Below are 57,671 nucleotides of genomic sequence, written 5' to 3' on the forward strand. Positions count from 1 at the left end.
CCGGGAATATTCCCCACGAGACCGTCAGCTCGTCGATGACGGACTTGTTGTTCGTAACGGCATATGCGGGTATCTGAGGCTTGTATTTAGATACTTTTCTTGCGGAGTAGCCGGTCTGGGTCGCGGTGATGATAGCCTGGGCATTCAGGTTTCGTGCGGCTTCCGTGGTCGCGAACGCTACGGAATCCGTTATGGACAGCGACGGGTGCGGAGTCTTAGCGGCTATCGCGTGCTTATAATAGGATGATGCCTCGGTGTATTCCGCGATCCGGGCCATGGTCTCTACCGACTTTATCGGGTATTCGCCGAAGGCTGTCTCGCCCGACAGCATTAGCGCGTCCGTGCCGTCGAAAACGGCGTTCGCCACGTCCGTAGCCTCGGCCCTGGTCGGTATGGGGTTCCGGATCATGGAGTCGAGCATCTGGGTGGCCGTGATGACGGGTATGGCCTTGGCGTTACATTTAGAGATGATCATCTTCTGGACGATGGGCACTTCTGCCATGGGGATCTCTATGCCCAGGTCTCCCCTGGCGACCATGATACCGTTCACCACGTCTATGATGCCGTCGATATTCTTGACGGCCTCGTGCTTCTCTATCTTTGCGATGATCGGTATGTCGGCCTGGTTGTCCTCGATGATCTTGCGCAGGTCGAGCACGTCCTGCGGCGTCCGCACGAACGACATGGCGACCATGGTGACGTGCTGGTCGAGGCCGAACATGAGGTCCTTTATGTCCTTGTCCGTAATGGAGCGGGCCTTGATGGTCGATCTCGGCAGGTTTATGCCTTTGTTGTTCTTGAGCTCTCCGCCTCTTACGACCTTCGTGATGATGTCGCTGCCCTTGACCTCCTCGACCGTCAGCTCTATCAGGCCGTCGTCGATGAGCAGCGTCTGCCCCGGGGCGACTGACTGCGGCAGGTCTTTGAATGGCACGTGGACTTCCTTGTCGTCGCCGGGCACTTCCCGCGTCGTGATGACGTAGCGCTGCCCGGGCGTGAGAATGACCTTTTCCTTGAGCGTGCCTATACGTATTTTCGGTCCCTGGAGATCCATGAGTATGCCTATGGGCCTGTCCAGCGCCTCGGAAACGTAGCGTATATTCCTGATGAGGTTAGCGTGGTATTCGTGCGTCGCGTGGGACATGTTGAGCCGGGCGACGTTCATGCCCGCCTTGATAAGCGCCTCCAGCTTTTCCTGCGTGTCGCAGGCGGGGCCTATAGTACAAACGATCTTGGTCTTTCTCATGGTGAATTCATATAATGATTTAATATAGCTTATCTTATCCTTTTTCACCATTTTTACGGGGCCATAAGAATAGCACTAATACGAGCGCCAGGAGCAGGATGGCCCCCAGCACGACCAGCAGGTACGTGGAACTCGCTGTTATGAACGTGGACCGGAGCTTTTGCCCTATTGTCGGCGCCAGGAATGCGAAGAGGATGGTAGCCGCGCCCGTTGCCAGTATCAGCTTGATCACGAACAGGGCATTATGAAAAAATGCCCGGCGGGTCTCTGACTGATCTGCCCCGCGGGCCAGGAAATATTCACGGGCTTTTCTTAAGCGGCCAAACGAGCGCATCGTCAGGCTTCCGCATGCCATTAGTATGCCGGCGATGGCGATAATGGTATAGGACAGGCTGGTGGTGAAGACGCTGAAGTTCGCCGATATGCTGAGTATCCTGAAGACGTCGATGCCCGAATAATACAGGGCGGAGGGCAGGTAAAGCAGCCATGCCAGGTATGTAACGGCTTTGAGCATGGTGCCCGACCAGACGTTCAGGAACGCCAGCGGCAGGGCAGCTAAAGCCACCACGACCGAGATCAATAAGATATCGCCTGTTGGCGGTACGCTCATATGAAGGAGACCGGTAAGGCTGCCGAAAAGTTTGCTATATGCGAAAGTCAGGAATGCCATGGCCATCATTGATATTACGATGACCGTGGGTAGTACGTCGACGATGTCGGTCGAGATCACGTTCTTGCTGCCCTTCATCGCTGCCGCCTCCCGAAACCGGCCATCATAAGCTGGCTCAGGCTGTCTGTTCTCGGGTCCCACTGCACGACGTGCGCCCCGGATTTCTTGATCATACGGATATATTGCAGGTTATCGAGCTCGAGAAGCGATGCACCGGCCTCTCCGGAGGGCCCCTGGGCTTCGAGGCTATATCCTTTGATATGCAGCAGCGTGACCGGCGGTATTTTTGCGCCCGGAGAATATTTACGCATGGACTTGATGCCCTCGATGATGTCCCGCGTGTTCTTCCCGCCGGCCATCGTTATCACGATGAACAGTGGTATCGTGCCCATCAGGTGGCCAGAGCACTCCTTGACGGCCCTTTTTAGGCTGTTATCGCCTTCGGTGGTGCCGCCTGGCCGGACCTCCAGCAGGTCCCGGAGTATGCGTGATGCCTGCTTTTTTCCCGAATCAGGGACGATAAGCTCGCCGTAATTGTATACGTATACGCCTACCCGCATATTCCTTTCCAGGTAGTAAGAGGCGATGCCCGATGCCGCCCTTGCGATATGCTCGAAAACATGGTCGGCCTCGGGGCCGCGCCCCGCCCATGCGCCGGCGTCTACGAAGAGGAATACGGTCTTTTTTCCTTCCTTTTCATACTCGTTCACGAATGGCTTCGGGTCGGCGGACATTGAGAAACGGGCAGTGGCTTTCCAGTTGATGGTACGGTAAGAGTCTCCTGGGTGGTAGCTGCGGATCTCGGTAAAGTCGGTCGTTCTCATCCCGAGCTTGCTGACCGCCCCGACAGGCACGGGCATGCTGGAGAAAAGCCTGGGATCCCTCAGCTTTTTAATATGCTGCTGTTCCGGGTCGACGATAAGGCGGGTGGCGTCCTCGTCCGTCCAGGATACGGGCTGCTCCAGCCAGGAGTTATGGAAAAATTCTGCGTGCGTGGGCCCTATGGTGTATATGCCCCGTTTCGCGCAGTCCACATCGTACGTTATCGTTACGGGAGCTTTCCTGCCGTTGTTCCAGAAAACATGAAAGTTATTTCCACCTTTCAGGCCCAGGTGGTCCGGAAGAGGATCGGAGACCGTATAGATGCCCGTGCCCCCGTCCGGCTCTATGGTCGTCGATATGGTGACCGTCTCGTTCAGGCGTGCTTTAATGATGCTTTCCTTATGCTCGGCCTTTATACTGTCCTGTGCCTTATATGCCTTCGAGAAGAGCAGGAAGAGGAAGGGCACTATTGAGATGAACATCAGTATATCGTTGCCGAATACGATGCCTATGGTCAGGAAGGCGAGGAAGAAGCCCGCCTCTTCGACCATATGCCCGGAAAACGCCGCTATTCTGTTCCCCCCGGTTACTATCGCCTAATAAAGCCCTGCCGCACGTAGCCTTTAGGCGGCTCGATGGCCGAGACGATCTCTTCGATGATGGACCGGGGCGTGATATTCCCTTCTATCTGGTACTCGATGCCCATGATCACGCGGTGGCTCAGTGCCTCGAACACGAACGGCTTGATGTCGTCGGGCGTGACGAAGTCCCGGCCGCACATGGCGGCGTACGCCCTGGATAATTTTAATAGCGAGAGCGCTCCTCTCGGGCTTGCGCCCACTTCGACGGCGGGATGCTCCCGGGTCGCCCTGACGATGCTGCTAACGTAGTCCAGTATCTGGTTGTCGACGTATACCTTTGATTCCACCAGGTCCTGCATGGCGATGATCTGGCTTTTGGTGACCACACTATCGAGCCTGTCAGTCGGGTCGTCCGCTCTCCACTGGATGCGGCGCCGGAGTATTTCACTTTCCTGCTCGACCGTTTTAACATATCCCGTGGACATCTTCAGCATGAACCTGTCGAGCTGGGCTTCGGGTAGCGGGAATGTGCCCTCGAGCTCGATGGGGTTCTCGGTCGCGATGACGAAATACGGCCTTTCCAGCCGGTAAGTCGTGCCCTCGATGGTGACCTGTCGCTCCTCCATCGCTTCCAGTAGTGCGGACTGTGTCTTGGGGGGAGCCCTGTTGATCTCGTCCGCGAGCAGGATATTCGTGAACACCGGGCCTTTTTCGAGGACGAAGCCAGTCCTGGCGTCCTTCCATATCCTGGCGCCAAGAATGTCGCCCGGCATCATGTCGGGAGTGAACTGGACACGGCCCCATTCGCATCCCGATACCTTAGCGAAGACCTTAGCAAGCATCGTTTTCCCGAGGCCGGGATTATCCTCGAACAGGACGTGGCCGCCCGCAAGTGCGGCACATAGCATCTTTTGAACCACGATGCCGTCGCCGACGATCACGCCGTACGTCGCCCGCAGTATACGGCCGGATAACGTTTGAAACTCGTCGATTTCCATGACCTTTACACCCTCTGCCTGACCATATCAGGCCCGTTATGCTTTTTTACGGCATCGCCGGCGGCATCGATCGCCGATACCATGGCGGCCGTCATATCATTGACCGCTTCTAAGCGTTTTTTACGATTAGCCTCATTGATGTTCCCGACGGCCCACTTGAACATGGCCGGCGGCTCTTTATCGTCCTCATGGTCGATGATGATCGAAAGAATGGACCGGGACGTGTCCGCCGGGACGCCGTTGTCGAGCAGCGCCGTCGCCATGAGCATGACCAGCCCCTCCTTTTTCCCTTCGTTGACGAACGAGTTGACCTCGTAGGTCGCCTTTTCCAGCTCGGCCTTATCGGAGTAGGCGCCTGCAGGCCATGTCCGGCCCTCCAGCTTTTGGGCCGAGTCGTCAAGCATCGCCGACTGTATCTTGATGAATATGAAAAGCACGATCCCGCTCAGGGCCGCCCACTCGATCACGGCCTGCCCGAAAGAGCCGAGGCTCGCCAGGGATTGCCTGACGAGCAGCACGTAGGTCATTACCAGTGCGACGATAATACTCGTTGCTACGGGGCTCTCTATCCTCGAGAAGAGGTTCCCGACGTATGCTACCTTTTCATTGCTGTGCCGTTTCAGGATCCCCAGCAATGAGTAAATTGCAGCAGAAACGAAGGCTATGAGCGCAAGCATGCTGAACTGCGAGAGAACCGGCATGTCGACGGACGTGAAGGCGGAATAGTACAGGACGCCCAGTGCCGCTATGAGCAGTGCCCTTGTCACGACCCCCGTGAACTCCGAGTACGCCCTTGACAGGCAGTGGGCCGCCCCGATGATGCCGGTTATCAAAACAGGCATCTGCAGGCCCTTTACTGACGGGAACATGTCCTGCGCCGGCAGCGACATCGCAAGGAATACCGTGACAGCGAGCACGACTGACGCGTAAGCGATGGGGCGGGACAGCTTTCCCGCGATGAACATGCTGACCAGAGAGCCTATGTACAGTATGGCTGCGGCGTAGATCGCCGGATAGAAGAAGTCCGATGAGGGGAAGTAGATGATGACAAAACCCGCGAACAATGCCAGCGCTACCGACCTGTAAATGACGCCCAGCAGGATATCCCTTTTTATGCCGGCCCCGTCTTCTATTTCTTCCTGCTGCACTGCAATGGCCTTAGTTCCGTCAGACATCGACATTATTGCCTCCCGTGGCTGGCACAAGGCCCGCCTGCGACATATACATTTCCTCGAACTCTCCCCGCCGGATGTCGTGTAAGCTATAGTTCGCATACTCAAAGAGCGTTATGGTCTTCCCCAGCCTTTTTTGCATATCTTCCGGCATTCCCTGCCTCATCGCGATCTCCAGCTCCCGGGCCGTCATTTCGCCGTTCGTCCCGTTATGGCCTGACCGGTATCCCTGGTACATTTCATTGAACATCCTGACGACCTCTTCCCGGTATTCGACGATACGCACGTCCGCCCACGAGGAGCCCTCGGTGACGTTCTTCGGGCTTATCTTGATGCGATGGTCGCCTTTATCCAGGTCGAGCGAGAATTGCGCGCTTCCGCTTTCCATCGGGATGTTCCGGACGGCGTTGCCGTCGACATACAGGGTAATATCGTTGTTTTTCCCGGCCTTATCCTGGATGAGGACGTTCAGCTTGTCGCCCGCTCCCCAGATAGCGGGTAAGGGAGCGCGGATCTGCGGGAAGCTGATCTTATAGTCGCCCTCGAAATACTCGAGCATGGGCCGCGCCTCGATATGCGTTTCCTCTACGAGTACTGGCGATTGTTTCCTCCGCCTGTACCTCCGCCATAGAATATAGCCGATCATGGCCAGTAAGATGAGCAGGATGAGCAAAATGATCCATAAGAGCAGGCTGTCGGGCGGGTCTTCGAGCATGTCCGGCAGGCTGCTGAGGGGTTTAAGAATATCGTTAAGGTCCAGGTTACTGGATAGCGACTCGTCGGGCCCGTTATCGCTCTTAGAGGGATCGTCATTGATATTCGACGTGGACCCGTCGTCCGTGCGGTTCGACTGCCCGGTGATGTTGATGTCGGTGCCGATCGTGGGCTGGGGCTGGGACCGGACTCCTATGAGGCCGCTGGAATAGTCTATCGAGGCCGCCAGCATTATGATAGATATGAACACCAGCGCCAGGGCGAGCAGTAAGAGGGATTTATTTTTCATTGTCGAATACCGGCGTTAAAGGTAAGTTTGGTTTTATGGTTTGAGGTTAATGTACTTTTCCAGCACTATTTATAGATTATCTATTGATCGGTACAATCCATGGATGGGCACAATCGCCCATCACCCATAGATTATTAAATGTACATCGCCATACCAGAGTCACATGAAATGCGTCGTAACGGGCGGGGCAGGGTTTATCGGCAGCCACCTGACGGACAGGCTGCTGGCGATGGGCCATGATGTGACGGTCATCGATAACCTTTCCGGTGGCCGGCTGGAGTTCATCGAAGGCCACTTCCCCGATGACCGCTTTAATTTTATCAAGAAGGACATTTCGGGCGACGGAGCCATAAAGGAATTGAAAGGGGCCGATATTGTCTATCACCTGGCCGCTAATCCCGACGTGAAGCTGGGAGCCGAAAATACGAAAGTACACTTGAAGCAGAACATCATCGTCACGTATAACGTGCTCGAGTCCATGCGAGAGCTCGGCGTAAAGAATATTGCCTTTACGTCCACGTCGACCGTGTATGGTGAGGCGTCCGTTGTGCCGACGCCCGAAAATTACGGGCCGCTCATGCCCATATCGCTTTACGGCGCGTCGAAACTTTCCTGCGAGGCGCTCATCAGCTCCTACTGCCACACGTTCGGCATGGCCTCGTGGCTCTACCGCTTTGCCAACATCATCGGCGACCGCAGCACCCACGGCGTCATCTTTGATTTCATCCAAAAACTCAAAAAGGACCCGGCGAAGCTGACCATCCTCGGCGACGGCCGGCAGTCAAAGTCCTACCTGCACGTCGGGGATTGCGTGGACGCGATGCTCTTCGCCGTGGAAAAGGAGCACGGCCCGGTGAACATCGTAAATATCGGCTCGGAAGATCGCATCGATGTCACTGCCATTGCGCGGATCGTAATAGAAGAGATGGGCCTGAACGGCGTTAAGCTCGAATATACCGGCGGCACCCGGGGCTGGGCGGGCGACGTGCCCTTCATGGGCCTCTCCATCGAGAGGATGAAGTCGCTTGGCTGGAAGCCGGAGCATAATTCCGAAGAGAGCGTGCGCATGTGTGTGCGTTCGCTGTTAAGTAAAAAGGCGTAGTTATGGACCACGATAAAAAAATGAAGAGCATCGATAAGCGTATCGATGAGTACCACTTTAAGATCAAGGACTCCAGCGACCTGAAAGCGGAGAGCGGAGTCTTCGACACGCCTACGCTGAAGACCCTGTACACGCTGGCCAGTAAAGGTATCATCACGGCTATGGGCGGCGTCGTATCGACGGGTAAGGAGGCCGACGTGTTCCATGCGATCGGTGAGAATGGCAAGGAGCTGGCAATTAAGATATACCGTATTAACACCAGCGATTTTCAAAAGATGCAGGATTATCTTATCGGTGACCCCCGCTTCTCCAACGTGCGCGGCACGAAAAAGGATATAGTGTTCGCCTGGACAAAAAAGGAGCAGAGGAACCTGGAGAGGGCCGCTGAGGTCGGCGTAAAAGTACCCGAGCCTATGATCTCCGAGAGAAACATCCTCATCATGGAATTCATAGGAAAGGACGGCGTATCGGCGCCCAGGCTCAAGGACGTACGGCTCGAAGAGCCGCAGCCGATATACGACACCGTCGCCGACTACATGCGCCTGCTATACCAGAAGGCGAAGCTGGTACACGGAGACTTAAGCGAATACAACATACTTCTATATGAGGAAAGACCGGTCATAATAGATATGGGACAGGCGGTAATGCTGGAACACCCCATGGCGCGAGAATTTTTGGCACGAGACGTGAAAAACATCGTCAGGTACTTTAAGAAATCGGGCGTAAAGTGCAGTGAAGAAGAGTTAAGCGCCCACATATTGAAAAAGGATTGATAATCATGCAAGAGCACATCAAGGTCCCGCAGGACAGGATCGGCGCCATCATCGGCGTCGAGGGGAACATCAAAAAGATCATCGAGGAGAAGACAGGCGCGACGGTGGACGTCGACAGCGAGAGCGGGACCGTGGTCATCGGGACCGAGGCGGACGCCTTTAAGGCGCTGAAGGCCGCCGAGGTCATCAAGGCAGTAGCCCGCGGGTTCAGCCCCGAGAAAGCCCTCAAGCTTCTCGAGAACGAGGACCTGGTCCTGGACGTCATCGACCTGTCGAACCTGACCGATTCGCCGTCAGACCTTAAGCGGCTTAAGGGACGCATCATCGGGAGGAACGGCAAGACCCGCGAGGTCATCGAGCAGATGTCGGGCGCCCGGGTCTCCGTCTATGGTAAGACGATAAGCATCATCGGCGATTCGGAGCAGCTTGCCACGGTGCGCGAGGCTTTGAACATGCTCATCGACGGCGCGCCTCACGGAGCCGTATACGGGTTCCTGGAAAAGCGCAGGCGCGAGCTAAAAAGAACTCAGATGGATTCGATATTTTAGAAGTAATGTTATGGAGGGGCCGAAGGGCCCCTCCGCAAATTATTTTTACTTGGGTTTCTTGCCGCAGCCGCAGGTGTCGCACATTCGCCTTCACCTCCCGGTAAAGTGATCGGGATTCTATAATACCAGTATAAAAATGCGGATGCCTGAACGTTTCTCGATGATAAAACGAAACTCGCTCAGAAGCGCAAAAAAAGATTATGGTTGGCAGCTCAGACGATGTACTTGTCTTCCGCCGTAAATTCCTTGGGGCCGGGCTGTTGCTGCTGCTCCAGCTCTTTGATCTTAGTGATGATCTTCTCGATCTCCGCCGCCCTGGCCTCGAGCTCTTTCATGTCGACCGTCAGGTTCATCGCTTTTGATAGAACGCCGAGGACTGCCTGGGCGCTCTTGGGGTCCACGAGGTATCCGGATGTCTCGCCCATAAGACAGACCGCTTCGATGCCCCGGAGCTCGCCCAATCCGAGTATCAGGCCGGAGGCGCCGATGATGCCGCCGGACAGCTCGCCCTCGTTGAATATGGCGCCGTAGGACTTGACCTCGTCGATGATGTCGGCCTTATTCGTCGCGTAGAGGACGTGCGGGACTTCGATAAGCTTCCCGGTGCCGTATCCGCCTAAAGTGTAAATGCGGCGCGCCTTGAACTTTTCCGCGATGTCGAGGTATATCCCCGCGAGCTCATAGTGGCCCTCGTTGGTCACGCTCTGGGAATCGCCGACCAGGATGAGCATGTCGGCGGCCTTCTCGTCGCCGTTCCAGGCATAGACCTCGTTGCTGACCAGCTTCGTGGTCCCGTCAGGGTTCACGTTAACTTGAGGCGGAAACTGGGGTGAAAAGATCTCCATGATCTTCTCGGCCTTTAGCTCTCCGATAAGGTGTTCGGCTACAAGTTTACCGATCAGTCCGATGCCCGGCAGCCCGACGACCATTACGGGCCGGTCCAGGGCCTTTTCGCCGTATTCGACGACGGTTGTCTCGTTCATAGTAAAAAGTCACTTCTTTGCGAGGCGCCGGTACTTGCCGTAGGCGTCCAAAGGAGAATATCTCGCCGGGACGGGATTTATAGTCTTCCCTCCGCATTTCGGGCATGCACTATTAAACGTATATGTGCCGCACTGCGCACACTTCTTCATCTTGGTCTTCATAATAATTAAAAATAAGGCTCACTGGAAGGACTTTGCCTCTTCCATGTGCCGGTGGAACTCGCCTTCGCCGCCGTGCTTCTTGACCTGCTCGATGGCCTGTATGGCGGTATTCTTGAGGATGTTCTCGGCCTTCTTGTAGTCGGGAGCCACGACCCTTATGCGGTAACGCGGGGCGCCTACGTACGAGATCTCGACGACGATGCCTTCCCCGGCATCGCCGGCGTTCGCCGCCTTCAGCGCCTTCTTAATGATGTCTATGCCGTTGGATACGGGGCAAATAAGGTCTACGTATCCGGAAATATCCACGGATGGGACCTTGACGTTATCGTGCGCGACCTTGAGGATAGCGTCCACGACATTCTGCGGGAAGCCAAGCTTATTGATGGTCCGCATGTCGCCCTTGACCGCGTCCTCGAAGATAGCGTAAAGGTTACCGAACTCGTCCCGGATCGTATCCTTCATCGTCTCCAGCTCGGCAGGCGGGATCTTCGTGTCGTCGGCGACGAACTGGAGCCACTTGGAGGCCTTCTGGTCGTTCTTCCAGAGCTGGATCGTTTCCCTGCGCTGATGTTCGTTAACGTCCTTGAAAGAAAGGTCGATATGGCCCCTCTTGGGGTTCACGTCCAGTACCTTACAGACGATCTTCTGCCCTTCACGAACGTGGTCGCGGATATACTTGACCCACCCCGAGGCGACCTCGGAAATGTGAATCAGCCCTTCCTTGTTATCGTATTCGTCGAGCGCGACGAACGCGCCGAAGTCCACGACCTTCGTTACGGTACAGACTACGAGTTCCCCTACGTTGGGCCATCCTTTAGTCATGATGCTGCTTTACCTCTATTTACTCGAGTACTTCTAAGATCTGCGTCTTGATGACCGCCTTGCCGCCGCTGGGCTCGGCCAGGGTCCTGCCGCAGACCGTGCAGTCGACCCTGCTGGTCGCGTTCCCGAAAATGACCTGCTCGTTCTGGCAGTCATTGCACTTTACCTTGAGGAACTTGCTCTTCGTTGCTTCCATGATTATCACCTTAATAGGTTTTTATTCCTCTATGAGCTCGAACTTCTGCGTCCTGAAGCCTTCCTTGACCATGGCCTTCTTGCACTTGAGGCACCTGAGCCTGATGTGGACCTTCTTGGTGGGCTTATCGCCGCCGGGCACCTTGGAGAACTTGCCGCGGTTACCGATGCCAAAGGACCTGGCCTTCTGGCGCTCGATCCTGGTGAGGGTGGAAGCCCTTCCCTTCTTGACCTTCTCCACCTCATGCTCGGTGTGAGTCTTACAATGCGGACAATACGTCATGTATTTTTTCGGCATCTTCATGTGATATTCACCTTTTTGCGTATGGATTTATAGGGTTTATCCCTTCCCCTGCTGGTTTTGCAAGGGTATGGCGACGTTTTTATTACACAGCACCAGCGCGTTCGCCTTTGGAAGAACGACCACGTCTTCGCCTGATAAGTGGTAGTGCCGCCCATCGACTCCCACGAATCGGGGAATGTCTTTGAGCACTTTGACCATCATAAGGTCTTCGGTTACATTGCTATCTTGAATTACAGAATTTTCGATAGGCTTTTCCTTACTGGTTGTCTCCCCTAATATATTTTTCGAAGGATTTTGTGCCCTGCCGGGCTCTCGGCCGGGCTCCAGTATGGGTAGCAGAACATCAGTTCTGCCGCTCTCCAGGGCAGTAACGATGCTGTCGAACATGGGCTTTTCTTTAGCCGTCAGGCCCTTGACGTCCGTGCGGATGCCCGAAGCCGTGTTAAGCGCGGCGTCGATGATCTTGCTCCGGCGCCTGTCGAATATGCCTTCGAGCACCATGCGGGCGTTCTTGAGCTCGTCGCTCAGCATGTCGGCCTCCCGGTAGTTCGTAGCCTCATTCCTCGATTCTTCGAGTCTTTTTATGTAGGAGGCCGCATTATCGTAGAAAGAATCGCCAAGCTCCTGCAGATCATCGAGGTCCCGCTCCTTGGTCAGTATCATGACGAGGTCTTCAAGGCTCATATTCGGCGCTCCCGCGGCACATCAGGTACATTGCGACGTTCTCGGGCAGCCGCCCGACGCCCTCGCTGACGCGCCATATCTTCCCCCTGATCTCCACTTCCTGGGGCTTCGTGACCAGTACCCTGACTGGCGACTCAGTAAATATTATGGCATCTTCAAGGGGATTAAATGTTTCGAGCTGTTTTCTGGTGAGGGGTATGACGCCAAATGACGACCCCCCGTGTATAGAGCCGGGCAGCCGTATAAGTCTTTTGATGTCCGCCGTGACCGGCTCGTCGGTTTTTCCCGCTACGTCGACTTTGAACTGGTCGATCGTCCCGTCGAGCATGTTCTTGAAGAAGCCCTTGAGGTTGCTTTTTATTTCGAGCCTGCCCTGTTTTCTTATCTTATCCAGCTCGGTCGTACTTCGGGATATTTCAAGGAGCGCGCCCGCCTGCCCTGTATCGAGCTCGTACTTTTTCAGCTCCTTTTTTGCCGCCTTATCCTCGAGCCGGCCAATATCGGCCAGCTTGTCCGAGATATACCCGGCGACCCGGCGATTCCAGCCATATCCCGGCTGACCGTCGCCGAACCCGTCGATCTGCCAGACCCCGGTCGTCTTCTGGCCTTTGAAGCCCTCGACGACTTTCGTTGCCTTAATGAAGATGCGGTCGCTGTTGAGCCCCGTTCCCAGTATGTAATCGACGATCTCCCGGCGCTCGGGGCTTTTGAGGGTCCGCACGCGCTCGTCCCTAATGTGCACATGGTATCCACGGCCTCCCGAGAATACGATATCCATATCCTTCTCGCTGAAGCCCAGATCATCGATCAAAAATTCATCGATAAGACGAACGATCTCGACTTTGACCATCTCGAGCATGCCCGCATAAGACTTCGGAGGATTGGGAAGGTGGTCGGCATCAAGATCAAATATCAGGTCGGCGCCGAGCCATTTCTTTTCGAGCATCGTGGGAGCCTGCGGATACTGGTAGTAGGCGGCCGAATGATAGGCATGCTGGGGCGCCATACTTTTGAGATAGTCATTTAGCTCCGCGGCGCTATTGAACGACTTGTGCCGATGCATTTGCATTGGGCGGGACTTATCGGGCATGTCCTCGTAGAAGAGGAAACCCCACTCCCGCTGCATAAAGCCGGGCGGCATCGGGACAGGGTGTTCCGCGTAGTACTCCCGGAAGCGCTTCTTCAGGAAGAGCCGCGTCTGGTCGTTCATGATTCCCACTTAGAACGCATGAGCATAAAATATTAACCCGATAAGGGCAAAAAGACAACAAAGTTTATTTCGTATATCAGAGAATATAATGGCAAGGGATATTCAATGGCTAAAATGCAGTTAATATTATTTATAACGGCAATAATGGTAGCGGGCGCTTTAATAGTGCCCTCGTACGCACAGGTGACTCTCACATCGGCCCCTTTGAACCAGACGGATAACGTGACATACGTTCCGGTAAGCGGCTCGATAGCGTTCGATCCTGAAAACTATAATAGTGTCAAGAGCGTAACCGACCTCACGATATACGCCAGGAGCCCGGACAACATAGACACGAAGGTAAACCCGGCCTCCGACGGCACCTTTAACATGAGCGTCCCCGGCGCGGGCAACTACAGCTTCTGGGTCATACCCTCGAAGCTCGACTACCTGAACAAGACCACGAACGCGACCTATTCGATCGAGTATCCGGACGTGGCGAGCCCCTATTACAAGGACGTTACGGCAACGGGCCTGAGCGGCCTCGTCATACCGACCAGGACGGTCCAGACCGGCAAGCCCATGAACGCGACCCCCATGCCGCCGACACTACCGGCAGCCTCGGCCACTCCGACCGCGACCCCGGGCTTCACGTTCGTAGCGGTTCTTGTGGCCCTCGGCGCTGTTTGTGCGCTGGCGTCCAGGAAGTACTAAAGCTTATCTCCTTTTCCATTTTTCTTTATTAAATAGTACTTTTATCCTCTTGTCTATTGTCATATAAGCCCGCTAAGAAGCATAAGCCCGCGAAGACTGTTCGAGCCCTAAGACAGCTAAGCAGGCGCGAAGACCGCAAAGATTGATTAAAAGATAATTTAATATTAAAATGAATAAGGCTAAAAATCAATAATTAATTCTTTAAGAAAGTCTTCGCGGTCTTCGCGTAAGCTTCGCGGTCTTAGGGCTCGAACAGTCTTCGCGGGCTTAACCAGCTTCGCGAACTTAAACCAGGGGTATGTATCATTATTTTTTGCTAAATCACAAGCAACCACTGCCCGGACCTGCAAAAAAAGCGGACAAGCCTTATCCGAAAAGACAGCGACGCTTATACGGAAACCTGAGTAAAATACGGCTCCATATGCCGTTATCGGGTAAGCGAAAGGGAGGTATACTTATGGCGACAAATGATATTGGCGACGGCGCCATTGCGGGGATCATAACCGGAGTGATAATGGGAATACTGGCCTTATTACTGGCGCTGATCGGGCTTGCGTCCCTGGTGGCGTTCGTTGACGTGCGGTCCATCTTCGGCGGGGTCATGCCCATCGCGGGCTTTGCGGCCGCATCGCTCACTGCAATGATCGCGCTCTTACTCTTTATGGCCATTGTGGGTCTCATCCTTGGAGCGATCTTCGGAGGGATATACGAGAAGATCCCGACGACGAGCGCCGTGACCAAAGGCATCGTATTCCTGCTGGCCATCTGGGTCATATTCGGGCTGCTCATACCCATATTACTGAGCGCGGGAGGGGCAATGCCCACGGCGTTGACTGCGACAAGCATCATCAGCGCACTGATCGCGGCGATCATCTGGGGCGGGCTGCTGGGAATGATGTTCCACTGGGTATCCGGAAAGACGGCTGCGCCTGCCAGGCCCGTAGTACGATAATAAAAAGAGAATGATGGGCCCGTAAAAGGCCCATTACTTATTTTTCGATCTGCATACTGATCTCGGTAGTGCCGATGACGGAGACGACGTCCTGCCGCTCTACCACGCCGTACGATATTTCTGCGATCTTCATCGCATCCTTAAGGACGGCAGCGAACTGCATGATATCGTTGTCCAGTCCATTGGCTGAAATGATGACCTTCGAGAGCACGGCGTTCTGCGCCAAGTTCTGCGAGTTCTTATACTGCCGGAGGCTCGAGATCATGGCGATGGCCATGTTGCCCAGCTTGAGCGCCTCGATATCGGACCAGTGGTAGTTGGCCTCGGGCCACCGCGAGATGTGCAGGCTCGCCGCGCCTTCGGTCTCCCGGAACAGGCGCTGGTATAAGTCCTCGGTGATGTGCGGTATGAAGGGCCCGAGAAGCTTTAGCGAGTTAAAGAGAGCCATGTAGACCGTATAGAGCGCAGCCTGGCCGCTCTCCCCGTTCTCGGCCTTCCTGTACAGCCTGTCCTTCACGATCTCCAGGTAGTTGTCGCAGAAGTCTCCCCAGAAGAACTGCTCGGTCAGCGACTTAGCCTTGCTGTACTCGTAGCGCTCGAAGTTCTCGGTGCTCTCGCGGATGACGTCGTTCAGCTTGGTCAGCAGCCACTTATCGATGAGCTCCAGCTCAGGCTCCCGGGGCTTGTAGTCCTTCAGGTGTATGGACGCGAACCGGGAGGCATTGAACAGCTTATTGATGAACTTCTGGCCGTAGACGATCTCTTTTTCCTTGAAAGCGAGGTCGTCGCCCAGCTTGGCGGACGCTGCCCACCACCGGACAGCGTCGGCGCTGTACTTTTGCACGAAGGGCAGCGGCTCGACGATGTTACCCTTGGACTTGTGCATCGCCTTACCGTTCGGGTCCAGGCCCTGGCCGGATATCATGATGTCGTACCAGGGCAGGGTTTTGGTGTGCAGGTAGCTCTTGATGACCGTGTAGAACAGCCATGTCCGGATGATCTCGTGGGACTGCGGGCGCAGGTTCATGGGATACATCTTATCGATGATCGAGCCGGGCTCGCCCCAGTTCGCGTTGATGAGCGGGGTGACCGATGACGTTGCCCAGGTATCCATGACGTCCTTCTCAGGCTCGAACTCGATTGAGCCGCATTTCTTGCACGGGTGCAACGGCTGCGTAACGAGCGGGTCAACGGGCAGCTGGCTGTCCTCCGCAAGCGCGACCGCGCCGCACTTCTTGCAGTACCAGATGGGGAACGGCACGCCGAAGTAGCGCTGCCGGGATATGCACCAGTCCCACTTGAGGCCGTTGATCCAGGTGTCGTAGCGTATCTTCATGTGCTCCGGGTACCACTTGAGCTTCGCTCCCTGGGCCAGGAGCTCGTCCTTGATGTCCAGGATGCGGATGAACCACTGCGGGGTAACGAAGAACTCGACGGCCGTGCCACAGCGCTCGTGGACGTTCATGACGTGCTCGATGGGCTTCTGCTCGACGAGGAGCCCGGCGGCCTTGAGGTCTTCCAGGATCTGCCGGCGGCATTCGGTGAGCGTCATGCCCTTGTACGGGCCGGCGTTGTCGTTCATGGTGCCGTTCGGGTTTATGGACAGCTTCAGGGGCAGGTCGAACTGTCTCCACCAGTCGATATCGGTCTTATCGCCGAAGGTGCAGACCATGACCATTCCTGTGCCGAACTCCGGGTCGACCTTGACATCGGCCAGGATGGGTACCTTTACGTTGAATATGGGAGTGATGCCCGATTTTCCGACAAGCGCCCTGTACCGCTCGTCGGACGGGTGCACGAGCAGCCCGACGCACGAGGATATCAGCTCAGGCCTCGACGTGGCGATAAGCAGATCCTTTCCATCCTCGGCTTTAAAGATGACCGTGTTAAGGAAAGACTTTTTAGGCTCGGAGTCCTCGACGTCGGCCTGGGCGAGAGACGTCTCGCAGAGGGGGCACCAGATGGCGGGCTCATTACGCCGTTCCATGCGGCCCATGTTGAAGATATCGATGAATGAGCGCTGTGAAATGCGCTGGCAGCGCTCATTAATGGTAGAATACAGGAGGCCCCAGTCCACGGATATGCCGAGAGTCGTCCAGACATTACGGTAGTTGGCGCCGCCGATCTCCGTCTCTTTAAGGCAGAGCCGCACGAACTCCTCCCGGCCGACCTTCCGGATATTGACCTTGTACTTTTTCTCCACGAAGCGCTCGGTAGGCAGCCCGTTATCGTCGAAGCCCATCGGGTAGAACACGTTCTTTCCCTGCATGCGCTGGTACCGGGCCACGAACTCGGCCTGGGAATAGGACAGTACGTGCCCCATGTGTATGTACCCCGACAGCGTGGGTGGCGGAGTGTCGATGGAGTACGTGGGCTTCTTGCTCGTCGGGTCGAACTTAAAGATCTGGTTCTCTTCCCAGAATTTTTGTATCCTGGGCTCTATTTCCTTAGGGTCGTATTTTTTCGGAAATTCGGTCATTTGATATGCCTCTGGCGCCTGCGCGGCATGTATAAATCGGCCTATGTAAGGGTGATTTTTTAAAATCAATATTCACGCCAACTATATATAGGTTATTATCGGTACTTTTCCCAAATAATCGTTAATATGGCTCATTTACGAGATTTACCCGATTAAATTTCCCGGTTGGCGATGGTTTCTAAAAATGGCAAATCATCATAAACAATACGTTGATCATTATTTGAACTCTTTTTGATATTCACACTTATTATTCTATTGCCGGCAGCATGACCACGAACCTCGACCCCTTCGCGGAGTCGCCGGGAATACGGTCTTCTACCCATATCCGGCCTTTATAGCTATCCGTGAGAGCCTTCGCCATCAATAAGCCTATGCCGCTGCCCTTCGACTTGATGTCGCCCGTCAGTTTACGCTCGAATATTACATCTTTTAGCTCATCCGGTATGCCGGGGCCCCGGTCATCGATCGTGACCCTGTAGTAGTCGTGACCGTTTTCGCTAGCAGGCCCAACGTTAATGTCGATGGTGGGATGGGCTCTGGAGTGTTTTATGGCATTCCCCACGAGGTTCGAGAACAGATCGTATAACAATTCGTTAGCCCTCACCACGCATCCGCCATTCATTGGGTAGTTAATGGTGACATTCGGGCCATGCTGCCTTGAATAATAATCCTGCACTTTCCCGAGCACCTCTCCGACATCCATCTCCCTGTCCGGGTATTCGCCCGATCTAGCTTTTTGGAGCTTCCTCACGTTGTCGATCAGCTTAGAGCTGTTCTCGAAGGCCGACCGGGGCTTCAGCAGCATCTCCTGGCCGGCCTCGTCCAGGTCCAGCATATCCAGCGCCATCTCCAGGAATCCCATGCCCACCTGGTTCATGTTACTAATATCGTGGCACATGAGGTCAACGTACAGGTCGGCCTGCATCTTAGCGACCCTCAACGCCTCCTCGGCCCGCTTACGCTCGGTGATGGGCCGCGTCGTAATCACGATCCCGTCCACGCCCGGCACGCCGATCATGTTCTTACCGGTCGACTCGACGTCCAGGTACGAGCCATCGGCTTTCCTGATACGGAACTCGGTAGGCGTCCCCGGATTCCTGCCGTCATATACCTCGCCCAGGGCGTTCTTTACACGTTCCCTGTCGTCCGGGTGTATGAATTCAAGGGGCGATCTTCCCAGAGTATGGCCAGGCGGATAGCCAAGTATATTATCCGAGGACGGTGACTCATAGATAATACGCCCCTCCCGGTCCAGGATACGAATGATATCCATCGAGTTCTGGATCAGCGAACGGAACCGGATATCCGCCGCCCTCACTGCCTCCTCAGCCCGCTTACGCTCTGTAATGTCCAGCGCCGTGAACGTAACGCCCGCCCGCAGGTTACCCGGGTCCATCGGCGTCGAGCTGAGGATTATGTCGATCACGCTGCCATCTCTCCGACGCCACCGGGTTTCCACAGTTCCCGTACCATACTTATTGATCTGGTCGTACTTCTCCCGGCCTACATACTCGTAATCCTCGTCGGATGGGTAGAGAATACGGGCGTCTTTCCCTAACAGTTCATCTCTCGTGTAGCCCGTCATCTTGCAAAGATTGTCGTTCGCCTCGGTTATGACCCTGTCGACGACGACCCCGATGCCCGTGGGCACGGCGCGGATAATGCTGTTCAGGTGTGCCTCGCTATCCCGTAAGGCCTCCTCGGCATGCTTACGCTCGGTGATATCGTTTTCCGAGCCGGCCATGCGCACCACGCGGCCATGCGCATCGCGCTGGGCCATGCCCCGGTCTGATATCCACTTCCAGGAGCCATCCTTGCATAGAGTACGGTACTCCTCGGCAAAGACGGGCGTCCTGCCCTCGAAGTGTGCCTGAACAGCGGCCATTACCCGGGGGGCATCCTCAGGGTGGATACGGCTGCTCCACTCCTCCTCCCGGTCAGTGGCCTCATCATCGGAGAGGCCACGCAGTGCCTTCCATTGCGGAGAGTAGAAGACGCGCTTATTAGGCACGTCCCAGTCCCAGATGGCACCTCGGGCACCGGCGATGACTAGCTTATACCGCTCCTTGATCTCCCTCAATGCTTCTTCTGCACGCCTGCGCTCTTCGTTTTCCCGGGATACTTTTTCGTACAATCCCTCGAACCTTAACAACACGAACAAGGAAGTCAGTGGTGCGACCAGGCCGGCAAAAAGTATGGTATACACATAGCTTTCCCATACTGTCATGTCCGGGTCAAAAATAGTTTTTGCCACCTGGAAAACGGTCATGATGACAACAGTTGCCAGCGTTATGAAGAGGATAGATAATGCTAACCGGATATTCCTGGAACCCGGTCTACTGAACGCTTCGGTTAAGGACCCCCAATTCATATTACCTGCTTTTTATTGTTAATTTAATGCTTTTTTTCAACATTCTATAAATATATTCGCTACTTTTCTATCTACCCTTTCGCATGGCTCCAAGGGTGTTCATAAACGATGTCCGAGATAGAGCCTCCAGCTCCGTTGAGAAATTAAAAAGAAAAATTAAATTAATTTTCTATCGCTGGCAGCATGACCACGAACCTGGCCCCCTTCGTGGGGTCGCCCTGTATGCGGTCTTCTACGAGTATATTTCCATTGAAACATTCGACCAGTATCTTAACCAGGTATAATCCGAGGCCTTTACCCCGCATGATCCCACCTTCATAGTACATACGGTTAAAGATCCTATTTTTTAGATCCGGATTTATGCCGGGCCCATTATCCTCAATAGAGATTCGACAAAATTTATTGCCACCTATTTTTACACTTTTAAGGCTGATGTTTATAAACACTGAATCCTTAGAGTGCTTGATAGAATTATCGACCATGTTCGAGAATACGTCGTATAGCAAACGGTCCGCGTAAACATAACAGCCTTTCTGCGACTCCAGGTTGATCGTGATACTCCGGCCGTTAACTGTCAGGTAATTATTCTTGACTTGATCGAGGATTTGCCCGACATCGATCTTCTCCAGGTGCAGATCGCCTTTTTTCACTTTTTGCAGCTTCTTAACGTTACTAATGAGCTCGGAACTATTTTTAAATGCCATTAACGCCTTCGACAGGCGTTCTTGCCCCGGCTCATCCAGTTCTACCATATCTTTGAGTAATTCCAGGTTACCCATGCCGATCTGGTTAATATTGCTGATGTCATGGCTCATTAGATCGACGTATAGCCCGGCCTCTTCATTTGAATCGTGGAGTGCCGCCAGGGCCTGCTTATACTGCGTTACGTCCTCGCCGATGGTCAGGATCGCCGGATCGCCCTTATACATGACCCTTGCGGAAGTGATCTTCATCCATTTTTCTTCCCCATTTGTTTGCAGCCTCACCTCATAGCTCGGGGGCGGATTCTCCCCACGCAATCTTGCCAAACCACGCTCTTTTACCAGTTCCCTGGATCCGGGAGCGAACAGGTCCCAGAATTTCATCTTTTGGATATCATCGGAGGAATACCCCACGATCTTTTCCGCCGCGGGATTAGCATAGATGAAGCTTACGCCACGGTGGAAAAATATTGCCACGGGAGAGGTTTCGACCAGAGTACGAAATTTTTCCTCGCTTTCTTTGACCCCTTTTTCAGCCTGCTTTCGGGCACCCATCTCATCTAATAAAAATTTGTTGACCTTTTCTAGCTCGGCTGTCCTTTCCTTTACCCGTATCTCTAATTCATCCCGCGACCGTTTTAGATCGGTTTCGGCTTTCTTGAGGGCGGTGATATCGTTTCCAACGCAGAGTACACCGATGAGATGTCTCTGATCATCGGTTATCGCTTTATTCGTCCACGATACCCACACTCGCTCGCCATTACTTCGCATGTTTTCATTCTCGTTGTTAATATAACGCCCGGGATGGAGGCAAATATCCTTTATCAATTTCGAAAGGTCTCGCCCGGATGAATCCGTAATAGGTACGATGGTCCCGATGACATTTTTATTGAGGATCTCGGGGAGGTCGAATCCAAAAAAATCCTGGGCGAACTCATTGAAAAATGTAATATTCCCCTGTGTGTCCATTTTCAGGATGATACTATTCGCGTTTTCGACGAGTTCCCGGTATTTCACTTCGCTCTTTCTTAAAGCGTTTTCCAGCCGCTTATGTTCCGTCATGTCGGTGATGAAAGAATAGTAGTATTGTGTTTCGCCTTTTTCACCACAAAACATATGCAGAAAAATGTCCACGGGAACAAGCGATCCGTCCTTTCGAACGAATTCCAGCTCATACGTGTAGGGTGCCACATTACAGTTGATCCCTTTGATTATATCCACGGCCCGGGCACGATGTTCGGAGGACGTAAAGTCTTCGGGCCATCGCATTTTGCTTATTTCCTGTTTGGAATAACCCGTAAGCCGGCAAAATGCCAGGTTGCACGTAAAAACGCTTCCATCACTATAGGTAGCAATAAAGGATACGGTATCGTTCTCAACGGCAGCCGCGGTGAACTCTCCAAGTTCCGCGAGATTTAAAAAACCCCGGCTCATTAAATTACATAATTTCAACGTATCATTATATAGCTAATATTTATTATTAGCAAGTAATTCAATTAATAATTGTGTATAAAATAGTAAAACAACAGCCGCATGGCCAGTCATTGCCTTAATAAAGTATCGACACAACTTCTAAGTTGTTTCAATTGTATCGGTTTTTCTAAGAACATTGACGCCCCTGCCCCGATAGCTTCATCCCTGATGCTCGAATCGGCGCTTACGATCACGTATTTTGTACCGGAGTTCAATTTTAGCATTTCTTTCATTGCATCGACACCCATCATTACAGGCATTCGATGATCCATGATAATGATAAATGGCTTAGGATCGCTCGCCTTGAACGACTCGATCGCCTCAAGGCCATCCGCCGCGACGAACGATATCGACATTCCGCAAGCCGTGAAGACCGTCTTATAAAGGTCCGCGACTTCAGGCTCGTCCTCAACGATCCCTATCGTATCTCTTCGCATATTTCAGACCCTCACCTCATACCGCCGGCAGCATGACCACGAACCTGGCGCCCTTCGTGTAGTCGCCGCTCACCCGGTCCTCGACCCAGATCTTACCGTTGAACTCATGTACGAGCGTCTTCACCAGGTATAGGCCCAGGCCCTTGCCCTTTGCCTTCGTATTCCCGCGCTCGAACCGGTTGAATATACGCGTTTTAAGTTCATCCGGTATGCCGGGACCATTATCCTCGATCATGATCTTATGATAGCTCTCGTCCGTCCCGTATACCCGAAACTGGGTTATGCTGATCTCAAGGGGTTTATTATCGTCCGAGTGCTTAACGGCGTTACCGACGATATTGACGAACACGTCCTTGACCAGCCCCGTCGCCAGGACATGGCCCCCGACCGGCGCATAATTGATCGTGACATGCCTGCCGTTGGCCTTTGAGAACTGTTCCTTAATGCCCAGGAGTATCTCTTTCAGGTCGATGGTCTGAAGCTGGTGTTCCCTGGACTTCGCCGACCGGAGTTTGCGCACATTATCGATGAGCCGGGTGCTGTCCAGGATCGACTGGAGCGGCTTTTCCAGGAGTTCTACATCCTTCACCTCGATCCTGCCGTCTTCTTTTAATGTCTGGAGCGCGATCTCCAGGTAACCCAGGCCTACCTGGTTCATGTTGTTGATGTCGTGGCCCATCAAGTCCAGGTACAGCTCGGCCTGCGCCTGTGCCGATAACAGCTCTTCCTCGGCCTGCTTCCGTTCGGTGATGTCCGTGTTGGTGCCGAACCAGCGCCGAATTTTCCCATCCCCGCCTTTGATGGGCGTGACCCTCGTGAGGAACCACCGATAGTTCCCGTCCTTACCTCTCAATGGGAAAATGTTATCGTACGGCTTACCCTCTCTGATACTGGCGGACCACTCCCCGGTGACGGCCTCGACATAGTCCGGGTGATGGACCTTCTGCCATCCCCAGCCCTGCATCTCCTCCAGCGTCGTCCCCGTGTAATCATACCACTGCCGGTTATACCAGAAGATCCAGCCATCAGCATTCGCCATCCACGCCAGATTGGGAATATTGTCCGCGAGAGCGCGGAACCGCTCCTCGCTCTCACGCAAAGCCTCCTCGGCCCGCTTGCGCTCTTCCATTTGTGCATTGAGCTCGTCATTCGACTGCTGGAGCTCGGCGGTCCTTTCCCGCACTCTCACCCCAAGCCCGTCCCGGGCTTTGCGCAATTCCTCCGCCATCCGATTGCGCTCGGTGATATCCATGTGGGTTCCCACGATCCTGGTGACAGGGCCACCGGCCCCATGGCGGATCGGGTAGCCACGCGAGAGAATTTCCACGTAATGGCCATCCTTATGCAGCATGCGGAATTCCATCTCGTATTCCCGCTCGCCGCGCACGACAGCGTCCACCACCAGCCGGGCTCGTTCACGGTCATCGGGATGCATCAGGCGCATCCAGGCACTGGCATGCGGCTCGATCTCGTCCTCCGTGTAACCGAGCATCTCCTTGTAACGAGGGGAGTAATAGACCTCGTTAGTCTCCATGTTCCAGTCCCATATCCCTTCCCGGGCCGCCTTAAGGGCATAGCTGAACCGTTCCTCGCTCTCACGCAGCGCATCCTCCGCCTTTCTGCGCCGGACCCGTTCCCTGATCGCGGTGATACCATAGGCCAGGGTTTGGGCCAACTCGAATAAGAGCTCCCGTTCTCCTCTGTCGAAGGCATCCTCGTTGCCGGAATAGATGGCAAGGGAGCCGATAACGTGTTTTTCATAAACGATGGGAAGGTTGAGGGTTGATAAATAGCCCCGCTTTAACGCGTCTTCTTGCCAGGGCAGCATCTTCTTATCCGACCTGACATCCCGTGACCCATAGGGCTTCCCCGTCTTCATACAGATGCCCGTCGGGCCGTTACCCCTGACTGGGTCGTTGAGGGCGATCATTAAACTGTCAACATAGCCTTCATCATAGCCCGCCCTGGCGATGGGGCGCACGGTCTTATGTTCATCGTTCTCGATGTAGCCGATCCAGGCCAGACGATACCCGCCGACATCTACCATTATACGGCAAATATCCTTTAAAAGTGCTGTTTCATCTTCGGCCTTTATCATCGTTTTTGTGCAATCGGACAGAACGCGTAATGCACGGTTGGCCCTGTGCAGCTCTTCCTCTACATCATTCCGGGCGGGATACTGAATATTCTTATTAACCTTAGCCCTCAGCTCCTGTAACTCGGATATAAGCTGCTCCATGGCCTTATCCTTATCATACACGGGGGTGGAAATTGGTTCGGGGCACATAATATCTTAAATATTAAATTTAATAGGACCATATGAGTGCCCATATTAATATTTTCAGGTCCACGAACCACCTGGAATGAAAAAAGTTACTTTTAAACGGTTGGCAGCATGACCACGAACCTGGCACCCTTCGTGTGGTCGCCACTCACCCGGTCCTCGACCCACACCCGGCCCCCATAACTTTCAACGAGCGACTTGACCAGATATAGTCCGAGTCCCATGCCCTTCGCTTTTGTGGTGCCACGCAGCATACGATTGAATATCCTGTCCTTGAAATCATCGGGGATGCCTGGCCCGTTATCCTCGACCATCACACGGCAATACTCCCTGTCGTGATCTTCTAGAACATCCAGGTCAATGGCAATGTCCGCCCTGTCACCTGTATGCTTGATCGCGTTGCTCACCAGGTTGGCGAATACGTCGTGCAGCAATTCATTGGCACGGATGATGCACCGCTCGCGTCCATTAGTGTTCAGCGTTATGGCCTTATTCGGGACCGCTCCGAACTCCCGTCGTACGTCACTCAGCACCCCACACACGTCGACTTCCTGGGTCTGGAACACGCCTTCCTTGAGCTTCCGCAGCTTTCTCACGTTCTGGATGAGCTGGGCGCCTCGCTGCAGTACTTCGATAGGCTTGTCTAAAAACTCGCTCTTGCCGGCGACCGGGCTCACATCCCTGGCCAGCTCCAGGTATCCCAGGGCGATCTGGTGCATGTTGTTGATATCGTGGCCCAGGAGGTCGAGATATAATTCGGCCTGGGCTTTTGCTTCCACGAGCGCCTCCTCGGCCCGCTTACGCTCGCTGATATCACGCGCCGTGGCAAATACTCCGATCACTATACCCGACTCGTCCCGATATATGGAAGCGTTGTAGAGGACGTGGGTGATGTGCCCGTCCCTGTGCCGGATCTCAAGCGGGTAATCCTTCACCGAGCCTTCCTCGAATACCTTCTTATACCCTTTCCGGGCCATGTCGGGATCTGTGAAGTAATTAGAGAAATCCGTACCGATCAGATCATCGCGAGAAATGCCGGTCGCTACCTCGGTGGCCATGTTCACATCGGTGATCTTGCCATCGGGGGATATCGTGACAAGCGGGTCAATGCTCGCCTCGATCAGGCTACGATTATACGCATTGGCAAACCGGACAGCCTCCTCGGCTCGCTTGCGCTCGGTGACGTCGGTGATCATCGCTACGCCGCCGGCAAAAACCCCCTTATCATCCAGTATGGGCGTGGCCGATACCATGCACCATAGATCGCTGCCGTCCTTCCTGCGGAATTGAAAGTCATGCCGTACCTTTACGCCGCGACGATGCATTTCCATGTCAGAATTCAACACGTCCAGGTAGGAGTCGCTGGTGAAATCTTCGATCTTTTTACCCGCCATCTCCTCCATCGTATAGCCCAGCATGCTGGACATTCTATCGTTGACGAACGTGGTCCTCATATCCCGGTCGATGATCCAGATGCCCTCGTTGGCCGCCTCCACCACACGGCGGTATTTTTCCTCGCTCTCCCGCAGCGCTTCCTGGGCCTGCTTGCGCTCGTCGATGTCGCGGACGTGCTCGATGACGCCCGTCACCTCTCCCCGGTCGTTCACCAGCGGAAAGGCGTAAATTTCTCTCCATCCTTTTAGGTCGTGTACGACTCCGCTTTGCGTGGATCCCGTTTTGATAGCCCGGATACTCGGGCACGGTTCACAGGGCTCGGACCGCCCGTGGTAGGCCTGGTAGCATTTTTTACCCGTTACATGCCCGTACCACTTTTCCATAGCGGGATTCACCTGGAGGATGTTCAGGTCTTTATCCAGCACGCTTATGCCGTCCTTAATACACTCGAAGATGTTCCTTAAAAATCTCTCCTTTTCCGCCAGCTTCTCAATGGCCTGATCCCTCTCTGCGATGTCCAGGACAGTCTGATCGTGCTTTAATCGGAGCTCGTTTTCCAGAAAAGCGACACGGATTTCTAATTCAGCGATAAGGTCCTTATCCGAAGTATCTTTATTACGGGTGATGCCTGATTTTTCCCCGGGCCCTGGATCCGATTTCATGCACCGCACCATAAAAAATGACCAATGATCTATTACTGCTCTACGATAATATTCATATCGGACATATACCTCTATGTTATAAATATAAATATTTTGTAATAAATTAAAGGCTCGATCATGACGGGCACCGACCGTTCGAAGAAATACGTATGGAGCACCCAACCAGGCAGTAAGCCACCGATTACATGAATTATAACGTATAATTGACCTTATTTTAGCAAAATAACCGTAATTGGTTGCTTAATAGTTATAATCGCTATAAATTGGACGTATTTCTCCTGCAATGCTTTAAAATACGCATAATATTAAACAACATATCCTCCTATCAGATGTATTGGAGGAGGTATCAGATTAGTATGTTCAGGAAACTTATGATTGCAGTGGCCGTTGTTGCCATGGCGTCGGCTCTCGTGCTTCCCGCTTCGGCATGGTTCAGCCCCTTCGGCTTTGGCCCGTTCGGCTGCGGCTTCGGGTTCTCGCCCTTCGCGACAGGAGTTTCGTCGTTTACCACGACTTCTACGTTTACTTCCAGCTGCACCGGCGCCACCGGTTTCGGCTTCGGCGGCTTTGGCTGCGGCACCCCGTTCGGCTTCGGCGGCTTCGGTGGCTGTGGAGTGCCGTTTGGCGGCTGCGGCCTGGGTGGCTTAGGCATTGGTGGCTTCGGCTGTATCTAGGTGAGCGATCTAGAGCGTTGGTAGGGGATCTTCACAAATCCCTTTTCTATTTTATAGGTATGTGTTATTAAGCAATTATAACGGCCTGGAACTGGCTATATTCCACTGATTATGCAGGCAACTTTCAACAATATGCAAGGCTAGAGGTCTATTGGTGGAGGATGTAGTATGTTAAAGAAACTGACGGCAGCAGTTACCGCCTTCGTTGCATTTTGCGTTGTCGCCCTTCCGGCGGCAGCATGGTGGAGTCCTTTTGGTTTCGGATTCGGCGCATGTGGGTTCGGCACGTTCGGCGTGTTCGGCCCCTTCGGGGTCTTCGGCCCGTTCGGCGTTTTTGGCCCGTTCGGCTTCGGCGGCCTGGGCTGCTGGTGAAGCAGCCCCAATTCCTTTTTAAGGCTCACGAAAAATATTAAGAACGCACGAAGACTTTTTCAGCCACGAAGTGGCTCGAAGTTGGTTTGAAGTTACACTAAGTTATTTTATACATTATTTTACTTCTATCAGTATAAGTTTAATATTAAAAATAGGCGAGCGGTCGAATAAAATTATAAAAAAACTTCGAGCCACTTCAGGCCCGCTTTGAGGTCTTTGTGGCTGAAATAGTCTTTGAGCGTTCTTAATATTTTTTGTAGGCCTTTTTAAGCGTTGCCCATATCCTTAACACGCTGGCGGGCATGATCGACATAGCTGGCATACTGCGGCGGAGCACAGTCGATGAACTTACGATAAGCCTCGACGGCCATATTACCCATATTCGCCGTATCCAGCGCAAAGCCCAGGTTATAGTACGCCTCGGCATAGTCCGGCCTGAGGTGCACGGCGATATTATACTCGTCGATGGCCTCCTTGAGCAGGCCCTTCTTGCCAAGGATGACGCCGAGGTTATAGTGCGCGTTAGCATCGTCCGGCTTCAAGCGAATGGTCTCCCGGAGCTCCCCGACCGCATCATCGACCAGGCCCTTGTTATCGTAGGCCAGGCCCAGGTTATAGTGAGCGTTCGCGTCTTCGGGTTGCAGGCGCAGCGCGGCGAGGTATTCGACGATGGCATCGTCGACCAGGCCCCGGTAATCTAAAATGATACCCAGGTTGTTGTGCGCCCGGGCATAATCGGGCTTGATACGCAGGGCTTCGCGGTACTCGTTGATGGCGTCGTCGAGCTGGCCGCGGTTGGCCATGACCACGCCCAGGTTATAGTGGGTGTTGGCGTCGTCCGGCTTTAGGCGGAGAGCGGCGAGCAATTCGCCGACGGCCTCGTCATACATGCACTTATAGTTATAGGCCAGGCCCAGGTAATAGTGGGCGTTAACGTCCTCCGGCTTCGACTCAAGCACCGCCTTGAACTCGACGATGGCCTCGTCCAGCATGCCCTTCTTGCCCATCACGACGCCCAGGTTATAGTGGACGCCGGGGTCGTTCGGCTCAAGCGCCAGCGCTTCACGCAGCTCGCGGATGGAGTCGTCGAGCATGTTCTTTTCGTTGAACGCCATGCCCAGGCGGAACCGGGCTTCGAAGTCATCGGGCTTCAGCCAGACGACCTCTCTCAGCTCTTTGATCGCCTCGTCCAGCATGCCTTTCCGGATGAGCGCCAGGGCCAGGTTGTAGTGGGAGACCGGATCGTCCCGCCTCTGCTCGATGGCGATGCCATATTCGCCTATCGCCTCATCGAGCAGGCCCTTCTTATCGAGCACGGACGCCAGGTTGAAGTGCGCTTCGGCGTACTCAGGCTTGATCCTGATGGCCTCGCGGAACTCGCGGATGGACTCGTCAGCCATGCCCTTATCGAAGAGCGCCAGGGCCAGGTTGTTATGCGCCTGCGCATCCTCGGGCTTGAGGCGCACCACTTCGATGTACTCGCGGATGGCATTATCGACCAGGCCTTTCTTGTTCAGCGCCAGGCCGAGGTAATAGTGAGCGTTCGCGTCTTCGGGGCGCAGGTGAACGGACTCCCGGAACTCGCGGATCGACTCGTCGAGCATGTTCTTTTTACTGTAAATTGTGGCCAGGTTATAGTGGGCCTCCGCATAGTCCGGCCTCAGGCGCACCGCCTCGCGGTACTCGCGTATCGCTTCATCGAGCAGGCCCTTCTTGCCGAAGACGACTGCCAGATTATAGAATGCCTCGGCGAGGTCCGGCTTCAGGCGGTAAGCCTCCCGGAATTCACGGATGGCGTGGTCGAGTAAGCCTTTCTTACTCAGGGCCAGGCCAAGGTTATAGTGCGCCTGGGGATCGTCCGGCTTCAGCCATACGACCTCCCGGAACTCCTTGATCGTCTCCTCCAAAAGCCCTTTATCATCGAGGGCTACGCCGAGATTGTTCCTGGCTTTCACGTCGTCCGGCTTCAGCCGAATGGCCTCCCGGTACTCGCGTATAGCGTCGTCCAGCAGCCCTTTGTAATCAAAAGCGAGGCCGAGGTTATAGTGGGCCTCCGCATATTCCGGCCGCAGCCGGATCGCGTCCTTCAGCTCGCGAATAGCGTCGTCCATCAGGTCCTTCTTTCCGAACACGACGCCCAGGTTATAATGAGCCTCAGAATAGTTCGGCCGGAGCCAGATGGCTTCCCTTAATTCTTTGACCGCCTCGTCCAGCATGCCCTTCCTGCAGAATACGTAGCCCAGCTTATAATGGGCCTCGGCATAGCCGGGCCGGAGCTTGACCGCGTCACGGAACTCCTGGGCCGCCTCGTCCAGCGCGTTCCTCGAGGCTAGAGCTACGCCCAGGTTATAGTGGGCTTCAGGGTCGTCGGGCCTGAGCCGGACAGCGGCATAATACTCCTTAATGGCCTCGTCAAGCTGGCCGCGGTAATCGAGAAGAATGCCCAGGTTGTTATGGGCTTTTGCGTAGTCGGGCTTGAGCCGCACTGCTTCCCTGTACTCGCGGATCGCCTGGTCGTACTGGCCTTTTTTGCTCAGCGCCAGGCCCAGGTTATAGTGCGCCTCGGCATCGTCGGGCTTTAGCCAGACGGCCTCGCGGAATTCCCGGATCGCCTCATCTACGAGCCCTTTATAGTCGAGCGAGACACCCAGGTTATAGTGCGCCTCGGCATCGTCGGCTTTGAGCCTTATCGCTTCCCGGAACTCCTTGATGGCCTCGTCCAGCATGCCCTTCTTTCCGAGAACTACTCCCATGTTATAGTGGACTTCGGGATAATCCGGGTCGATCCTCAAAGCGTCCTTAAACTCTTTGACGGCATCGTCAAGCTGGTTTCTCTTCCCGAGCGCGATGCCCATGTTATAGTGCGCCCGGGCAAAGTCGGGGCTCAACCGCAGGGCCTCGCGGTATTCCATGATGGCGTCGTCAAGAAGGCCCTTATCGTCGAGGGCCGCGCCTAAATTAAAGTGCGCCTCCGCAAAATCAGGATTAAGCCTTACGGCTTCACGGAACTCCCGGATAGCGTCGTCCAGCAGGCCCTTATCGTCGAAGGCGACCGCAAGATTGTAGTGCGCCTCCGCATAATCAGGCTTCTGCCTTACCGCTTCGGAATATTCCCTGATCGCCTCGTCGAGGACGAACCGTATGTCATTGATGGAATCACTGTTCGAACGAACATCCACGCTGTACGCTATGCTTGCCCTGGGGTTCGCTGCCCGCTGCATGAATGGTTCGTTCTTGTGTTTCGTACTACCCATTATGGTGTCGAAGAAGCTTTTGATGCCGCTCATTCACAAGAACCTCTTTTTATCCCCGCAAGGCCCCCTATGCGTTTTTGCGGCCTATCCACAGTAAAGCGACCGCTTGCGTAATAATAAAGCATTGCACTGCCGTGTAATAAATATTTCTATCGGCCGGGGAAAATAACAAATAATCAGGCCTTTAGATTAAGCAGCATTGATTTGTTAAAAATAAATATAATAAGGTCTTGCCTCCAGTAATTACATGTTAGTGGTTTGATTGTTCAGCTGGTATGATTTGTGCAAATTTGTTCGGTCGGTATCACGAACCTCTCCAAAAGAATTAAACCACTAATTTTTCTTTTAGATTTTTCTCACGAAGTCTCTAAGCCTCGAACTCACCGTCAATTCCCGAACTCTCTAATACTCGGGGCAGTGCTCTAAGTCTCTAACGCGCTAACCCGAAAAGAAGTCTCTAAGTCTCTAAATCACGTTTGAAACGCTAAACAGTGGAGCACGAACACTCTAAGAGCCCGGTCGTTCCCCAGTACTTTTGGGTATTAGGGTCGTTGGCGTTTTAGCCGAGCATTGGAGGGTTAGTGCTATGTCGTTTAGCGTTTCGAACGTGCATTCGAGTTTTCGAGCCTTCTTTTCGGGTTAGCGCGTTTGTGAATTCGGGCACTGCCCAGAGTATTCGGGAGTTCGTGCGTTGACGGTGTTTTAGAGGCTCAGGGATTTAGTGAGTGAAATCTTAAAGAAAAATTAGTGGTTTAATTCCTTTGGAGAGGTTCGTGATACCGACCGAACAAATCAACGTCCACAGGTAACACGGCCTAATAGCAAAAATGAATGTTATCGGCCTCAGGACACGACCTTATTCTTCAGGGTTCCGATGCTCTCGATCTCGACCTCGACGACGTCGCCGGGTTTCATAGGGCCGACTCCCGGCGGAGTTCCCGTAGCGATCACGTCGCCCGCTTCCAGCGTCATGACCCCGGAGATGAACTCCACCAGCTTATAGACGTTGAAGATCATGTCCCCGGTGTTCGAGTCCTGCATTATCTTACCGTTGAGCCGGGACTTTATCCCGATGCTGAGCGGGTCGACGTCGGTCGCGATAAATGGGCCTACGGGCGAGAACGTGTCAAAGCTCTTAGCACGGGTCCACTGGATGTCCTTTCTCTGGAGGTCCCGTGCCGTGACGTCGTTGAAGCACGTATAGCCCATGATATGGCTTTTAGCCTTATCCGCCTTCACGTGCCGCGTCCGCCTGCCGATCACGACGGCCAGCTCGGCCTCATAGTCCACACGCTGCGACTGCTTCGGGTAGACGATGCCGTCGCCGCTCGCCAGAAGGCTGGAAGGCGGCTTCAGGAACAGTATGGGCTCCTCGGGGATACGCTCGTTCAGCTCTTTCGCGTGTTCAACGTAGTTGCAGCCGACGCAGACTATCTTGGTCGGCGTGCACGGGGGCAAGACCTTCAGGTCTTCAAGCCTGTATTCTTTACCGCCCAGCGTTGAGTGGACTTTGCCTTCGAACACTTCGCCGGTGAATACCCTGTGGTGGTACCTGAACCTGCCGATAAACGTCATAATGTCATTCTCCTGCCGCTCGCATCCCGGGCGTATTTTCCGAATTCGGCCTTTAAAAGAACGTCTCCCGTGAAGACCGGGCCGTCCCGGCATACCCTCAGGCCGTCGGGGTCGAGACAGCAGCTTCCGCATACGCCGATGCCGCATTTCAGGTAGCGCTGTATGCTGAACTGCGCGCAGGATGCCAGCTTTTGCCCGTCCAGGATGCTCAGGACCCGGTACATCATTTTTTCCGGGCCGCAGCAATATATCTGGGAGTACTTGCTTAAGTTCATATTGGTCATTAATCCCGTAACAAAGCCCTTCTGGCCGTATGTTCCGTCGTCGGTCGTGACTATGGTTTCTCCTGCTCTCCGGTATCTGTCTTCAAAGTGGACTTCGTCCTTGGTCCTGTACCCGGCCAGGGTCGTGACTTTTACGCCCGTGGCAGCGGCCTTCTCCGCCAGCGGCGCCAGCGGCGCCGAGCCTACGCCGCCCGAAATGAGCAGTATATCGTCGCCAACAAGTTCCCAGCCGTTCCCGTACGGGCCCCGGATGCCGATGGAGTCGCCTACTTTCAGATTGAACATGGCCTCCGTCGCATCGCCCACCTTCTGGACGGTAATGGCATCATCATAAGAAAGCGTCATGGGCACCTCATCGACCCCCCGTACCCAGACCATAAGGTATTGCCCGGGCCTGCCCCGGAGCCAGTCCGATGTATCCAGACGGAAAGTACGGATCGTGGGCGTTTCCTCCACGATCTCAAGTATCTCAGCACTTATCGGCCTCATGCTTCACCATCCTGTGCGCCATTCCGGTTAAGTCTTTAAGCGTCATGTTCTTCCTGTCCAGATAGTCTGACAGCCCCATGGAGACTGCCGCGAACACTCCTATATCGTCGTAAACCGCGGAGCCGATCTCGACAGCAGCCGCCCCTGCCATGATGAACTCGACCGCGTCGGCCCAGCTCGAGACGCCGCCCGCGCCAATGACGGGAATGTCGAGCGCCGAGTACAGGTCATAGACACAGCGTACTGCTACTGGCTTGATGGCAGGCCCGGAGAGGCCGCCCTGAATGTTGCCCAGTATCGGGTATCCGCTGTCGATGTCGATCGCTATTGCCTTGAGCGTGTTGATGGCTACGACCGCATCTGCGCCTCCCTCCTGCGCCGCCCGGCCGATAGAAGTGATATCCGTGACGTTGGGCGTCAGCTTGACCCATACGGGCGCGTTCACGGTGCCTTTTACGGCATGAGCGATGGCCTTCACGAGGGCCGGATCGGTGCCCACCTGCATCCCGTAGCCCCTGGCATGGGGGCAGCTCACGTTCAGCTCGTAAGCCGAAGCCCCGGGTAGGCCCTTTGCCACCTCGATGAATTCGGCTTCGGTGGCCCCGAAGATGCTCGCGATGACGGGCACGCCCGAATCCTTAGCGGTCTCCAGTTCCGGTAAAAATTCCTTATAAGAGGGATTCGGCAGGCCCATGGCGTTGATGTACCCGCACTCGAGCCTGATCATGGACGGGTTGGGGTGCCCGTATTTGGGCTCTGCGCCGATGGACTTGGTGACGACGGCGCCCGCGCCCATGGAGGCGACTCTTTTGAGGGACGCCCCGGTAGTGCCCAGGATGCCCGCCGCCAGTATCGTGGGATTCGTGAGTGTGAGGCCGCCCGCCTCGACAGTAAGCTTCATGGTATCGTTCTTAAGACTCTTTATCATTGAAATATATTTTTCGCCCTCGTGTTTTTGTTCGTGGCGTTCGTGACGACGACGTACCGTCTGTCGCCCGTAACTGCATCTAATGATCCTCTGACCCTTGCGGTATCGAAGTCGTGCGCTGATGCTGCTATATCGATAAGCCCCGGGCCGCCGAAATAGAGCTCGAATGCCATAACGTCTATTAATTTATCGTAAAAATCCCGTGTTTTGCCGGATGAATCCATTAAAAGGCGGGCGATACTGGCAAAAGTGCCCTGTACGTTGCCGAGTGCCCGGACGATCGGAAGGGACTCGATACGATAGTTACGGATGTTATTCTGAGAGCAGAAAAGCTCGAAGTACCAGTTCAGGGTGGATGAGTTCAGTAGCCCCAGAATGTAAAGGGGGTCAATGTTCGGGTCCGTGATGACAATCTGCTTTATGGAGTTGCTGCACAGGTATCCTGGCGGAAGAATGGCGAATTTTAGTCGGCGGGGGCAGGCCTTGTTCTGGGTGTTGCGGCCGATGATGCGGCTACGGCCTATTATTTCGGCAGCCGAGGGCCTCTTCCGTAAAAACTCCTCTTTTTTCACCCAGCGGGGCTGCCTGCCGCCGGGCGAAAGGTCCACAAAGTACTCCTTCAGGTGGATGCCTTTTACGAATATGTCGCCAGTCCGCTCTTCGGAAATGTAAGCCTTATCGAACGTCTCGTCCACATTCCCGACTGATATTTGTCCCACGGGCGGGACACCATTCCCTCCCCTGAATGGCGGTATGCCCTTCAGGCGCCGCATCATTTCCCATTCCACCGCCGGGTCCGTCAGGAGTGGCACTTCCATTCGGCCATCGGTGAATTCGGCGAGCTCAGCATATGCTATTGCGATAGGGCTGTTGCCGGTTCCCAGAGTATCGCCGTCAGCCCCCAGCCTTAACCATAAGCGGCCATGCGAGGCTTTCGACTTTTTCAATACGATAATGGCAGTTGCCTGGTTAACGCCCGGGAATATGCGGGAGCGCTCAGGTATCTCCACGACCTCTTCCAGGCTGCATGTGTCGAAAATATGTTTGCGCAGCTTTTCCGAAGTCGCCTCATTCAAGAAAGAAGAGGGAATGATGAGCCCCATTCTGCCGCTTTCCTTTAAAAACCCCAGGTTACGCTCAATGAAGAGCTTGTAAAGATTAAGGTTGCCTTCCTGGTAATTGTAGAGGCGGCTGGCCTTTACTTTTTCGGGCAAACTGGTTTTTAGGTCTCCGCTCATGCTTTTTATGCGCATGTAGGGTGGGTTACCCACGATGACATCGAAGGTGCCGACGCCGGTAGCGAACAGGGCGTTATCGCAGGCCACATTTACTTTAATTTGTTTTTCGCCATTCGATGGTAATAGCATGTTCAGCCGCAGGAAAGCGGCATCGGCAGAGTATTGGTCTATGTCCATGCCGAACAGGCATTTTTCTATGATCTGCTTTTTTAGCTCATACTCGCTCAGGTCACTTTTTTCGGCGCGAAGGCGATACAGTTCCTCAAGCGCTGCCTGAAGGAAAATACCGGTGCCGCATGAGCTATCGAAAACACGGATATTCTCGATAGAGTTACCGGTGGCCAAATAAGGATCTATAGCCTGACGGCAAATATAGCGGGCGACCGGGAGGGGCGTATAGACCACGCCGGCGTCCCGGGATAGTCCCCCGTAATGACACGCAATGAAGGCGTCCAGCCGGGCACACGCCGCCTCGGCAGAAACCTTACCAGCTTTTACATCTTCCAGAAGCCCGGGCAATAAGTCCATGATCAGCCACATATATGCGCGACAAAGCAAAAAATATGTAGGATGAGGGCAGTCTCTACATAACCGGAGGAGCTTTGTTAAGGATACGAACACCTTCCCGCCTCCACATGACGCTCATCGACATGAACGGAGAGATCGGCAGGATCGACGGCGGGATCGGAATAACGCTCGACAAGCCTTATATCGAGATCACGGCGAAAAAGAGCGATACGGTCACGGTTAAGGGAGACCCTGACCTGCGCGAGCGCATGCGCAAGGCATGCGAGGCATTCGGCCCGGGATATGGCGTGGAGATCGACATTAAAAAGTCGTACTGGAACCATATCGGCCTCGGATCGGGTACCCAGGCCGCTCTGGCCGCGGGCACCGCCGTAGCAAAATTGTATGGCCTGGATATGTCGTCCGCCGAGGTTGCCCTTAAAGTCGGCCGCGGCGGCCTGTCGGGCGTGGGCATCGGCGCCTTCGATAAAGGCGGTTTCATCCTCGACGGGGGACATAAGACGAGCGTTAAGAAGGCCTTCCTTCCCGATTCATTCGCCGACGGAGTCCCTCCCGCCCCGCTGATCATGAGCTGCCCCTTCCCTGACTGGGACATCGTGCTCGCCACGCTGCCGATGAAAGGCGCCCACGACCTTTACGAAAAGGACGTCTTCGCCCGAACGTGTCCCTTACCATTAAGGGAGATCGAGAGGCTCAGCCACATCATTCTCATGCAGATGCTGCCCTCGATCGTAGAAAAGGACCTGGAAGCCTTTGGCACGGCGCTGAACGCGATCCAGGGCGTAGGGTTCAAGAAGAGGGAAGTCGACCTTCAGCCGGGCGCCTGCGAGATATTGCGTGTCATGACGGAAGCCGGGGCGCCGGGAGCGGGCATGAGCTCGTTCGGCCCGACCGTGTTCGCTGTCACTGACAGGTCCGGCCCGATCATGTCCGAGGTCAAGAGTAACTGCCCTGATTGTATGGTCATGAAGACAAGGGCCCGTAATTCGGGGGCAGATATCGAATGCCTCCCGTAGACGAGCGTCTTGCGCTTCATGAGGCGTCTATGCGGCTTGCCCGCGAGGCGATCTCAAAAAGCCTGTCCGGAAAGGACGCTTATCTGATCCAGGCAGTGAGAGCGCTGGACGACCTTAATGAAGCTTTTAATGTTACCTCGGGTCGCCTGGCCGAGTGGTATGCGATACATTATCCGGAGAATCGTTTACGCCCTTACGAGTTAATTGAGCAGATAGTCGAGAGCCCGGCGGATAGTGAGGCTTCGACTATGGGCGCCCCCATGACGGGCGAGGACCTTGCTGCCATCCAGGGCGTTGCACAGGTTGCCAAAACGATACTCATACAGCGTAAAGCTATCGAGGATTATATCAGTAAAATAATGCTGGAGATCGCGCCGAACCTGTCGAGTGTGCTGGGGCCATTGCTGGGAGCAAGGCTCATAGCGCGGGCCGGGAGCCTCGAAAAACTCGCCCGCATGCCCGCCAGCAGCATACAGGTCATGGGAGCGGGCGAGGCCCTGTTCAAGCACCTTAAGGCAGGCACGCCATCCCCCAAGCACGGCCTGATCTTTAAGCATCCGCTGATCAGCGGCGCCCCGAAGAAGGCAAGGGGCAAGATCGCCCGCATGCTCGCGGGAAAGGCGGCTATCGCCGCCAGGATGGACTATTATTCGGGCGAGGTCATGGATTTCGGGGACCTTAAGGCAAAAGCTTCTGCGATCAAGAGCCGTTCCAGAGGAGGTAAGAAGCCTTGAGCGGCATCAGCGGCGTGCGGCCTGCGGGCATCGATAACGTGTTCTACGTCACCCTTGAAAGTAAGGACATGCTCTCGACGCTCACTCGTTACCCGGATAGCGATACGCTTGCCTTCGAAGGCGCCTATTACAGGCTGTGGAGCCCGTCTACCAGCAAGCTCGCTTCGATGATCATGAAAGGCATGGACATTCCCTTAGGTAAAAACTCGAAAGTCCTCTACCTTGGGGCCGCCAGCGGCACTACCGTGACCCGGGTTGCGGATATCGCGTGCGACGGCATTGTCTTCGCGGTCGAGTTCGCCCCACGTCCCGCCCGTGACCTGCTCATGGCCATCGAGGAGAGGATCAACGTAATGCCCATCATTGCCGACGCCCGGCAGCCCGAGAGATACCCGCCATTCCTCAATAAAGTAGACGTGATCTACCAGGACGTCGCCCAGCCCGAACAGGCCGCGATCGCCAATGCCAACGCCGAAAGATACCTGAAAAGTGGAGGATATCTCATAATGGCCATAAAGGCAAAAAGCATCAGCTCGATAGAGAATGTCGGGGACATATTTAGGGAGGAGCTACAAACTCTCGGAAAAGATTTCCAGATAATGGAAAAGGCCTCTCTGGAGCCCCTTCACCACGGCCATCTGGCAGTCATTGCCAGATATAAATAAGTTTCAAACCTCTAAAATAATAAGGTCATTGGCAGTAAGACGATTAATAAAACGAATAAGGCGCTTCTCAATATCCTTCTCGTCGCCCTTACTCCGCTTCATGATGATGCCCTTGATCTCTTCGACACTATGCGTACCGTCACACAGCTCCCAGACCATGGCGCCCAGGGGGTTGAAGCGAAAGCTGCGCTCTTCAGGGATCTCGAAGAACCGGCTCAAGAATTTCACAAGATAATTCTTCTTATATTTAGCGTAGATGCGGAGTGAATCCGAGCCGTTCCCGTCCCACTCGATGGCCTCGCTCTTCTTCGGCTTCGCCTGAAGTAATTTTTTATAAGGTATCTTGGCCTTCGTACCCTTCAAAGTGACGAACGCGGGCATACAGTGAAAAGAGGGCTTAATTAGACTTATACCTTTCCCGTTTCACGGGATACGGCGGCCTCTATCTCCTTTAATAGCTGCTCTTCCGTCTTGCCGTCCGCCGGGATGTTCATCTTGCGCGCAATTTCCAGAACGGTAGCTGAGGGCTGCTTCGGGGCAGAAAGCGAGGCATTAGCGGCCTTATTGAACTCGCCTTCTAGGTCTCTCTGGGCTTTTTTGAACTCGGCGTAAAAGCGTCCCAGCTCGCGGATGTACTGGGGCAGCTTATCCGGCCCGAACAGGAGCAGAGCCACGATAGCGATGAAAATGACCTCGTCGAAGCCGACCATAGCAACAGATTGTTAGGACTTTAACGTATATACTTTTTCGGACACGGAAAAAACGAAGGATAAGCGAATGATCGCTTACCCTTTAAGGACGTGGATAAGCGAATTAACGCTTATCCATTAAATGGCAGGCAACGAAGTGCTCGCCGCCGATATCCTTAAACTCGGGCTCGACCTTATCGCAAATGTCCATCTTATACCTGCATCTCGTATGGAACCTGCAGCCTTTTGGCGGGTTGATCGGAGTGGGCACGTCGCCCTCGAGGATGATACGCTGGCTCCGCTTCACGGCCGGGTCCGGCACGGCGATAGCGGAAAGCAAAGCCTGCGTATACGGGTGCATCGGGCTGTCGAACAGCGCCTCGGTCTTCGCGAGCTCGACGACCTTGCCCAGGTACATGACGGCCACGCGGTCGCTCAGGTATTTGACCACGATCAGGTTATGGGATATGAACAGGTAGGTCAGGCCGAACTCTTTTTGCAGGTCCTCCAGCATGTTCAGTATCTGCGACTGCACCGAGACGTCCAGCGCCGAAGTCGGCTCGTCGAGGACGATGAACTTGGGGTTCAGCGCCAGCGCCCTTGCGATACAGATGCGCTGCCTCTGGCCGCCGCTGAACTCGTGCGGATAGCGGTACATGTCGACTGGGTTGAGGCCGACCGCCTTTAGCAGCTTGCCGATCTTATCTTCCATATCCGCGCCGTTCTTCTTGTTGACGACCATCGGCTCGCCGATAATGTCCTTTACGGACATCCTGGGGTCCAGCGAGCTGTTCGGGTCCTGGAACACGATCTGCATGTTAGGGCGAATGTGGCGGAGCTCCGAGCGGCCGTACTTCATGATGTCCTTATCCTCGAAGATGATCTCGCCGCTATCCGGCTCGATGAGCCGGAGGATCGACCTTCCGACCGTCGTCTTTCCGCACCCGCTTTCCCCTACAAGGCCCAGTGTCTCGCCCTTCTTGATGGACAGGCTCACGCCGTCCACGGCCTTGACCTGCTCTACGGTCCGGGAGAATATGCCGCCCTTGATCGGGAAGTATTTTTTGAGGTCATTGACCTCGATGAGGTTCTCCGTCATTGTTTCTGCCCCTCCGCGTACAGGAAGCACGATACGAGATGGCCGTTCCCGAGGTCATAGACGCCGGGCTTCTCCTTTTTACACCTGTCCATCGCTTTGCTGCATCTCGGGTGGAACCGGCAGCCCTCCGGCGGGCGGATGAGATTGGGCACGTTCCCGGGGATCGTGTCGAGCCGGCAGGCCTGCTTGGTCGCCAGGCTCGGGATGGCACAGATCAAACCGCTCGTATACGGGTGCGACGGGTTCTTGAAAATTGTCGAGACATCCGCCAGCTCGACGATGTTACCGGCGTACATGACGCCCACACGGTCGCACATCTCGGCGATGATGCCCAGGTCATGCGTTATGAGGAGAATGGAAGCGCCCATCTTCGTCTTAAGGCCCTTCATCAGCTCGAGGATCTGGGCCTCGATGGTCACGTCCAGGGCCGTTGTCGGCTCATCTGCGATGAGGAGTTCCGGCTGGCACGCCAGCGCCATGGAGATCATCGCCCGCTGCAACATGCCGCCCGATAGCTCATGAGGATAGCTTTTTGCCACTCTTTCGGGAGCGGGTATGCTGGTGAACTTGAGCATCTCGATCGCCTGCGCCAGGGCCTCTTTCTTCGTCTTCTTCTGGTGCAGCATGATGACCTCGGCGATCTGGTCGCCGATGGTAAACACAGGGTTGAACGAGTTCATGGGCTCCTGGAAGATCATGGATATCTTGTTGCCCCGGATCTTGCGCATCTCGCTTTCGGGCAGCTTCAGGAGGTCCCTGCCTTCGAAGGTGATAGTCCCCTCGTCGATCTTTCCGGGAGGCCACTGGATCAGGCGGATGATCGACAGGGCCGTCACGGACTTGCCGCACCCGGTCTCGCCGACCAGGCCGATGGTCTCGCCCTTGTAGATATCCAGGTTTATGCCGTCGAGCGCTTTGACGACGCCCGCGTACGTGTAGAAGTTCGTCTTCAGGTTTTTAACGCTGATCAGTACGTCTGGCATGTTATCGCCTCATCCTCGGGTCCATGATGTCCCGCAGCCCGTCGCCGAGCAGGTTAAAGCCGAGGCAGAAGAGCAGTATGGCCAGGCCCGGGAACGTCGATATCCAGGGTGCGTTCAGGAGCATTGCCTGCCCGTCGTTGATCATCCTGCCCCATTCGGCCTCGCCGGGGCCGGCGCCCATGCCGATGAAGCTCAGCGCGGCCGATGTGATGATAATGCTGCCCACGTCCATTGTCGCCTGGACGATCGTGGGGGCCAGCGAGTTCGGGATAAGGTGCTTGCTGATGATCCTCCAGTCGCTCGAGCCGACCGCCCTCGCGGCCTCAATGTAATTACGCTCCTTGATCGACAGGACCTGGCCTCTGATGAGTCGGGCGTAGGTGGGCCATGACACGATGGCGATGGATATCATCACGTTCTGCAGGCCGCTTCCCAGGGCCGCCACGATGACCATGCTGAGCACCAGGGACGGGAACGCCAGGAAGATGTCGGTGACCCTCATGAGGGCCTCGTCTATGATGCCGCCGAAGTATCCGGCGAACGCACCGACGATGGTGCCGAATATGACAATGCTCAGCACGACCGCAAAGGCGGTGACCAGCGAAACCCGGCTGCCCCAGATGATCATGCTAAAGATGTCGCCGCCATAGATCTCCGTGCCCAGTATATGTGTCGAGCTCGGCGCCTGGCTCTGTAGTGAGAGGTCTCTCCAGTTGTTCGAGTACGGTGCGAGATATGGCGCGAAGATCGCCACGAGCATGAAGAAAATGACGATGAACAGGCCGATCATCGCCAGCGGGCTCTTTGTGAACAGGCTGATGGAGTGTTTCCAGTCCTTGATCTTCGAGTCGTTTTTCTCCTTCCAGTCATCGATGAAGGACTTCTTTTTTTGTATGGTTATTGCGTCGTTCGCCATCGTATCACCCGTACTTGACCCGCGGGTCGAGGTAGACGTATAGTATGTCGACGATCAGGTTGGCGAACACGTATATGATCGCTATGAGCATGGCGAAACCCATGATCGACGCGAAGTCCGTCGCGCCGATCGCCTTGACGGAGAATCGCCCGATGCCCGGCCACGAGAATATCGTCTCGGTCATAACCGCGCCGCTAAGTAATCCTCCGAACGCGATGCCGGCCACGGTCGTGGTCGGGGTCAGTGCGTTCCGGAGCGCGTGCTTCAGGATGACGATCCGCTCGGACAGGCCTTTTGCCCGGGCCGTCCGTATGTAGTCCTGCGTCATGGTCTCCAGCATGCTGGAGCGCATCATACGTGTGATGATCGCCATGGAGATCAGGGCGAGGCAGAAGGACGGCAGTATCGCATGCCTGACCGCTATGAAGAACGTGTCCCACTGCCCCGCGATCAGGGCATCGAAAGTATACATGCCCGTGACGTCCGGGGGAGGCGTGATCGAATAGGGCAGCCTGCCGTCGAGGGGGAACCACCCGAACTTATAGGATAGCCAGTACTTTACAATGAGCCCGAGCCAGAATACGGGCATGGACACGCCGACCAGCGCGCCGAGCCTCACGATGTGGTCGACCCATTTATCCTTGTAAATGGCGGACAGTATGCCCGCAGGTATGCCGATGAGCAGGCACAGGATCATCCCGATGATGGCCAGCTCGAGAGTGGCCGGGAAGTAGTCCATTAACGCCTGGACCACTGGCCGGCCGCCTTCATTTCGGCCGGTTCTACCCAGGTCTAGCTTGGAAAGATCGACGAGATAATAATAATACTGGATGACCAGCGGATCGTCCAGGTGGTGAGCCGCACGGATCTTCTCGACGAGTTCCGGCTGGCCCGCGGTCTTTTCGGATAACCAGGCAGCAGCCGGGTCACCGATCATGTGTGAAAGGAAGAATGTGATGAAACTGATCCCGATAAGCACGGGTATCAGCAATAATAATCGCCTGATAACGTAATCCCGAAGCTTCATTGATATCCCTTTTTGGTTTTTAGCATAAAAAATATAAGAGGCCGTTTAAATAACAGACGGCCTCTATATATATTTTCGCGTATTACTTGTACATCGGGTACCAGTTGAAGCCACTCAGCATGACGTTCCACTGATAGCCCTTGAGATCCTTGCTCAGGGCATAGTAGGATGCTGGCTGCAGGTAGACTATGTACGGGTTGTCGTTCAACAGGCCAAGCTGTATCTGCGTGGCGATGTTGTTTCTCTCATCCTGGTTGGCCGCCGTGAAGTACTGGTCGTAGAGGCTGTCGATGGTAGCGTTCTTGTAGGCTACCTGCCTCGCGAAGTACACGTTAGAGACAGCGAACGGGCCGAGGAAGTTGTCCGCGGTCGGGAAGTCCGCCTGCCATCCGAGGAAGAACATGTCGAGCTCGCCCTTCTTTTCCTTGTCGAGCAGAGTGGCCCAGGTAAGCTCCTGGATCTCTAAGGTGATGCCCAGGTCATACTTCTCCACAGTGTCCTTCAGCATGAGAGAGCCGGTCTGCCTGCCAGTGTTGCCCTGGTTGTAGGCGATCGTGATGGTGACTGGCTTGTCCTTGCTGAATCCGGCTTCCTTCAGGAGCTGCTTAGCATGCTCGGGGTTGAAGGTCGAGGTCGGGATGTTCGCGTTGTATCCGGCTAAGCCCTTGGGCACGACGCCGTGCGGGAACGAGCCGTAGCCGTAGCCGACCTGGTCACGGTAGGTCACATAGTCGAAGGACTCGACGAATGCCTGCCTTACCTTGGGGTTGTCGAATGGAGCCTTGCCCTCGTACATGCCGATGAAGCTGATGAGCAGGGTGTCATTGCGGATATCGTTAACGACAGCCGTGGAGTTCTTGAATACCGGCAGGTTCCTGATGTTCTCCTGCGAGAAGTCGCATTCGCCCTTCTCGAAGGCCAGCAGCCTGTTGTTCACATCGGGCACGGTCCTGACGACGACCTTAGCGGCCTTTGCGGGAGTGTTCCAGTAGTTGTTGTTCCTCTCGAAGACCATGTTGTCCTCGTGGGTCCAGGAAATGAACTTGAACGGTCCGGTGCCGCACATGTGCTCCTTCAGGTAGGTGTCAGTGTAATTGTTGGGAGTGTACGGCATGCTCGACGTCTTCTCGAAGGTCGGGCTCACGATCGCAGTCGCCGGGAATGCAAGAACATGCATCCAGTCCGGGTACGACTTGCTCAGGGTGAACTGGACGGTGTACTCGTCGATGACCTTCACTGCCTCGTTGGCCAGGTATGCCTGGACATCGGCTTCAGTGTTGTTCGAGGCCATCCACTCGTCGCCGCCCTTCAGGAACGACGATATGCCGGCTCCGACCCACGGGCCGTCCGGGTAGTTCATCAGGACGCCGCGGTCGAACGTGTACTTGACGGCCGACGCGTTAAATGCCGTGCCGTCATGGAACGTTACGTTCTTCCTTAAGTGGAAGGTCCAGACGGTGTAGTTGTCGTTCGAAGACCAGTCGGTTGCTAAAAGGCCGATGGGCTTGCTTACGTCCTCGCCCTGATACCAGACGAGGGTCTCATACACGTTCTGCGTAACGCTGTAGCACGCAGTATCATATTCCAGTCCCGGGTCCAGAGACGGCGGGTCCGATGTCGTCATTTCGACCAGTGTAAAATCCTTTGTAGTAGTAGTTGGTGTCGGGGTCACCGTAGTCGGTGAGGTGCAGCCGGATAAAATCAAAATAGCTGCGATCACGAGAACTACGAGACTTATCGTCCCAGATCTTCTATCCATATTTTCACCTCATTTATATAAGTAAAATTGTTGGCACGCTGTTTTTAGGTAACCAACAGCTTAACGTAGATATCAAATTCTTCTTATTTATGTGTATCGGGGCCAAAGAGAATATATACTACCTTTTAATAAAAAAACGAAAAACACTATAACGCTCATGTTTATACTCGAATGTTTTTTATTGTTCATCGGGTAAAAAGCAAAAGTTTTAAAAGTGAATGTAGTATTCTATACGGCATAATACGAGGAGTGGCAGGATGTATCACCTTGAATGCATAAAATGCGGCGCGAAATACCCCGCCGACGAAGTCATCTACACGTGTAAGAAATGCGACGGATTACTGGACGTCGTGTACGATTATTCTAAGATACACTTAACAAGGGAAGACCTGAAAGGGCCGCTGTCGGTCTGGAAGTACAAGGCGCTGCTGCCCGTTAGCGGGGAGCCCGTTACGCTTAAAGAGGGCGGTACGCCCATCTATCACATGAAAAAGATCGGCGCCGAGATTGGCCTCAAGGAAGCTTACGCAAAGCACGAGGGCATGAACCCGTCGGGCTCTTTTAAGGACAGGGGAATGACGGTCGGCGTTTCCAAAGCGCTTGAGCTGGGCATGAAGAGCGTCGCATGTGCTTCAACGGGTAATACGTCGGCTTCTCTTGCCGTATATGGCGCCAGGGCCGGCATCCCGGTCATCGTGCTCCTGCCGCAGGGTAAGGTAGCGCTGGGCAAAGTGGCTCAGGCCCTTATGCACGGGGCGAGAGTGATCAGCGTGAAGGGCAACTTCGACGACGCCCTGCGCCTGGTAAGAGAGCTCTGCATCGAGAACGGGATATACCTCTTGAATTCCATCAACCCGTACAGGCTCGAAGGCCAGAAGACCATCGGCTTCGAGATCGTGGACTATTTCGGCTGGGAAGTGCCCGACCGCATCATCCTGCCCGTGGGCAATGCCGGCAACATCACGGCCATCTATAAGGGCCTGAACGAGATGAAGAAGCTGGGCATCATCGACCGTATCCCGAAGATGACCGGCATTCAGGCTGAGGGTAGTGCCCCTATCGCAAAGGCAATTAAATCAGGTGCTGCTAATATCTCTGTCGAAGAGCATCCCGAGACCGTTGCGACAGCGATCCGGATCGGCGATCCGGTGAATGCCGTGAAGGCGCTGAACGCGATACGTAAATCCGGCGGAACGGCCGAAACAGTGACCGATGAAGAGATACTGAACGCACAGAAGATGCTCGCCGTAAAAGAGGGCATCGGCGTCGAGCCGGCGTCTGCGGCATCCGTGGCAGGGCTCATTAAGCTGAGGAACATGGGCGTCATCGAGGACGACGAGCGGGTCGTCTGCGTCGTCACCGGCCACCTGCTCAAGGACCCGGAGACGGTCATCAAGAACTGCGACAAGCCTATCGAGGTCGAGGCCAGCGAAGAAGCTATCGAGAAAGTCCTGGGCATTAAAAAAATGAAAGTTAAGGCTAAGTAATCCGGGCAACGTTAGCCATAATCTTTTTTAAAAGGGCGATATGTTTTATCGCCCTTCAATAATATTGCGTGCCATACGGGTTGGAATAATACGGCATGTCATATGGCTGCTGGTAAACAGGCTCCACTACGGTGGGCACATCCCACCATGTCCAGTATGGGTCCCACCAGTTATACCAGGCCCAGTACGGGTACCATACGCCATATCCGTAGGCAGGCGCCCAGTTCCACCAGCTCCAGCCCCAGCCGTAGCCGCGCCAGCCCCAGTTATGCCAGTAGCCATTATTCCAGTTCCAGTTATGCATACCCCAGTGACCCGGGGTCCCGCCCCAGTGAGCCCAGTTGCGGTCGCCCCAGTTCACTCCCGGCCATCCGTGGCCAGGCTTCATGATCCCATGGCCGGGGCTTCCAGGTCGCACACCAGGTCCTCCCGGCTTAATACCACCGGGGCCGCCTGGCTTAATACCACCACCGCCAGGCAGGCCGGCACCAGGCTTGTGGCCTCCGCCAATGATCCCGGGGCTGCCGGGCTTCACGGCTCCCGGTCCACCGGGCTTAATACCTCCGCCGCCTGGTTTCATGCCTCCAATGCCTCCGGGCGCCTTGATGCCCCCGCCGCCGTGTTTAATACCTCCGCCACCTCCAGCCCTGGCGCCTCCGCCACCCCTGCCTCCGCCTCCGCGGGCCTCCGAAAGAGGCACGAACGCGAGGACAAGGGAGATCACCAGCACCAGGATTATAGCCATAACTAGCCATTTATTTCTGCTCTGCAATCCGTATCCCCGGATTAACCCTCTACCGTTGAAAATAAATAGAGTAACGCTTAAAAAAGTAGAAAAAGCGAACATTGTTCGCTTTATCATGGCTGTCTGCCGCTACCGCTTATTCCGTGTATGCGATGACCTGGTCCGCGGTCTCGAACCCGTGGCTCTCGTCCCACTTGAATAATAGTTCTACGTGCGGCTGGTACCTGGGATCAGAGTAGTCGAGGCCTGTCATATCCTTTGCTACGTCTCGGGCCTTTCGGCATGTCTCATGGTCACACGATACAAAATCGGCGATGAGGTCGTCCAGAGGGTTTGACGCCACGATATGCCTTACGAGGAAATCGCCCTGCTGAGCACGCTGCAGATAAGTGATGCTCCGGATGATGTCGTGGTCGCGCATCAGCTTAACGGCCTCCGGCATATCCTTCAACCGGTCGACCAGCTTTACGACCTCGTCCGCCTTGCCGGGCTTCAAAGGAGCCGCGAAGCACCAGGGCATCAGCAGCATGTTCTTCTCTTCCCCGAACGGCCGCTCTTCCTTCCAGTCCGCTAATAGCCTCACGTTCGGGAGGTTCTCTTCCCGGGAGAGGTCCACGCCAGAAAAATCCTTGAACTGGCCGGCAAGGTACTTAGAGAACTCGTCATCGGTGGCGAACATCTCCTGGAGCGTTTTACCCAGGTCATCCGTCGACTGTATGAACAAAACCAAAAAATCGCCCTTCTCAGGCATCGCCTGCAGGAAAGCGAGCATCCTCTTGATACCCACGCCCTTCAGCTGGTCCTCGGTGTCCTCGCGGAACTTTTCGCTGACATCGTCCCAGAAGTCCCGAACGTTGCCGATCTTATGCGGCAGGACTGGCAAAATGAAACATGAATCCGTCGTCTTATCTGTCTGCAAGTATCTTTCCCCCACTTACTATACCTACAACGGCGGGTGTCTTTTTAAAATTATGGAAAATATCCGCTATAAAAAGCTAAAACCGCCGGACACTAAAGTATAATGCCGCAGCGGCCCCGAACATGGCCAGAAAGGTGGAACAAACGTCCGCTTGTTCGGGCTCCCCGACGACCGCGCCGTCATAGAACCTGTAAACGTTGACCGGCTTCGGCGTCTTTGCCTTATCCTCCATGCCGCTCACCATGATGAGCCAGCCGGTCGAATTGGCCGCCACAAGGCGGTTCCAGCTCCGGTCGTTCTCGCTCAGGTTATTATCCATGAAGTGCGCCTGTATGCTGCCATTCAGGGCGTAGACAAAGATGCCGTTCGCGCTAGCGGTCATGTTGCCGTCGGGCATGAACGCGAGCGACGCAGGGCTGCCGTTATAGGTGCCGTTAAAGTCGAGCCGGATGTCACGCTTTGTCTTCAAAGCGGAGTCGTACGAATGGATAACGCTGCGGCCCGCCTCGACGATATAAAAACTGCCGTTCCCGTCGCTGACGATATCGGCCATATCGCTGACCTGCACATCCAGCTTCTTATAGATCTTACCTTCGGGATAAATAAAAATGACCTCGTGCCGGTCCCGGGTGCTCCCGCTCGTGATGACCACATAGTCGTCGCTGGAGATCGCCAGCCCACGCGGATAGTAGAACTGTGTTTCGTTGCCCGTGTTGTCGATCCAGCCCATGAACGCCGATACGGGGAACTGGTACTGGTATTTGCCGTCCTTCGAATATACGACCACGTCCCATCCGCAGAGGATGAATAAATTGCCATCCCCGTCGATGTCAAATGCGCTGGCCAGGTTATCGTAATAGTAGCCGTTCGATGCCCGGTCCCATCCCACATCTACCATGCTCTTCTTCAGGACGTCGAAGGAGCGCACCAGGGTCAGGTTTTTATCGTAAATCGTGATGACGCTCTTGAATTTAGGGCCGCTCGTATGGACATGCTGGAGTATATACACGTTATCGCCCGCGTCGACCCTGACGCTGACCGGGGTATCGATCTGGCCTGCTCCCGTGCCGTACTGCCCTGCGCTCGCCGCGGGCTTGATGACCGTTATACCGTTATCAGCGACCGCAATACCAGCCATTGCTAGTGACAGAAGCGCAACAAAGAGCAGTACATGATACCTCATCATACGACAACCAGGCCTCAGGCTAACTAATAACAAGGGCAGAATCATATGTAAAACTTTGGATAAAAACCGAAAAGAAAAAAGAAAAAAAGGGGATCTTACTTGAAGATCTTGAAGATCTGGTCGGTCCCCGTCGAGTGTAGCCTTTCCCTCTCCTCGGGCTCCTTGGTGAGCGCGAGAACGGGCATCGTCATGTTGACACCGGGCACGTAGCCGAACATCCCCTGGAGGTCCGACTGGATCATGTGCATGTACTTGGAGTTCTCGATCTCCATGGGGCAGAGCTCTTCGCACTGTCCGCAGTTGATGCAAGAGTCCGATACATGTACGAACCGGATCATGTGGAACATGAAGTCGGGCGGGATCTGTCCGGGCTGGACGAGCCATGCCTTCTTCGTGCTGCACTCGTTACAGTAGCAGATCGGGCAGTTCTCGACACAGGCGTAGCAGCGGATGCACTTGGAAGTATCCTTCTTGATGGCCTCCAGCTTTTCTGTGCCGGTGCCCATCGAGTTGAAGTACTTCTCGCGCCACTTATCGCCAAGCTTGAGCATCGCGTTCTCGACCTTGCCGCGGATCTCAATGCCTTTTGCCGGGGCTGGCTCTGTGCCGATCGCTCCTGCCTCGATCGCCTTGTTCAAGACGAGGGCGCCCTTTTCGCTGCAGACCTCGACGAACGTGGTGTTCCCGGCCTTATCGCCGATAACGCCCCAGTTGCCGCACGCAATGTCGGCCTGCCGCGGGACCTTCACCTTGCACCGGCGGCAGTTGCTCCTCCGGCCATAGCCCTGCTCTTCGAGCTCGTCCATGGAGATGCCCTTGTGCTGGCCGTCGGCCGTCTTAACGATGAACTGGCCCTTGTCGATCTCTTCCTTGACGACCGTGTCCGGGTCCAGGCCGAACTTCTCCTTGATCATCTTCCTGGCCATGACGGGCTTTACGGTTCCGCCACAGTTGACACCGATCATAACGACGTTGTCCAGGTTGATCTGGCCCCTCTTCGCCATCTCGTACATGGCCATCGCATCGCAGCCCTTTACTACGACGCCGACCTTCATTTCCGGGGCTTCTTTGAGTATGCACTTGGCAAGCTGCTTGGTTACGAGAAGCGTGCCGCAGTGGATGGAGCCGGCGGTCTGGATGAGGTCTTTCGGGTCAGTGATGAGCACGGGCTGGGCATCGTAGATGTCCACTCCCTTCTTCACCGTGTAGACCGCGTCGACCGTCTTGCTCTCGAGCAAGTGCCTGAGTAAAGCCGTGACGGCGCCTCCGGTCTCTCCCTTGTCCCGGGTCTCCTTATCCTTTGCATACGCATAAATCATATCGCCTTTTGCGACCATCGACATCACGCCTCCTTGATCTTTTCGACACGAACAGCACAGGCCTTGAACTCCGGGATCTTGGCTGTCGGATCGAGCGCGTTGTTCGTGAGGGTGTTCGCCGCGCATTCCGCGTAGTGGAATGGCATGAATACCTCATTCCTCTTGATGTCCGGGGTTACCCTGGCAGCCACCTTGACTTCGCCACGCCGGGTGATCGCCCGCACGACTTCCCTGTTCTGGATGCCGAGCGCCTTTGCGTCCTCGGTGTTGATCTCGAGCCAGCTTTCAGGCTCTTCCCGCTCCAGCGAGGACGAACGCCTCGTCATGGAACCGGTGTGCCACTGCCAGATGCAACGGCCAGTCGTCAGGATGAACGGGTATTCCGCGTCCGGCACTTCAGCCGGCGGCTTGAACTCGATCGGAGTGAAGACGCCTAAGCCGTCCGGGTGCGAGAACTTCTGGGTGTGCAGCACCGGGGTTCCGGGGTGTTCCGGAGTCGGGCAGGGCCAGTGGAGGGCCTCAGGCTTCTCGATCCTCGCGTAGCTCATGCCAGCGTAGGACGGGGTGACCTTAGCGACCTCGTTGAAGATCTCCTCGGCGCTCTTGAACGGGAACTGCTTGGCGCAGCCCATCTTCGCAGCGAGCTCGCAGATGATCTGCCAGTCGACCTTCGCGTCGCCGGGCGGGTTCACGGCTTTCCTGAACCTCTGGACACGGCGCTCGGTGCTCGTCTGGGTACCATCCTTCTCGGCGAAGCAGGACGCCGGCAGAACTACGTCGGCCAGCTGAGCCGTCTCCGTCAGGAAGATATCCTGTACGACGAGGAACTCGAGGTTCTTTAACGCCTTCTCCACGTGGTGGAGGTCGGGGTCAGAGACCATCGGGTTCTCACCCATGATATAGATGGCCTTGAGCTTGGGCGGGCTATCGCAGAGAACGTTGATCGCGTCGGTGACGGTGTAGCCGACCTTGCCGGGCGCGATCTCACAGCCCCAGGCTTCTTTCATCTTGGTCTGGCTGGGCTCGAGCGTCACATTCTGGTAGCCGCTGTACACGTTCGGCAGCGCGCCCATGTCGCAGGCGCCCTGCACGTTGTTCTGGCCACGGAGAGCGTTAACGCCGCCGCCGATCTTGCCGACGTTGCCGGTAAGCATCAGCAGGTTAGCGACTGACTTGACGTTGTCCACGCCGGTGGTGTGCTGGGTGATGCCCATGGAGTAGCACAGACAGGATGCGGGAGACTTTGCGAACCATTCCGCCGCCGTTTCGAGGTCCTTGACCGCGATGCCGGTGATCCGGGATACGTTGTCCAGGCTGTACTCGGGCTTCATCACGACGGCCTTGACCTTCTCGAAGTCCTTGGTCCTGGTCGCGATGTAATCCTTCGCTTCCCAGCCGTTCTTGATGATGTGCTGCATTAAGCCGTTCAGGAGAGCCACATCGGTGCCCGAGTAGAAGGAGGCGTACAGGTCAGCCAGCCTTGCCGTCGGGGTGAACCGCGGGTCGAAGCAGATGACCTTAGCGCCCTTCTGCTTGGCCTGGACGATCTTCCGGCCGATGAGCGGGTGCTGCTCGACCGTGTTGCTGCCCAGGACGAAGATGCACTTCGATTCGGCGATGCCGCCGATATCGTTGGTCATGGCGCCGGACCCGAAGGCACCGGCGAGGCCGACGACCGTCGATGCGTGGCAAAGACGGGCGCAGTGGTCGACGTGCGGCGTCTTGATGACGGTCCTGGCGAACTTCTGCATCAGATAATTTTCCTCATTCGAGACACGGGCGGAGGACAGACACATGACCTCTTCCGGCTTAAACGACTTGAGCTTCTTCGCGACCAGGTCGTATGCCTCGTCCCACGTTGCCTCAACGAACTTTCCATCCTTCTTGATGAGTGGCTTGGTTAACCGGTCCGGCCGGTGAATGAACTCGTGCGCGTAGCGCCCCTTGGGACAAAGCTTTCCTTCGTTCACCGGGTGGCGCTGCCATGCAGCCACGCTGACTACTTTCCCGTCTTTTACGACGAGATTTAACCCACACCCCGTACCGCAATAGGGGCAGGTTGTAGGTACAATTTTCATGTCCATAGATTAAACCTCTTGACAGTTATTTCCACATTTTACGCTTTCACGTATAGTGTGCCTTTTCCTGCTTCTGCGCGGTCGCCCTGGTAGACCTTGAACGCTGCTGTCCTGCCGTCCACCTCGACGTCCTTCGTCTCCTTCAACGCGAAGCCGGGCATCATGGTCTCTATCCTGCCGAGCATGTAGATGTTCCCTCGGATCATCTGGGCGCCGACCCTTCCGGGCGAATCGCCATGGATGACGATCTTGCCGCCCACGTCCTTGGCACCGATGGCACGGCCGGCATGAATGCCGGCGTTAATGTCAACGTTGCCCTTAACGGTGATCGTGCCGCCCATCATGTACTCGCCCAGGTCACAACCAGCGTTGCCGTTAACGGTGATGACGCCGCCCTTCATGCCACGCCAGTCGCCACGGTAAGAGGCGCCGAGATAGTTGCCGGCGTTCCCCTCGATGATGAGCTGTCCGCCCTCCATCTGAATGCCCGCGAACGCATCGGTATTGCCCTTGACGATAATCGAGCCGCCCTTCATCCACGCGCCGCAGTACATGTCCACGTCGCCCTTACACAACACGGCGCCCGCGGTCATCCTCGAGCCAATGTACTTGACCCGGGGCACGCTACCGTTGATAACGATAGCCTGATCGGCAGCGTTAGCAGCCGTACTGCCCTGCACATCGAAGAACTTGCCCAGCGGCCACGAGGTGTTACCCTCCCAGACCAGCAGAGCCCGGATCTCCTCGAGACTCTTGCCCGCAAAAGCATCAGGCGTTATCACTTCAGCCTCCAGCACCAGGTACTTCTCGCTATTGGGAGTTAACGTGATCTTCTCCATCAGATCCCTCCTGCAAGCGGGCCGGCCTTAAGAACCGTCGGATTGACGAGATACGAATCCTGCACCGGGTAATTGTTCAACGTCACCGAGTAGTACTTGAGGAACTTATCCACGATGTCATGCTTCACTTCAGGATTATCGAACCCGTCAGCATCAGTCCAATACGTGCTCTTCGTACTGCCATTCGACACGACTTCGCCATCCTTCACGACGATATCGCCGCCCTTGATGGTGTAAGCAGCCCTCTCGAGCGCCTTAACAAGCAACTCAGGCCTCTGCGTCACATCAGTCGTCTTCAGGTTAAGGTCGTATATGGCAACGTCACCGTCAGCACCGACCGCCAGACTGCCCTTCCTCTTACCCAGGCCCAGCGCCTTAGCAGGCCCGGCACGGCTCATCTGCGCAATCTCGTACAGCGACAACTCCCTGGAAATGCCGCCAAGCTGGCACCTCTCGGCAACCCACTTGTGCAATGAGCCAAGCTTCTCATCCCTGGCCTTCTTGCTCATCAACCAGCTAGTCACCGTCGGATACCTGGTGAACGGACCAGCGTTCGGATGGTCAGTGGTCATGTAACACTTCATCGGATCCTTAATAAGAAGTGCCAACTCGAGGCCGATGGCCCACTGCAGGCCGAACACGTGGTTCTTCGGATCGTAAATGAACGGAACGACCCCAGAACCGGTCTCCAATTCGACATCAACGTTAGCCCACTTTAGATGGTTGAGGCCGCTGAGCGAGTATTCGAACGGCCCGTCAGCAGTCATCGTCGTGGTCTCATCGAGAGTTACGAACCCGGCGTCGATGGTGACATGGTCGTGCGAGTTAACGTAGTCAGCCAGCACGCCCGCTTTGGACTCGAAGTCCTTCCACGACGTGCCGCCATAGCTGTTGAACTGCGCATGGGTCAGGTGAACGTTCTGGTTCCTCCCGCTCTTCTTGTTGGTCTTCAAATTCTCCGTCAACGCCAAGGTCTTCAGCGTAGTGGTAATGTTCCCGGGGTGGCCGAGGTTGTTCGCATGCACGTGAATGCTATGCGGCAAACCCAGACGCTCGTTAGCGCCCGCAAGGCCCGTTATGATATCCCTCGGAGTAACGTCGAAGTAAGGCACCGTATCATCGATGGACACGCAATTCTTGCCCCACCCCCACGCCTCAGTACCACCGGGATTGACAAGCTTAACTACTGAGCCTTTAGTGGCCTTGAGCATCCATGCCACGAAGGCATCAAGCTTCTCCGTCTCCCCTCTCTTGATGTACTCCATCACAAGCCAGTTGTTACCCAGCAGGGTAAAAGCAGACTGGTCGATGATCGGGGTATCACGGATCTCCTCGTGCGTATGCCTCGCTAAGAGTGGCGGCATTGCCGCCTCGTTAGCCATCGTATACCCGAGCACGGCGTACCGGTAAGCCGTGACGAACGTGCTGGGCACGCTGAAGCCCCCGCCCGCTCTGAGGAGCCTGGACGAGTGCTGCATGGCCGGGTCGTGAAGCTTATCCTCGGGCCTGTACAGCCTGCCCACGTTGATCTTCGGGCCGGCAATATGCGTATGAATATCGATGCCGCCCGCCAATACCGCCTTTCCACGGGCATCGATCACTTTAGCGCCCGTAGTGAGCTTCGAGGCCTCGACTATCCTGCCGTTCTGAATGGCGATATCCTTCACATCGCCGTCGATGCCGCTGGCAGGGTCATACACGAACCCGTTCTTCACTAAAATCTCGTTAGTTGCAGTGACTTTCTTAGTCATGATAACACCTAATGCCCCTGCCCGGCAGGCAATCCCTTAAGCTCCTTAACACGAGCAAGGATCCTCCGAAGGACTTCCTCGTCCGAAAGCATGCCCTCAGGCCCGTCAATAACCTTCCTGCACCTGATAGGCACATTATCCATACGATAAGCCGTCCCCTCCTCCTCCACACCAACCATCGTGCTCGGAATGACGATATTCGAAACACCAGTAGTCGGAGTGTAGTGGGGGTCCAACGCAATCGTCGGTATCTTGGCGTAATGCTTCATGCTCGACACCGGGAAGTGCGCTCCAGGATCCGAAGCGATCACCATGGCCGCATCCACCTCTCCCCTCCGCAACAGGTCGTTAGACGTGGTCTCCCCGGGATTGTACCTCGGGTAACCCCTGCTAAAGTCCATCGCGAACGGGAAGCCGCTCTGCCAGCACATGACCTGACCGCTGCCCGTCACATTGTAGTGGCCCCGCATGGGAATGAGGCTGAACTTCGTATACTTGTTCATATCCGCAACCCACGAAATGGCAATGTCAATATTACGATGCTTGCCAATCGTCTGCGTAACCCCCATCCCGAAGAACAACAAACCGAACTTCTTCGTCTTCGCAAGCTCAGCCAATTGTACTATCTGCGCCTTCGGCACTCCTCCCACTACGTCAGGGATGTCCTCCCCACGGGTGGCGGTCCTCAACGCGTCCAGCACCTCGTAATCTTTGCCCTGCTCAACCTGGACGTAAATGTCCGCCTGCTTCGCAGTATCCGTAGGCCTCGGATCCACGACCACCAGCGTACGGTCATCGAACCCACGCTCGGTAAAGAACCCCCTCGGATAGATCGTGTACCGGCTCATGTGCCTCGGATGCGCATGGATCGGGTTGCAACCCCAATAAATAATGAGGTCAGCACGGTTCTTCACCTCACCCAACGTGCACTGCGGAGCGCCAACCGTCTGAATCGCCATAATACTGGGCCCGTGACACACAGTAGCCGTATTGTCCGTAACTCCACGGCACACTTCGGCCAGCTCGTTCCCAACCTCCTGCGCCTCGCAGGAAGTAGACGACCACCCGTAGAACAACGGGCGTTTAGCCTTGGCCAGTATCTGGGCCGCCTTCTCCACCGCATAATCGTAGCTCACCGGGGTGAACTGGGTCGTGCCCTCCTCCCTCTCCAGGGGCTGCATGACCCGGTGGCCCGCCTGCGCGCTCTTGAACTTCTCGTTCCCGATAATGCAGGCGTTCATCGTGTCCACGATCCTGTTGCCGTCCAGCACCACCTTGACATCGTCGCACAACGTGCCGCAGAACGGGCAGACGACATCCGTAACGACCTTCAAGCCCTCGCTCTTCGTCGCAGCCTGCGTCTTCGTCTCTATCATGCCGTCGTCTCCTTCAAATCCAACGTGGTCTTTTGTAGCAGCTCGATACCGTTCATCACTTTCTCGTTAGGCGCTGGCTCAATACTGACCCTCACTCCCTTAAAATTGGGCATGCCCGTGCTCCAGGTGTTCGGATTCGTCACCTGGTTAGCCCACGGCCCCATGGGAATAAAGACCAGCCCAGGGTGAGGACCCTGGGTCGCCTTGACCGCCCTAACGACTACCGATCCGTGAGCCGACTTGACTCTAACGGACTGGCCCGGGTACACCTTAAGCTTCTTAAGATCACTAACATCGATCTCGCAAATACCACAAGCCTTAATATACTCATCCTCATGCTTGTGCCCCTCAATAGCGACACCCTGCATGAAGGTCCTACCTGAGATCAGGTTAACCTCAATCGTAGTCATCTCTAGGGTCTCCTCAGAAGCCCCGGCTCACTTCTTCTGAACCGGCGCGGCTTCTAGCATCTTACCTGCTTTCGCGATCTCAGCCATATCGGTATCTGCGCCGCCAAAGCCCGCTGAACCGGAGGATGCGGATATTGCCTCCTTGTGCAGCGGGCTCGGTCCCAGTTCGTTTATTGTATTAATCATGTCCTTGACGACTTCCGCCCACTTTGCGCCTTCGGACGCAGATACGAAAGTCATCCTTACTCTCCGGTCATCGAAGCCAAGGGACTTGAGGACTCTCTTCAGGTAGAACATCCTCTTTGCCGCCTTGAAGTTGCCCTCGATGTAGTGGCAGTCGCCGAAGTGGCAACCGGAGACGATAACGCCGTCCGCGCCGTCGATGAACGCCTTAACGATCAGGAGTGGGTCCACACGGCCCGTGCACATCAGGCGTATCAGCCTGATATCGGACGGGTACTGGATACGGGATGTGCCTGCGAGGTCGGCGCCCGCATAGGAACACCAGTTGCAGACAATGCCCAGTATTTTAGGCTTGTACTCTTCAGCCATTACTGTCCACCTCCAAGTAGGAACGCATCGATCTGTGCAACGATCTGCGGCGTGGTG

The 57,671-nt window shown here is 55.1% G+C and carries 53 protein-coding genes (2 of these 53 cut by a window edge); 11 read left to right on the forward strand and 42 right to left on the reverse strand.

The features are described 5' to 3' along the window. The 6 genes in view from pyk to MCP_RS07740 are tightly spaced (at most 38 nt apart) and all read right to left on the reverse strand, a layout consistent with a single transcriptional unit that may run on beyond the window. Positions 1-1,246, reverse strand: partial view of a pyruvate kinase gene (gene pyk / locus MCP_RS07715; RefSeq protein ID WP_012900275.1) — the 5' portion only. 506 nt of this gene lie to the left of the window's left edge; 1,246 of the gene's 1,752 nt are visible here — the first part of the coding sequence; the start codon lies at positions 1,244-1,246; its stop codon lies beyond the left edge, outside the window. Positions 1,247-1,280: 34 nt separating this feature from the next. Continuing rightward, positions 1,281-1,994 carry a hypothetical protein gene (locus MCP_RS07720; RefSeq protein ID WP_012900276.1) on the reverse strand — a complete coding sequence of 238 codons (714 nt, stop codon included), beginning with the start codon at positions 1,992-1,994 and terminating at the stop codon, positions 1,281-1,283. Then, positions 1,991-3,289: a DUF58 domain-containing protein gene (locus MCP_RS07725; RefSeq protein WP_012900277.1), complete on the reverse strand. Its 1,299-nt coding sequence runs from the start codon at positions 3,287-3,289 to the stop codon at positions 1,991-1,993. Before MCP_RS07725 ends, MCP_RS07720 begins: the two co-directional genes overlap by 4 nt. A 38-nt stretch (positions 3,290-3,327) precedes the next feature. Then, the gene (locus MCP_RS07730) at positions 3,328-4,317 is read right to left on the reverse strand and encodes an AAA family ATPase (protein WP_012900278.1); all 990 of its coding nucleotides are present in this window, start codon (positions 4,315-4,317) and stop codon (positions 3,328-3,330) included. A 5-nt stretch (positions 4,318-4,322) separates the two neighbouring features. After that, the gene (locus MCP_RS07735) at positions 4,323-5,492 is read right to left on the reverse strand and encodes a hypothetical protein (RefSeq protein WP_012900279.1); all 1,170 of its coding nucleotides are present in this window, start codon (positions 5,490-5,492) and stop codon (positions 4,323-4,325) included. Then, complete coding sequence (locus MCP_RS07740) at positions 5,485-6,492, reverse strand: hypothetical protein (protein ID WP_012900280.1); 1,008 nt, start codon at positions 6,490-6,492, stop codon at positions 5,485-5,487. Before MCP_RS07740 ends, MCP_RS07735 begins: the two co-directional genes overlap by 8 nt. A gap of 163 nt (positions 6,493-6,655) precedes the next feature. Between MCP_RS07740 and MCP_RS07745 the strand changes: the two genes are divergently transcribed. From MCP_RS07745 to MCP_RS07755, 3 genes are read left to right on the forward strand one after another with little or no spacing between them, the layout of a single operon-like run. Beyond that, positions 6,656-7,594 (forward strand): NAD-dependent epimerase/dehydratase family protein, encoded by a 939-nt coding sequence (locus tag MCP_RS07745; protein WP_012900281.1) that lies wholly within the window; start codon positions 6,656-6,658, stop codon positions 7,592-7,594. 2 nt (positions 7,595-7,596) lie between these two features. After that, positions 7,597-8,367: a serine protein kinase RIO gene (locus tag MCP_RS07750; RefSeq protein ID WP_012900282.1), complete on the forward strand. Its 771-nt coding sequence runs from the start codon at positions 7,597-7,599 to the stop codon at positions 8,365-8,367. 5 nt (positions 8,368-8,372) lie between these two features. Next, positions 8,373-8,915 (forward strand): KH domain-containing protein, encoded by a 543-nt coding sequence (locus MCP_RS07755; protein ID WP_012900283.1) that lies wholly within the window; start codon positions 8,373-8,375, stop codon positions 8,913-8,915. A 212-nt stretch (positions 8,916-9,127) separates the two neighbouring features. Here the strand turns inward: MCP_RS07755 and MCP_RS07760 are convergent, their stop codons facing one another. Genes MCP_RS07760 through priS form a run of 7 tightly spaced genes read right to left on the reverse strand, consistent with a single transcriptional unit; the run spans position 9,128 to position 13,275 of the window. Further along, on the reverse strand, positions 9,128-9,898 hold the full coding sequence (locus tag MCP_RS07760) for a proteasome assembly chaperone family protein (protein ID WP_012900284.1): 771 nt from the start codon (positions 9,896-9,898) through the stop codon (positions 9,128-9,130). Positions 9,899-9,907: 9 nt separating this feature from the next. Continuing rightward, positions 9,908-10,060: an RNA-protein complex protein Nop10 gene (locus MCP_RS07765; protein WP_012900285.1), complete on the reverse strand. Its 153-nt coding sequence runs from the start codon at positions 10,058-10,060 to the stop codon at positions 9,908-9,910. A gap of 18 nt (positions 10,061-10,078) precedes the next feature. After that, on the reverse strand, positions 10,079-10,882 hold the full coding sequence (locus MCP_RS07770; RefSeq protein ID WP_012900286.1) for a translation initiation factor IF-2 subunit alpha: 804 nt from the start codon (positions 10,880-10,882) through the stop codon (positions 10,079-10,081). Positions 10,883-10,901: 19 nt separating this feature from the next. Further along, positions 10,902-11,078: a 30S ribosomal protein S27e gene (locus MCP_RS07775; RefSeq protein ID WP_128567095.1), complete on the reverse strand. Its 177-nt coding sequence runs from the start codon at positions 11,076-11,078 to the stop codon at positions 10,902-10,904. 21 nt (positions 11,079-11,099) lie between these two features. Further along, positions 11,100-11,381 carry a 50S ribosomal protein L44e gene (locus tag MCP_RS07780; RefSeq protein WP_012900288.1) on the reverse strand — a complete coding sequence of 94 codons (282 nt, stop codon included), beginning with the start codon at positions 11,379-11,381 and terminating at the stop codon, positions 11,100-11,102. A gap of 36 nt (positions 11,382-11,417) precedes the next feature. After that, on the reverse strand, positions 11,418-12,065 hold the full coding sequence (locus MCP_RS07785) for a hypothetical protein (RefSeq protein ID WP_012900289.1): 648 nt from the start codon (positions 12,063-12,065) through the stop codon (positions 11,418-11,420). Beyond that, positions 12,055-13,275 (reverse strand): DNA primase catalytic subunit PriS, encoded by a 1,221-nt coding sequence (priS, locus tag MCP_RS07790; RefSeq protein ID WP_012900290.1) that lies wholly within the window; start codon positions 13,273-13,275, stop codon positions 12,055-12,057. The genes MCP_RS07785 and priS overlap by 11 nt, the downstream gene beginning before the upstream one ends. Positions 13,276-13,419: 144 nt before the next feature. On the opposite strand from priS, the gene MCP_RS07795 reads away from it, so the two are divergent. Together MCP_RS07795 and MCP_RS07800 are read left to right on the forward strand one after the other, a co-directional pair. Then, positions 13,420-13,968, forward strand: coding sequence for a PGF-CTERM sorting domain-containing protein (locus MCP_RS07795; RefSeq protein WP_158301464.1), 549 nt, complete (start codon positions 13,420-13,422; stop codon positions 13,966-13,968). Positions 13,969-14,425: 457 nt separating this feature from the next. Continuing rightward, positions 14,426-14,920 carry a DUF6789 family protein gene (locus MCP_RS07800; protein WP_012900292.1) on the forward strand — a complete coding sequence of 165 codons (495 nt, stop codon included), beginning with the start codon at positions 14,426-14,428 and terminating at the stop codon, positions 14,918-14,920. A gap of 37 nt (positions 14,921-14,957) precedes the next feature. Here MCP_RS07800 and MCP_RS07805 read toward each other — a convergent pair whose 3' ends face one another. From MCP_RS07805 to MCP_RS07830, 6 genes are all read right to left on the reverse strand, one after another. Continuing rightward, on the reverse strand, positions 14,958-17,399 hold the full coding sequence (locus MCP_RS07805; protein ID WP_012900293.1) for a valine--tRNA ligase: 2,442 nt from the start codon (positions 17,397-17,399) through the stop codon (positions 14,958-14,960). A gap of 247 nt (positions 17,400-17,646) precedes the next feature. Next, on the reverse strand, positions 17,647-19,626 hold the full coding sequence (locus tag MCP_RS07810) for a PAS domain S-box protein (RefSeq protein ID WP_158301465.1): 1,980 nt from the start codon (positions 19,624-19,626) through the stop codon (positions 17,647-17,649). Positions 19,627-19,931: 305 nt separating this feature from the next. Beyond that, positions 19,932-21,905, reverse strand: coding sequence for a PAS domain-containing sensor histidine kinase (locus tag MCP_RS07815; RefSeq protein WP_012900295.1), 1,974 nt, complete (start codon positions 21,903-21,905; stop codon positions 19,932-19,934). Between the two features lie 107 nt (positions 21,906-22,012). Further along, entirely contained in the window at positions 22,013-22,381 is a 369-nt protein-coding gene (locus tag MCP_RS07820; RefSeq protein WP_012900296.1) for a response regulator, read from the reverse strand. Positions 22,382-22,397: 16 nt separating this feature from the next. Further along, a complete protein-coding gene (locus MCP_RS07825; RefSeq protein WP_012900297.1) occupies positions 22,398-24,641 on the reverse strand; it encodes a PAS domain S-box protein in 2,244 nt (747 codons plus the stop codon). Between the two features lie 119 nt (positions 24,642-24,760). Beyond that, complete coding sequence (locus MCP_RS07830; protein WP_012900298.1) at positions 24,761-26,722, reverse strand: PAS domain-containing sensor histidine kinase; 1,962 nt, start codon at positions 26,720-26,722, stop codon at positions 24,761-24,763. A gap of 356 nt (positions 26,723-27,078) precedes the next feature. Here MCP_RS07830 and MCP_RS07835 point away from each other — a divergent pair, with 356 nt between their 5' ends. Together MCP_RS07835 and MCP_RS15975 are read left to right on the forward strand one after the other, a co-directional pair. Further along, a complete protein-coding gene (locus MCP_RS07835) occupies positions 27,079-27,396 on the forward strand; it encodes a hypothetical protein (RefSeq protein ID WP_012900299.1) in 318 nt (105 codons plus the stop codon). Between the two features lie 168 nt (positions 27,397-27,564). Continuing rightward, positions 27,565-27,768 (forward strand): hypothetical protein, encoded by a 204-nt coding sequence (locus tag MCP_RS15975; RefSeq protein ID WP_012900300.1) that lies wholly within the window; start codon positions 27,565-27,567, stop codon positions 27,766-27,768. A 266-nt stretch (positions 27,769-28,034) separates the two neighbouring features. On the opposite strand, the gene MCP_RS07845 is transcribed toward MCP_RS15975, so the two are convergent. The 5 genes from MCP_RS07845 to MCP_RS07865 form a co-directional block, all read right to left on the reverse strand. Beyond that, complete coding sequence (locus tag MCP_RS07845) at positions 28,035-31,055, reverse strand: tetratricopeptide repeat protein (protein WP_012900301.1); 3,021 nt, start codon at positions 31,053-31,055, stop codon at positions 28,035-28,037. 810 nt (positions 31,056-31,865) lie between these two features. Beyond that, positions 31,866-32,597 carry a fumarylacetoacetate hydrolase family protein gene (locus MCP_RS07850; RefSeq protein WP_012900302.1) on the reverse strand — a complete coding sequence of 244 codons (732 nt, stop codon included), beginning with the start codon at positions 32,595-32,597 and terminating at the stop codon, positions 31,866-31,868. Continuing rightward, entirely contained in the window at positions 32,594-33,370 is a 777-nt protein-coding gene (locus MCP_RS07855; RefSeq protein ID WP_012900303.1) for a dihydroorotate dehydrogenase electron transfer subunit, read from the reverse strand. The genes MCP_RS07850 and MCP_RS07855 overlap by 4 nt, the downstream gene beginning before the upstream one ends. After that, positions 33,351-34,298, reverse strand: coding sequence for a dihydroorotate dehydrogenase (locus MCP_RS07860; RefSeq protein WP_012900304.1), 948 nt, complete (start codon positions 34,296-34,298; stop codon positions 33,351-33,353). The genes MCP_RS07855 and MCP_RS07860 overlap by 20 nt, the downstream gene beginning before the upstream one ends. Beyond that, positions 34,295-36,064, reverse strand: a complete 1,770-nt coding sequence (locus MCP_RS07865) for an Eco57I restriction-modification methylase domain-containing protein (RefSeq protein ID WP_012900305.1) — start codon at positions 36,062-36,064, stop codon at positions 34,295-34,297. The genes MCP_RS07860 and MCP_RS07865 overlap by 4 nt, the downstream gene beginning before the upstream one ends. A gap of 74 nt (positions 36,065-36,138) precedes the next feature. Between MCP_RS07865 and MCP_RS07870 the strand changes: the two genes are divergently transcribed. Genes MCP_RS07870 through MCP_RS07880 form a run of 3 tightly spaced genes read left to right on the forward strand, consistent with a single transcriptional unit; the run spans position 36,139 to position 38,479 of the window. After that, positions 36,139-37,080 carry a beta-ribofuranosylaminobenzene 5'-phosphate synthase gene (locus MCP_RS07870; protein WP_012900306.1) on the forward strand — a complete coding sequence of 314 codons (942 nt, stop codon included), beginning with the start codon at positions 36,139-36,141 and terminating at the stop codon, positions 37,078-37,080. Continuing rightward, positions 37,068-37,814 (forward strand): NOP5/NOP56 family protein, encoded by a 747-nt coding sequence (locus tag MCP_RS07875; RefSeq protein ID WP_012900307.1) that lies wholly within the window; start codon positions 37,068-37,070, stop codon positions 37,812-37,814. Before MCP_RS07870 ends, MCP_RS07875 begins: the two co-directional genes overlap by 13 nt. Further along, positions 37,811-38,479 carry a fibrillarin-like rRNA/tRNA 2'-O-methyltransferase gene (locus MCP_RS07880; RefSeq protein ID WP_012900308.1) on the forward strand — a complete coding sequence of 223 codons (669 nt, stop codon included), beginning with the start codon at positions 37,811-37,813 and terminating at the stop codon, positions 38,477-38,479. Before MCP_RS07875 ends, MCP_RS07880 begins: the two co-directional genes overlap by 4 nt. A gap of 3 nt (positions 38,480-38,482) precedes the next feature. On the opposite strand, the gene MCP_RS07885 is transcribed toward MCP_RS07880, so the two are convergent. The 7 genes from MCP_RS07885 to MCP_RS07915 all read right to left on the reverse strand — a co-directional run bounded on the left by MCP_RS07885 (position 38,483) and on the right by MCP_RS07915 (position 44,952). Continuing rightward, positions 38,483-38,860: a PqqD family protein gene (locus tag MCP_RS07885; protein WP_012900309.1), complete on the reverse strand. Its 378-nt coding sequence runs from the start codon at positions 38,858-38,860 to the stop codon at positions 38,483-38,485. 26 nt (positions 38,861-38,886) lie between these two features. Continuing rightward, positions 38,887-39,189 (reverse strand): Sec-independent protein translocase subunit TatA/TatB, encoded by a 303-nt coding sequence (locus tag MCP_RS07890; RefSeq protein ID WP_012900310.1) that lies wholly within the window; start codon positions 39,187-39,189, stop codon positions 38,887-38,889. Between the two features lie 103 nt (positions 39,190-39,292). After that, positions 39,293-40,267, reverse strand: coding sequence for an ABC transporter ATP-binding protein (locus MCP_RS07895; RefSeq protein ID WP_012900311.1), 975 nt, complete (start codon positions 40,265-40,267; stop codon positions 39,293-39,295). Next, on the reverse strand, positions 40,264-41,250 hold the full coding sequence (locus MCP_RS07900; RefSeq protein WP_012900312.1) for an ABC transporter ATP-binding protein: 987 nt from the start codon (positions 41,248-41,250) through the stop codon (positions 40,264-40,266). The genes MCP_RS07895 and MCP_RS07900 overlap by 4 nt, the downstream gene beginning before the upstream one ends. Position 41,251: 1 nt before the next feature. Then, a complete protein-coding gene (locus MCP_RS07905; RefSeq protein ID WP_012900313.1) occupies positions 41,252-42,166 on the reverse strand; it encodes an ABC transporter permease in 915 nt (304 codons plus the stop codon). Positions 42,167-42,170: 4 nt separating this feature from the next. Beyond that, a complete protein-coding gene (locus tag MCP_RS07910; RefSeq protein ID WP_012900314.1) occupies positions 42,171-43,193 on the reverse strand; it encodes an ABC transporter permease in 1,023 nt (340 codons plus the stop codon). 82 nt (positions 43,194-43,275) lie between these two features. Continuing rightward, positions 43,276-44,952 (reverse strand): ABC transporter substrate-binding protein, encoded by a 1,677-nt coding sequence (locus tag MCP_RS07915; protein WP_012900315.1) that lies wholly within the window; start codon positions 44,950-44,952, stop codon positions 43,276-43,278. A gap of 257 nt (positions 44,953-45,209) precedes the next feature. Here MCP_RS07915 and thrC point away from each other — a divergent pair, with 257 nt between their 5' ends. After that, positions 45,210-46,439, forward strand: a complete 1,230-nt coding sequence (gene thrC, locus MCP_RS07920; protein ID WP_012900316.1) for a threonine synthase — start codon at positions 45,210-45,212, stop codon at positions 46,437-46,439. A gap of 55 nt (positions 46,440-46,494) precedes the next feature. On the opposite strand, the gene MCP_RS15950 is transcribed toward thrC, so the two are convergent. From MCP_RS15950 to MCP_RS07975, 11 genes are all read right to left on the reverse strand, one after another. Continuing rightward, on the reverse strand, positions 46,495-47,184 hold the full coding sequence (locus MCP_RS15950) for a hypothetical protein (RefSeq protein WP_193763059.1): 690 nt from the start codon (positions 47,182-47,184) through the stop codon (positions 46,495-46,497). 136 nt (positions 47,185-47,320) lie between these two features. Further along, a complete protein-coding gene (locus MCP_RS07930; protein WP_128859993.1) occupies positions 47,321-48,103 on the reverse strand; it encodes a hypothetical protein in 783 nt (260 codons plus the stop codon). A gap of 76 nt (positions 48,104-48,179) precedes the next feature. Next, complete coding sequence (locus MCP_RS07935; RefSeq protein ID WP_128859994.1) at positions 48,180-49,289, reverse strand: hypothetical protein; 1,110 nt, start codon at positions 49,287-49,289, stop codon at positions 48,180-48,182. 95 nt (positions 49,290-49,384) lie between these two features. Beyond that, positions 49,385-50,626: a Coenzyme F420 hydrogenase/dehydrogenase, beta subunit C-terminal domain gene (locus MCP_RS07940; protein WP_012900320.1), complete on the reverse strand. Its 1,242-nt coding sequence runs from the start codon at positions 50,624-50,626 to the stop codon at positions 49,385-49,387. Between the two features lie 5 nt (positions 50,627-50,631). Continuing rightward, positions 50,632-52,692: a formate dehydrogenase subunit alpha gene (gene fdhF / locus MCP_RS07945; RefSeq protein WP_012900321.1), complete on the reverse strand. Its 2,061-nt coding sequence runs from the start codon at positions 52,690-52,692 to the stop codon at positions 50,632-50,634. A 32-nt stretch (positions 52,693-52,724) separates the two neighbouring features. Beyond that, positions 52,725-53,525: a formylmethanofuran dehydrogenase subunit C gene (locus MCP_RS07950; protein WP_012900322.1), complete on the reverse strand. Its 801-nt coding sequence runs from the start codon at positions 53,523-53,525 to the stop codon at positions 52,725-52,727. Next, positions 53,525-55,276, reverse strand: a complete 1,752-nt coding sequence (fwdA, locus tag MCP_RS07955; protein WP_012900323.1) for a tungsten-dependent formylmethanofuran dehydrogenase subunit FwdA — start codon at positions 55,274-55,276, stop codon at positions 53,525-53,527. The genes MCP_RS07950 and fwdA overlap by 1 nt, the downstream gene beginning before the upstream one ends. A gap of 8 nt (positions 55,277-55,284) precedes the next feature. Next, positions 55,285-56,652, reverse strand: coding sequence for a formylmethanofuran dehydrogenase subunit B (locus MCP_RS07960; RefSeq protein ID WP_012900324.1), 1,368 nt, complete (start codon positions 56,650-56,652; stop codon positions 55,285-55,287). Further along, entirely contained in the window at positions 56,649-57,062 is a 414-nt protein-coding gene (locus tag MCP_RS07965; protein WP_012900325.1) for a molybdopterin dinucleotide binding domain-containing protein, read from the reverse strand. Before MCP_RS07965 ends, MCP_RS07960 begins: the two co-directional genes overlap by 4 nt. Positions 57,063-57,089: 27 nt before the next feature. After that, a complete protein-coding gene (locus MCP_RS07970; RefSeq protein WP_012900326.1) occupies positions 57,090-57,614 on the reverse strand; it encodes a hydrogenase iron-sulfur subunit in 525 nt (174 codons plus the stop codon). Beyond that, positions 57,614-57,671, reverse strand: the final stretch of a protein-coding gene (locus tag MCP_RS07975; RefSeq protein ID WP_012900327.1) for a CoB--CoM heterodisulfide reductase iron-sulfur subunit A family protein. It continues 1,919 nt past the right edge of the window; 58 of the gene's 1,977 nt are visible here — the last part of the coding sequence; the start codon falls outside the window, past its right edge; it ends in the stop codon at positions 57,614-57,616. Before MCP_RS07975 ends, MCP_RS07970 begins: the two co-directional genes overlap by 1 nt.

The organism is Methanocella paludicola SANAE (genome assembly GCF_000011005.1).
Lineage (GTDB): Archaea > Halobacteriota > Methanocellia > Methanocellales > Methanocellaceae > Methanocella > Methanocella paludicola.

Coding starts and splice junctions, on each gene's coding strand:
- MCP_RS07720 (WP_012900276.1), bottom strand. CDS start 1,994: ATGAAGGGCAGCAAGAACGTGATCTCGACCGACATCGTCGACGTACTA.
- MCP_RS07725 (WP_012900277.1), bottom strand. CDS start 3,289: ATGGTCGAAGAGGCGGGCTTCTTCCTCGCCTTCCTGACCATAGGCATC.
- MCP_RS07730 (WP_012900278.1), bottom strand. CDS start 4,317: ATGGAAATCGACGAGTTTCAAACGTTATCCGGCCGTATACTGCGGGCG.
- MCP_RS07735 (WP_012900279.1), bottom strand. CDS start 5,492: ATGTCTGACGGAACTAAGGCCATTGCAGTGCAGCAGGAAGAAATAGAA.
- MCP_RS07740 (WP_012900280.1), bottom strand. CDS start 6,492: ATGAAAAATAAATCCCTCTTACTGCTCGCCCTGGCGCTGGTGTTCATA.
- MCP_RS07745 (WP_012900281.1), top strand. CDS start 6,656: ATGAAATGCGTCGTAACGGGCGGGGCAGGGTTTATCGGCAGCCACCTG.
- MCP_RS07750 (WP_012900282.1), top strand. CDS start 7,597: ATGGACCACGATAAAAAAATGAAGAGCATCGATAAGCGTATCGATGAG.
- MCP_RS07755 (WP_012900283.1), top strand. CDS start 8,373: ATGCAAGAGCACATCAAGGTCCCGCAGGACAGGATCGGCGCCATCATC.
- MCP_RS07760 (WP_012900284.1), bottom strand. CDS start 9,898: ATGAACGAGACAACCGTCGTCGAATACGGCGAAAAGGCCCTGGACCGG.
- MCP_RS07765 (WP_012900285.1), bottom strand. CDS start 10,060: ATGAAGACCAAGATGAAGAAGTGTGCGCAGTGCGGCACATATACGTTT.
- MCP_RS07770 (WP_012900286.1), bottom strand. CDS start 10,882: ATGACTAAAGGATGGCCCAACGTAGGGGAACTCGTAGTCTGTACCGTA.
- MCP_RS07775 (WP_128567095.1), bottom strand. CDS start 11,078: ATGGAAGCAACGAAGAGCAAGTTCCTCAAGGTAAAGTGCAATGACTGC.
- MCP_RS07780 (WP_012900288.1), bottom strand. CDS start 11,381: ATGAAGATGCCGAAAAAATACATGACGTATTGTCCGCATTGTAAGACT.
- MCP_RS07785 (WP_012900289.1), bottom strand. CDS start 12,065: ATGAGCCTTGAAGACCTCGTCATGATACTGACCAAGGAGCGGGACCTC.
- priS (WP_012900290.1), bottom strand. CDS start 13,275: ATGAACGACCAGACGCGGCTCTTCCTGAAGAAGCGCTTCCGGGAGTAC.
- MCP_RS07795 (WP_158301464.1), top strand. CDS start 13,420: ATGGTAGCGGGCGCTTTAATAGTGCCCTCGTACGCACAGGTGACTCTC.
- MCP_RS07800 (WP_012900292.1), top strand. CDS start 14,426: ATGGCGACAAATGATATTGGCGACGGCGCCATTGCGGGGATCATAACC.
- MCP_RS07805 (WP_012900293.1), bottom strand. CDS start 17,399: ATGACCGAATTTCCGAAAAAATACGACCCTAAGGAAATAGAGCCCAGG.
- MCP_RS07810 (WP_158301465.1), bottom strand. CDS start 19,626: ATGACAGTATGGGAAAGCTATGTGTATACCATACTTTTTGCCGGCCTG.
- MCP_RS07815 (WP_012900295.1), bottom strand. CDS start 21,905: ATGAGCCGGGGTTTTTTAAATCTCGCGGAACTTGGAGAGTTCACCGCG.
- MCP_RS07820 (WP_012900296.1), bottom strand. CDS start 22,381: ATGCGAAGAGATACGATAGGGATCGTTGAGGACGAGCCTGAAGTCGCG.
- MCP_RS07830 (WP_012900298.1), bottom strand. CDS start 26,722: ATGAAATCGGATCCAGGGCCCGGGGAAAAATCAGGCATCACCCGTAAT.
- MCP_RS07835 (WP_012900299.1), top strand. CDS start 27,079: ATGTTCAGGAAACTTATGATTGCAGTGGCCGTTGTTGCCATGGCGTCG.
- MCP_RS15975 (WP_012900300.1), top strand. CDS start 27,565: ATGTTAAAGAAACTGACGGCAGCAGTTACCGCCTTCGTTGCATTTTGC.
- MCP_RS07845 (WP_012900301.1), bottom strand. CDS start 31,055: ATGAGCGGCATCAAAAGCTTCTTCGACACCATAATGGGTAGTACGAAA.
- MCP_RS07850 (WP_012900302.1), bottom strand. CDS start 32,597: ATGACGTTTATCGGCAGGTTCAGGTACCACCACAGGGTATTCACCGGC.
- MCP_RS07855 (WP_012900303.1), bottom strand. CDS start 33,370: ATGAGGCCGATAAGTGCTGAGATACTTGAGATCGTGGAGGAAACGCCC.
- MCP_RS07860 (WP_012900304.1), bottom strand. CDS start 34,298: ATGATAAAGAGTCTTAAGAACGATACCATGAAGCTTACTGTCGAGGCG.
- MCP_RS07865 (WP_012900305.1), bottom strand. CDS start 36,064: ATGGACTTATTGCCCGGGCTTCTGGAAGATGTAAAAGCTGGTAAGGTT.
- MCP_RS07875 (WP_012900307.1), top strand. CDS start 37,068: ATGCCTCCCGTAGACGAGCGTCTTGCGCTTCATGAGGCGTCTATGCGG.
- MCP_RS07885 (WP_012900309.1), bottom strand. CDS start 38,860: ATGCCCGCGTTCGTCACTTTGAAGGGTACGAAGGCCAAGATACCTTAT.
- MCP_RS07890 (WP_012900310.1), bottom strand. CDS start 39,189: ATGGTCGGCTTCGACGAGGTCATTTTCATCGCTATCGTGGCTCTGCTC.
- MCP_RS07895 (WP_012900311.1), bottom strand. CDS start 40,267: ATGACGGAGAACCTCATCGAGGTCAATGACCTCAAAAAATACTTCCCG.
- MCP_RS07900 (WP_012900312.1), bottom strand. CDS start 41,250: ATGCCAGACGTACTGATCAGCGTTAAAAACCTGAAGACGAACTTCTAC.
- MCP_RS07905 (WP_012900313.1), bottom strand. CDS start 42,166: ATGGCGAACGACGCAATAACCATACAAAAAAAGAAGTCCTTCATCGAT.
- MCP_RS07910 (WP_012900314.1), bottom strand. CDS start 43,193: ATGAAGCTTCGGGATTACGTTATCAGGCGATTATTATTGCTGATACCC.
- MCP_RS07915 (WP_012900315.1), bottom strand. CDS start 44,952: ATGGATAGAAGATCTGGGACGATAAGTCTCGTAGTTCTCGTGATCGCA.
- thrC (WP_012900316.1), top strand. CDS start 45,210: ATGTATCACCTTGAATGCATAAAATGCGGCGCGAAATACCCCGCCGAC.
- MCP_RS15950 (WP_193763059.1), bottom strand. CDS start 47,184: ATGGCTATAATCCTGGTGCTGGTGATCTCCCTTGTCCTCGCGTTCGTG.
- MCP_RS07935 (WP_128859994.1), bottom strand. CDS start 49,289: ATGATGAGGTATCATGTACTGCTCTTTGTTGCGCTTCTGTCACTAGCA.
- MCP_RS07940 (WP_012900320.1), bottom strand. CDS start 50,626: ATGGTCGCAAAAGGCGATATGATTTATGCGTATGCAAAGGATAAGGAG.
- fdhF (WP_012900321.1), bottom strand. CDS start 52,692: ATGGACATGAAAATTGTACCTACAACCTGCCCCTATTGCGGTACGGGG.
- MCP_RS07950 (WP_012900322.1), bottom strand. CDS start 53,525: ATGGAGAAGATCACGTTAACTCCCAATAGCGAGAAGTACCTGGTGCTG.
- fwdA (WP_012900323.1), bottom strand. CDS start 55,276: ATGACTAAGAAAGTCACTGCAACTAACGAGATTTTAGTGAAGAACGGG.
- MCP_RS07960 (WP_012900324.1), bottom strand. CDS start 56,652: ATGATAGAGACGAAGACGCAGGCTGCGACGAAGAGCGAGGGCTTGAAG.
- MCP_RS07965 (WP_012900325.1), bottom strand. CDS start 57,062: ATGACTACGATTGAGGTTAACCTGATCTCAGGTAGGACCTTCATGCAG.
- MCP_RS07970 (WP_012900326.1), bottom strand. CDS start 57,614: ATGGCTGAAGAGTACAAGCCTAAAATACTGGGCATTGTCTGCAACTGG.